The 55,765-nt window shown below is 66.8% G+C and carries 52 protein-coding genes (1 of these 52 cut by a window edge); 26 read left to right on the top strand and 26 right to left on the bottom strand.

The annotated features are described in order from the left end of the window. Positions 1 to 197, bottom strand: the 5' portion of a protein-coding gene (locus N7640_RS19920; protein ID WP_279903602.1) for a Rho-binding antiterminator. The gene continues 64 nt to the left of window position 1, outside the view; only the first 197 of its 261 coding nucleotides appear in the window; it begins with the start codon at positions 195 to 197; its stop codon lies off the left edge, out of view. Positions 198 to 221: 24 nt separating this feature from the next. After that, positions 222 to 659, bottom strand: coding sequence for a PaaI family thioesterase (locus tag N7640_RS19915; RefSeq protein WP_279903603.1), 438 nt, complete (start codon positions 657 to 659; stop codon positions 222 to 224). Between the two features lie 396 nt (positions 660 to 1,055). Here N7640_RS19915 and ung point away from each other — a divergent pair, with 396 nt between their 5' ends. Continuing rightward, a complete protein-coding gene (gene ung / locus N7640_RS19910; RefSeq protein ID WP_279903604.1) occupies positions 1,056 to 1,751 on the top strand; it encodes a uracil-DNA glycosylase in 696 nt (231 codons plus the stop codon). On the opposite strand, the gene N7640_RS19905 is transcribed toward ung, so the two are convergent. The 5 genes from N7640_RS19905 to N7640_RS19885 form a co-directional block, all read right to left on the bottom strand. After that, positions 1,711 to 2,604 (bottom strand): DUF6279 family lipoprotein, encoded by an 894-nt coding sequence (locus N7640_RS19905; protein ID WP_279903606.1) that lies wholly within the window; start codon positions 2,602 to 2,604, stop codon positions 1,711 to 1,713. The two genes, ung and N7640_RS19905, sit on opposite strands and share 41 nt — an antisense overlap. A gap of 93 nt (positions 2,605 to 2,697) precedes the next feature. Then, a complete protein-coding gene (locus N7640_RS19900; protein WP_220815889.1) occupies positions 2,698 to 3,777 on the bottom strand; it encodes an ABC transporter permease in 1,080 nt (359 codons plus the stop codon). Beyond that, the gene (locus tag N7640_RS19895) at positions 3,774 to 4,712 is read right to left on the bottom strand and encodes an ABC transporter ATP-binding protein (protein WP_279903607.1); all 939 of its coding nucleotides are present in this window, start codon (positions 4,710 to 4,712) and stop codon (positions 3,774 to 3,776) included. The genes N7640_RS19900 and N7640_RS19895 overlap by 4 nt, the downstream gene beginning before the upstream one ends. Continuing rightward, positions 4,709 to 5,671 carry an HlyD family efflux transporter periplasmic adaptor subunit gene (locus N7640_RS19890; protein WP_279903608.1) on the bottom strand — a complete coding sequence of 321 codons (963 nt, stop codon included), beginning with the start codon at positions 5,669 to 5,671 and terminating at the stop codon, positions 4,709 to 4,711. Before N7640_RS19890 ends, N7640_RS19895 begins: the two co-directional genes overlap by 4 nt. Continuing rightward, entirely contained in the window at positions 5,672 to 6,316 is a 645-nt protein-coding gene (locus N7640_RS19885) for a TetR/AcrR family transcriptional regulator (protein ID WP_279903609.1), read from the bottom strand. A gap of 160 nt (positions 6,317 to 6,476) precedes the next feature. Between N7640_RS19885 and N7640_RS19880 the strand changes: the two genes are divergently transcribed. The 3 genes from N7640_RS19880 to N7640_RS19870 are packed head-to-tail and all read left to right on the top strand — an operon-like array spanning position 6,477 to position 9,523. Further along, positions 6,477 to 8,465: an FUSC family protein gene (locus tag N7640_RS19880; RefSeq protein WP_279903610.1), complete on the top strand. Its 1,989-nt coding sequence runs from the start codon at positions 6,477 to 6,479 to the stop codon at positions 8,463 to 8,465. Beyond that, the gene (locus N7640_RS19875) at positions 8,452 to 8,658 is read left to right on the top strand and encodes a DUF1656 domain-containing protein (protein ID WP_220815077.1); all 207 of its coding nucleotides are present in this window, start codon (positions 8,452 to 8,454) and stop codon (positions 8,656 to 8,658) included. Before N7640_RS19880 ends, N7640_RS19875 begins: the two co-directional genes overlap by 14 nt. A 10-nt stretch (positions 8,659 to 8,668) precedes the next feature. Further along, a complete protein-coding gene (locus N7640_RS19870) occupies positions 8,669 to 9,523 on the top strand; it encodes an HlyD family secretion protein (protein WP_279903611.1) in 855 nt (284 codons plus the stop codon). 96 nt (positions 9,524 to 9,619) lie between these two features. Here the strand turns inward: N7640_RS19870 and N7640_RS19865 are convergent, their stop codons facing one another. Together N7640_RS19865 and N7640_RS19860 are read right to left on the bottom strand one after the other, a co-directional pair. After that, positions 9,620 to 10,090 carry a MaoC family dehydratase gene (locus tag N7640_RS19865; protein ID WP_279903612.1) on the bottom strand — a complete coding sequence of 157 codons (471 nt, stop codon included), beginning with the start codon at positions 10,088 to 10,090 and terminating at the stop codon, positions 9,620 to 9,622. After that, complete coding sequence (locus tag N7640_RS19860; RefSeq protein ID WP_279903613.1) at positions 10,087 to 11,046, bottom strand: alpha/beta hydrolase; 960 nt, start codon at positions 11,044 to 11,046, stop codon at positions 10,087 to 10,089. The genes N7640_RS19865 and N7640_RS19860 overlap by 4 nt, the downstream gene beginning before the upstream one ends. A gap of 230 nt (positions 11,047 to 11,276) precedes the next feature. Between N7640_RS19860 and fadD2 the strand changes: the two genes are divergently transcribed. Together fadD2 and fadD1 are read left to right on the top strand one after the other, a co-directional pair. Further along, positions 11,277 to 12,965 (top strand): long-chain-fatty-acid--CoA ligase FadD2, encoded by a 1,689-nt coding sequence (fadD2, locus tag N7640_RS19855; protein WP_279903614.1) that lies wholly within the window; start codon positions 11,277 to 11,279, stop codon positions 12,963 to 12,965. Between the two features lie 305 nt (positions 12,966 to 13,270). Further along, positions 13,271 to 14,962, top strand: coding sequence for a long-chain-fatty-acid--CoA ligase FadD1 (fadD1, locus tag N7640_RS19850; RefSeq protein ID WP_220815072.1), 1,692 nt, complete (start codon positions 13,271 to 13,273; stop codon positions 14,960 to 14,962). Between the two features lie 60 nt (positions 14,963 to 15,022). Here the strand turns inward: fadD1 and N7640_RS19845 are convergent, their stop codons facing one another. Together N7640_RS19845 and N7640_RS19840 are read right to left on the bottom strand one after the other, a co-directional pair. Further along, positions 15,023 to 15,427, bottom strand: a complete 405-nt coding sequence (locus N7640_RS19845; RefSeq protein WP_279903615.1) for a thioesterase family protein — start codon at positions 15,425 to 15,427, stop codon at positions 15,023 to 15,025. A gap of 63 nt (positions 15,428 to 15,490) precedes the next feature. After that, positions 15,491 to 16,360, bottom strand: coding sequence for a LysR substrate-binding domain-containing protein (locus N7640_RS19840; protein WP_279903617.1), 870 nt, complete (start codon positions 16,358 to 16,360; stop codon positions 15,491 to 15,493). A gap of 134 nt (positions 16,361 to 16,494) precedes the next feature. On the opposite strand from N7640_RS19840, the gene N7640_RS19835 reads away from it, so the two are divergent. The 8 genes from N7640_RS19835 (at position 16,495) to N7640_RS19800 (ending at position 25,532) form a co-directional block, all read left to right on the top strand. Continuing rightward, positions 16,495 to 17,547, top strand: coding sequence for an agmatine deiminase family protein (locus N7640_RS19835; RefSeq protein WP_279903618.1), 1,053 nt, complete (start codon positions 16,495 to 16,497; stop codon positions 17,545 to 17,547). 4 nt (positions 17,548 to 17,551) lie between these two features. Further along, entirely contained in the window at positions 17,552 to 18,475 is a 924-nt protein-coding gene (gene aguB, locus N7640_RS19830; RefSeq protein ID WP_279903619.1) for an N-carbamoylputrescine amidase, read from the top strand. Between the two features lie 2 nt (positions 18,476 to 18,477). Then, positions 18,478 to 19,569: an extracellular solute-binding protein gene (locus tag N7640_RS19825; RefSeq protein WP_279903620.1), complete on the top strand. Its 1,092-nt coding sequence runs from the start codon at positions 18,478 to 18,480 to the stop codon at positions 19,567 to 19,569. An 80-nt stretch (positions 19,570 to 19,649) separates the two neighbouring features. Next, positions 19,650 to 20,378, top strand: a complete 729-nt coding sequence (locus N7640_RS19820; protein ID WP_279903622.1) for a TorF family putative porin — start codon at positions 19,650 to 19,652, stop codon at positions 20,376 to 20,378. Between the two features lie 92 nt (positions 20,379 to 20,470). Continuing rightward, the gene (locus N7640_RS19815) at positions 20,471 to 21,595 is read left to right on the top strand and encodes an agmatine deiminase family protein (protein ID WP_279903623.1); all 1,125 of its coding nucleotides are present in this window, start codon (positions 20,471 to 20,473) and stop codon (positions 21,593 to 21,595) included. A gap of 202 nt (positions 21,596 to 21,797) precedes the next feature. Next, entirely contained in the window at positions 21,798 to 22,703 is a 906-nt protein-coding gene (locus N7640_RS19810; protein WP_279906226.1) for a LysR family transcriptional regulator, read from the top strand. Positions 22,704 to 22,876: 173 nt separating this feature from the next. Then, positions 22,877 to 24,385, top strand: coding sequence for an MFS transporter (locus tag N7640_RS19805; RefSeq protein WP_279906048.1), 1,509 nt, complete (start codon positions 22,877 to 22,879; stop codon positions 24,383 to 24,385). 13 nt (positions 24,386 to 24,398) lie between these two features. After that, positions 24,399 to 25,532: an HlyD family secretion protein gene (locus N7640_RS19800; protein ID WP_279906044.1), complete on the top strand. Its 1,134-nt coding sequence runs from the start codon at positions 24,399 to 24,401 to the stop codon at positions 25,530 to 25,532. A 539-nt stretch (positions 25,533 to 26,071) separates the two neighbouring features. Here the strand turns inward: N7640_RS19800 and N7640_RS19795 are convergent. Further along, positions 26,072 to 27,541, bottom strand: a complete 1,470-nt coding sequence (locus N7640_RS19795; protein WP_279906045.1) for a methyl-accepting chemotaxis protein — start codon at positions 27,539 to 27,541, stop codon at positions 26,072 to 26,074. Between the two features lie 236 nt (positions 27,542 to 27,777). Here N7640_RS19795 and N7640_RS19790 point away from each other — a divergent pair, with 236 nt between their 5' ends. The 4 genes from N7640_RS19790 (at position 27,778) to N7640_RS19775 (ending at position 34,225) form a co-directional block, all read left to right on the top strand. After that, on the top strand, positions 27,778 to 28,587 hold the full coding sequence (locus tag N7640_RS19790) for an SGNH/GDSL hydrolase family protein (RefSeq protein WP_279906046.1): 810 nt from the start codon (positions 27,778 to 27,780) through the stop codon (positions 28,585 to 28,587). Between the two features lie 93 nt (positions 28,588 to 28,680). Next, positions 28,681 to 32,736, top strand: a complete 4,056-nt coding sequence (gene hrpA / locus N7640_RS19785; protein ID WP_279906224.1) for an ATP-dependent RNA helicase HrpA — start codon at positions 28,681 to 28,683, stop codon at positions 32,734 to 32,736. Positions 32,737 to 32,819: 83 nt separating this feature from the next. After that, positions 32,820 to 33,911, top strand: a complete 1,092-nt coding sequence (locus N7640_RS19780) for a GGDEF domain-containing protein (protein WP_279905969.1) — start codon at positions 32,820 to 32,822, stop codon at positions 33,909 to 33,911. Positions 33,912 to 33,997: 86 nt separating this feature from the next. Beyond that, positions 33,998 to 34,225, top strand: coding sequence for a DUF3079 domain-containing protein (locus tag N7640_RS19775; protein WP_279905970.1), 228 nt, complete (start codon positions 33,998 to 34,000; stop codon positions 34,223 to 34,225). 47 nt (positions 34,226 to 34,272) lie between these two features. On the opposite strand, the gene N7640_RS19770 is transcribed toward N7640_RS19775, so the two are convergent. After that, on the bottom strand, positions 34,273 to 35,976 hold the full coding sequence (locus tag N7640_RS19770; protein ID WP_279905971.1) for a hypothetical protein: 1,704 nt from the start codon (positions 35,974 to 35,976) through the stop codon (positions 34,273 to 34,275). A 164-nt stretch (positions 35,977 to 36,140) separates the two neighbouring features. Between N7640_RS19770 and N7640_RS19765 the strand changes: the two genes are divergently transcribed. Beyond that, complete coding sequence (locus N7640_RS19765; RefSeq protein WP_279905972.1) at positions 36,141 to 36,674, top strand: DUF3087 domain-containing protein; 534 nt, start codon at positions 36,141 to 36,143, stop codon at positions 36,672 to 36,674. 75 nt (positions 36,675 to 36,749) lie between these two features. On the opposite strand, the gene N7640_RS19760 is transcribed toward N7640_RS19765, so the two are convergent. From N7640_RS19760 to lepB, 4 genes are all read right to left on the bottom strand, one after another. Then, positions 36,750 to 37,349 carry a LysE family translocator gene (locus tag N7640_RS19760; protein WP_279905974.1) on the bottom strand — a complete coding sequence of 200 codons (600 nt, stop codon included), beginning with the start codon at positions 37,347 to 37,349 and terminating at the stop codon, positions 36,750 to 36,752. 95 nt (positions 37,350 to 37,444) lie between these two features. Continuing rightward, complete coding sequence (locus tag N7640_RS19755) at positions 37,445 to 38,281, bottom strand: AraC family transcriptional regulator (protein WP_279905975.1); 837 nt, start codon at positions 38,279 to 38,281, stop codon at positions 37,445 to 37,447. A gap of 107 nt (positions 38,282 to 38,388) precedes the next feature. Further along, positions 38,389 to 38,637 (bottom strand): VF530 family protein, encoded by a 249-nt coding sequence (locus N7640_RS19750; protein ID WP_279905976.1) that lies wholly within the window; start codon positions 38,635 to 38,637, stop codon positions 38,389 to 38,391. Between the two features lie 64 nt (positions 38,638 to 38,701). After that, the gene (gene lepB, locus N7640_RS19745) at positions 38,702 to 39,232 is read right to left on the bottom strand and encodes a signal peptidase I (RefSeq protein WP_279905977.1); all 531 of its coding nucleotides are present in this window, start codon (positions 39,230 to 39,232) and stop codon (positions 38,702 to 38,704) included. Between the two features lie 302 nt (positions 39,233 to 39,534). Between lepB and N7640_RS19740 the strand changes: the two genes are divergently transcribed. Further along, a complete protein-coding gene (locus tag N7640_RS19740) occupies positions 39,535 to 39,882 on the top strand; it encodes a hypothetical protein (RefSeq protein ID WP_279905979.1) in 348 nt (115 codons plus the stop codon). 561 nt (positions 39,883 to 40,443) lie between these two features. Further along, positions 40,444 to 41,310: a hypothetical protein gene (locus tag N7640_RS19735; RefSeq protein ID WP_279905980.1), complete on the top strand. Its 867-nt coding sequence runs from the start codon at positions 40,444 to 40,446 to the stop codon at positions 41,308 to 41,310. 55 nt (positions 41,311 to 41,365) lie between these two features. On the opposite strand, the gene N7640_RS19730 is transcribed toward N7640_RS19735, so the two are convergent. From N7640_RS19730 to N7640_RS19720, 3 genes are all read right to left on the bottom strand, one after another. Next, positions 41,366 to 41,932, bottom strand: coding sequence for a hypothetical protein (locus N7640_RS19730; RefSeq protein WP_279905981.1), 567 nt, complete (start codon positions 41,930 to 41,932; stop codon positions 41,366 to 41,368). 107 nt (positions 41,933 to 42,039) lie between these two features. After that, positions 42,040 to 42,963: a type I restriction enzyme HsdR N-terminal domain-containing protein gene (locus N7640_RS19725; protein WP_279905982.1), complete on the bottom strand. Its 924-nt coding sequence runs from the start codon at positions 42,961 to 42,963 to the stop codon at positions 42,040 to 42,042. Between the two features lie 187 nt (positions 42,964 to 43,150). Then, complete coding sequence (locus tag N7640_RS19720) at positions 43,151 to 43,855, bottom strand: glutathione S-transferase N-terminal domain-containing protein (protein WP_279905983.1); 705 nt, start codon at positions 43,853 to 43,855, stop codon at positions 43,151 to 43,153. A gap of 126 nt (positions 43,856 to 43,981) precedes the next feature. Between N7640_RS19720 and N7640_RS19715 the strand changes: the two genes are divergently transcribed. Further along, positions 43,982 to 44,416 (top strand): HIT family protein, encoded by a 435-nt coding sequence (locus tag N7640_RS19715; RefSeq protein ID WP_220814536.1) that lies wholly within the window; start codon positions 43,982 to 43,984, stop codon positions 44,414 to 44,416. A gap of 65 nt (positions 44,417 to 44,481) precedes the next feature. Here N7640_RS19715 and N7640_RS19710 read toward each other — a convergent pair whose 3' ends face one another. Continuing rightward, positions 44,482 to 45,108: a cysteine hydrolase family protein gene (locus N7640_RS19710; protein WP_279905985.1), complete on the bottom strand. Its 627-nt coding sequence runs from the start codon at positions 45,106 to 45,108 to the stop codon at positions 44,482 to 44,484. Between the two features lie 119 nt (positions 45,109 to 45,227). Here N7640_RS19710 and N7640_RS19705 point away from each other — a divergent pair, with 119 nt between their 5' ends. Further along, entirely contained in the window at positions 45,228 to 46,178 is a 951-nt protein-coding gene (locus N7640_RS19705) for a helix-turn-helix domain-containing protein (RefSeq protein WP_279905987.1), read from the top strand. A gap of 195 nt (positions 46,179 to 46,373) precedes the next feature. Here N7640_RS19705 and N7640_RS19700 read toward each other — a convergent pair whose 3' ends face one another. Continuing rightward, complete coding sequence (locus tag N7640_RS19700; protein ID WP_279905988.1) at positions 46,374 to 46,718, bottom strand: hypothetical protein; 345 nt, start codon at positions 46,716 to 46,718, stop codon at positions 46,374 to 46,376. A gap of 146 nt (positions 46,719 to 46,864) precedes the next feature. On the opposite strand from N7640_RS19700, the gene N7640_RS19695 reads away from it, so the two are divergent. Together N7640_RS19695 and N7640_RS19690 are read left to right on the top strand one after the other, a co-directional pair. After that, on the top strand, positions 46,865 to 47,302 hold the full coding sequence (locus N7640_RS19695) for a 3-isopropylmalate dehydratase (RefSeq protein ID WP_220814540.1): 438 nt from the start codon (positions 46,865 to 46,867) through the stop codon (positions 47,300 to 47,302). Next, positions 47,299 to 47,595, top strand: a complete 297-nt coding sequence (locus tag N7640_RS19690; RefSeq protein ID WP_279905989.1) for a hypothetical protein — start codon at positions 47,299 to 47,301, stop codon at positions 47,593 to 47,595. Before N7640_RS19695 ends, N7640_RS19690 begins: the two co-directional genes overlap by 4 nt. A 22-nt stretch (positions 47,596 to 47,617) precedes the next feature. Here N7640_RS19690 and N7640_RS19685 read toward each other — a convergent pair whose 3' ends face one another. Together N7640_RS19685 and N7640_RS19680 are read right to left on the bottom strand one after the other, a co-directional pair. Then, the gene (locus N7640_RS19685) at positions 47,618 to 48,337 is read right to left on the bottom strand and encodes a transporter substrate-binding domain-containing protein (protein WP_279905990.1); all 720 of its coding nucleotides are present in this window, start codon (positions 48,335 to 48,337) and stop codon (positions 47,618 to 47,620) included. 86 nt (positions 48,338 to 48,423) lie between these two features. After that, complete coding sequence (locus tag N7640_RS19680) at positions 48,424 to 49,338, bottom strand: LysR family transcriptional regulator (RefSeq protein WP_279905991.1); 915 nt, start codon at positions 49,336 to 49,338, stop codon at positions 48,424 to 48,426. 113 nt (positions 49,339 to 49,451) lie between these two features. Between N7640_RS19680 and N7640_RS19675 the strand changes: the two genes are divergently transcribed. After that, a complete protein-coding gene (locus tag N7640_RS19675; RefSeq protein WP_279905993.1) occupies positions 49,452 to 49,769 on the top strand; it encodes a carboxymuconolactone decarboxylase family protein in 318 nt (105 codons plus the stop codon). A gap of 347 nt (positions 49,770 to 50,116) precedes the next feature. On the opposite strand, the gene N7640_RS19670 is transcribed toward N7640_RS19675, so the two are convergent. Next, entirely contained in the window at positions 50,117 to 50,341 is a 225-nt protein-coding gene (locus tag N7640_RS19670; RefSeq protein ID WP_279905994.1) for a hypothetical protein, read from the bottom strand. After that, a complete protein-coding gene (locus N7640_RS19665; protein WP_279906223.1) occupies positions 50,338 to 55,587 on the bottom strand; it encodes a LysM peptidoglycan-binding domain-containing protein in 5,250 nt (1,749 codons plus the stop codon). The genes N7640_RS19670 and N7640_RS19665 overlap by 4 nt, the downstream gene beginning before the upstream one ends. Between the last annotated feature and the right edge of the window lie 178 nt (positions 55,588 to 55,765).

Here is a 55,765-nt window from a genome sequence, read left to right as displayed (position 1 = left end):
TCGAGGCGCACCTCCCGCTGGCCGTCCTCGGTCTGCAGCAGGAGGAATTCCTCCTTGCTCGGCGCCGTGCGCGTGTCCAGCGCACGGGCCACGAAGCTTGCTCCCTCCACCAGCTCTATCTGCAGCCGATAGCCGTGCAGGCAGGCGAGTTCCAGGTAGTCGTACAGGTCGCAGTCCAGCGGGCGATAGGTGCTCATGGCGAGTCCTCCATAGCGGTCAGCCTAGACCCGGGCGATGGTGGCCAGGCCGGTGGCGATCAGTTTTTCCGCACCATCCTGCACCGCGAACACGTCGGCGCGGCATACCGCCTGGCGCCGCCCGGCCTTGAGCACCTCGCTGCGGCACACCAGGCGCTCGCCCAGGGCCGGCGCCAGCAGGTTGAGCTTGTATTCGCTGGTGACCACGTCGCCCACCATGGAGGCCGCGGCCCAGGCGCAGCCGCTGTCGACCATGAAGCCGACCACGGCGCCGTGCAGGTAGCCGTGGTGCTGGCACAGGTCCGGGCGGCTGCGCACCTGCAGGCTGACCCGGCCCGGGGAGAAGTCGAGCAGCTCGGCGCCCAGTAGCTGGGCGAAGGTGGAATGTTCCAGCGCCTGCTCCAGGCGCTCGCGGCTGATGCCGGTTGCGGTCTCGGTTCCGGTCTCGGTGGCGGTGTCCATGCGCTGTGCTCCAGATGAGGTGAGCCTGCAGTCTTGGCCGGCTTGCCTCTGGCCGCCAAGCGCATCCACTCGCGTGATGGGCGGGCATCAGCAGGGCGGGTGAAGCCCCCGCGCATTTCCTTCGCCAGGGCTATCGGGTACTCACGTCCCTGGATCCCCGCGAAGGTGGGGATCCAGGGATGGGGTGCCTGAGCTCGCATGGATTCCCGCCTGCGCGGGAATGACGGAGATTTCCTGACTTGCGTGTAGGGCCTTCACCCGATGCCCCTGCCGACGCCCCCGTCATCCCCGCGAAGGCGGGGACCCAGAAAACAACGCACGGGGCCCTTCGCGTATTGACTTGCCTCCGGCCCTTGCCTAGCGTGCCGTCTTTGTTTCGCAGCAGGGAAAAAGCGCATGAGCGACGACCGCATCAAACTCGAACCGGGCTGGAAGGAGGCCCTGCGCGACGAGTTCGACAAGCCCTACATGAAGGCGCTGGGCGAGTTCCTCAGGGCCGAGAAGGCCGCCGGCAAGGTGATCTACCCGCCGGGGCCGCTGATCTTCAACGCGCTCAATTCCACCCCGCTGGACAAGGTCAAGGTGGTGATCATCGGCCAGGACCCGTACCACGGTCCTGGCCAGGCCCACGGCCTGTGCTTCTCGGTGCAGCCCGGCGTGCCGGCGCCGCCCTCGCTGCAGAACATCTTCAAGGAGCTCAAGCGCGACCTGAACATCGACATCCCCAGCCACGGCTACCTGCAGAGCTGGGCGGAGCAGGGCGTGCTGCTGCTCAACACCTCGCTGACCGTGCAGCAGGCCAGCGCCGGCTCCCACGCCGACAAGGGCTGGCAGCCGTTCACCGACAAGGTGATCGAGGTGGTCAACGCGCGCCCGGGCAACTTGGTGTTCCTGCTCTGGGGCTCCCACGCGCAGAGCAAGCAGAAGCTGATCGACACCACCCGCCATCTGGTGCTGAAGTCGGCGCACCCCTCGCCGCTGTCGGCCCACCGGGGCTTCCTCGGCAACGGCCACTTCAGTCGCACCAACAAGTACCTGGAGCAGTGCGGCCTCACTCCGATCGACTGGCGACTGCCTCCGCTGCAGGGGTAGCACAGGTAAGTCCGGCGATATCCTCGCGCAGGGTGCCGAGGCGCTCGTTCAGACGCTCGCGCTGCGCCGGGCTGGCGCTGGCGATGAGCTGGTCGAGCAGCTCCGCCAGGCCGTGCTCGCTGTCGGCGAAGGAGCGCCGGTAGTCCTCGCTCCAGTAGTCCTGGCGCTCGCGCAGCAGGGCGTCGATGCGCTGGGGGAAGTCGGTGCTGCGGCGTCCTTCCAGTTCCTCCAGCAGTGCCGCCTGCCAGCGCTCGCGGCTCTCCAGCCACAGTCGGTTCTGTTCGCCGCGCTCCTGCGACCAGGCTTGCACCAGGGCCTTCTGCCGGGCGTCCAGCTTGCCGAACCAGGGCTCCAGGCGTTCCTCGGTGGTCTCGCTGCGTTTGGCGATCTGTTTGGTCAGGGGCGGTTCGACGAATTCCCGGCGCAGCTTCTGGTTCTCCTTGGCCATCGACTGGCGCAGTTGCTGCACCTGCTTCGGGCTGAGCTGTTGCAGCAGGCCGGCGGCGGTCGGGCTGATTTCGCTGGACACATCGCCGAGCGCGTCGCGCAGGTCGAGGAAGCGGGCCTTGAGGTGGGCGGCGTCGAGCTGGCCGGCCCGCAGGTTGGCGCGGTCCTGGTCCAGCCAGTCGGCCAGCTGCGGCAGCTGGGTGCTGCAATGCCAGGCCAGGTGCTGGCTGATGCGCGGCTTGAGCCAGGCCTTCTGTTCGGCGTTGAGGTCGAGGTAGCTGTCGATGCGCCAGGCCAGCAGCAAGTCGAGGTTGCGGTAGGCCAGGTCGAGGCGGCTGCAGGCGGTGAGCAGGGAGATGCCGGCCAGCAGCGCGAGCAGGGGCAGGGAGAGGAAGCGTCTTCGCATGTGAGGCCCTCGCCGTCGGTTACCTGGGGGCGGAGGATAATGCGTGCGGATGACAACGGCGCGGCGGCGACACATCCGCTAAAAAACTCGGCCTCAGTCCAGGCGTTTGTGGATGCGCGAAACCGCCAGGCCCAGCAGTGCCGCGCAGAACACTATTAGGATCAGCACCTCCAGCCACAGTTCAAGCAATCCGGCCTGGCGCAGCATGATGCCGCGGGACAGGCGCAGGTAGTGGGTGAGCGGCATCAGCTCGGCGAACCACTGGGCCACCCTGGGCATGCCGGCGAAGGGGAACATGAAGCCGGACAGCAGGATCTGCGGCAGGAAGGTGAAGAAGGCCATCTGCATCGCCTGGAACTGGGTGCTGGCCAGGGTCGACAGCCACACGCCGAGGGCCAGGCTGGCGACGATGAACAGCAGCGAGGCACCGTACAGTTCGAGGATCGAGCCGCGCACCGGCACCTCGAACAGCCAGTGGCCGACCACCAGGATCACCGTCACCTGGATCAGGCCGATGCCGACGAAGGGCAGCACCTTGCCCAGGGTCAGCTCCCAGGGCGACACCGGCGTGGCGATCAGCAGTTCCAGGTTGCCGTGCTCGCGCTCGCGGACCAGGGCGACGGCGGTGAACAGCACCATGGTCATGGTCAGGATCACGCCGAGCAGCCCCGGCACCGTGTTCAGTGGCGCCAGGCGCTCCGGGTTGTAGAAGTTGACCACCTCCACGCCCTGGGCCGCGCCCCAGCCGGGCAGCGGGTAGGCCGCCAGCTGGCGCGCCGAGGCCTGGATGCTCTGGTCGGAGCCGTCCACCACCAGCTGCAGCGGCGGGCGGTCCCGGCGCTGCAGGCGCGCCTCGAAGTCCGCCGGCACCACCAGCGCGGCGCTGATGCGACCCTCGCGCAGCAGGCGGTCGATGTCCTGCGGCTGCTCCAGCCGGTACTTCACCTCGATCACCTGGCTGGAGGTGATTTCCGCCACCACCTCGCGGGAGCGGGCGGTGTTGGCCTGGTCCAGCACCGCGGCCTCGATGCCGCGCACGTCCATGTTGATGGCGTAGCCGAACAGCACCAGTTCCAGCAGCGGCACGCCGGCGATCATGACGAAGGTCAGCTTGTCGCGGCGCAGCTGGCGCAGTTCCTTGAGGACGATGGCGCCCATGCGGCGCAGGTTCATGGAGTGGCCTCCAGCGGTTTGCGGGTGACGGCGACGAACACGTCTTCCAGGTTGGTCTCGCCGTCGCGCAGCCGGGCCTCGACCCCGGCCCGGCGCAGGGTGGCGGCGATGGCCTCGCGGCTGTCGCTGCCCTCGCAGAGCACCCGCAGGGTGGCGCCGATCTGGGCCATGGCCAGCACCCCGGGCTGTCCCTGCAGGGCGCGCTGGGCCTCGCGTGGCTGGGCGCAGTCGATCAGCAGCGGATGGCCGGGCAGGGCGTCCATCAGCTCGCGCGGGCTGCCGTCGGCCACCAGCCGGCCGGCGTCGAGAATTCCCAGGCGGGTGCAGCGCTCGGCCTCGTCCATGTAGTGGGTGGACACCAGCAGCGTGGTGCCCTGTTCGGCCAGCTCGAACAGCGAGTCCCAGAATTCCCGGCGCGACTGCGGGTCGACCGCGCTGGTCGGCTCGTCGAGCAGCAGCAGGTCGGGCTTGTGCAGCACGGCGCCGGCCAGGGCCAGGCGCTGCTTCTGGCCGCCGCTCATGGTGCCTGCCATCTGCCTGCGGCGGTCGGTGAGCCAGTAGCGCTCGAGCAGTTCGTCGATGCGCTGGCGGGTCTCGCGGCGGCCGATGCCCTGCACGGCGGCGAGGAACTCCAGGTTCTCCTGCACGGTGAGGTCCTCGTAGAGGGAGAACTTCTGGGTCATGTAGCCGATGTGCCGCTTCAGTTCCTCGGCGTCGCGCGGCACCTGGTAGCCGAGCACCTCCACCTCGCCCTCGCTGGGCTGCAGCAGGCCGCAGAGCATGCGGATGGTCGTGGACTTGCCGCAGCCGTTGGGGCCGAGGAAGCCGAACACCTCGGCGCGCGGCACCGACAGGTCGAGGTGGTCGACCGCGGTGAGCTTGCCGAAGCGCTTGCTCAGGCCGCGTGCGCAGATCACCAGCTCGTTGCCGTTCATTGCCGCCGCTCGTCGGCAAGACGCTCCGCGTGCAGCGGCAGGCCGGCCGGCAGCCGGCGCGCGGCTTCGCCTTCGAGCAGCAGTTCGGCGCGGTACATCAGGCGGCTGGCGTCGTCGCCGGTCAGGGCGTAGTAGGGGGTGAAGCTGGCTTCGCTGCGGATGTTGCGCACGCGGGCCTGGAACGGCTGCTCGATGCCTTCGACGAACACCCGCAGGCGGTCGCCGACCCGGACCTGAGCGCGGATGTCGGCCGGCACGAAGACCCGCGCATAGGGCGCCTCGCCGACCAGCAGGCTGGCCACCTCGGCGCCGGCCGGCGGCCGGTCGCCGACCTTGAACGGCAGCGCGTCCACCATCCCGGCGCGGGGCGCGCGCAGGCTCAGGTGCTCGCGGCCGACTTCGAGCTGGGCCAGGCCGGCACGGGCCGAGTCCAGGGCGGCGGCGGCCTGTTCCAGCTGCTCCGGGCGCGTGCCGTTGGTCAGCTCGCGCAGCTGGGCCTCGGCGCTGCGGCTGGCGGCGCCGGCCTGGTCGCGGGTGGCGCGGGCACGGTCCAGCTCGGCCACGGCCACCATCTTGCGACGGTGCAGTTCGGCGATGCGGGTGAAGTTGCGTTCGGCGTCGACCTGCTCGGCGCGGCTGCGCGCCAGGCTGGCGCGGGCCGAGTCGATGGTCTCGCTGCGCGCGCCGTTGCTCAGCTCGGCCAGGCGCGCGGCGGCCTGCTGCACCTCGCCGCGGGCCTGGGCGATGCGTGCGTCCTGGCGGCGCGGGTCCAGCTCCAGCAGCAGCTGGCCGGCCTCGACCCGGTCGCCTTCGGCCACCTGCCAGGACAGCACGGTTTCCGAGGCTTCCGCGGGCAGGCCGACCCGGTCCCATTCGAGGGTGCCGAGCAGCTGTTCGCCGCCGGCGTCGCAGCCGGCCAGGCAGGCCAGCAACAGGCTGGAAAGCAGCAGACGGTGCATTCAGGGCTCCATGGCGCCCCGCAACAGGGCGAGGGTGTGGGTGATCAGCGCGTCGTCGCCGATCTGCGCGTTGGCGAACACGCCACGCCAGATGGGCGCGGCGGCGTAGGGCAGCAGGGTGAGGCCGATCAGCGAGACCACCAGCAGGCGCGGGTCCAGCTCCGGGTTGAGCGCGCCGCGCGCCTGGGCGGCGGCGAAGCGCTGGGCCAGCAGCAGCGGCACCAGCGGGGCGACCCGGTCCATCAGGCGCTCGCGCAGCACGCCGCCCTCGCAGAGGATCTCGCGCACCCACAGCTGGGAGACCCACGGGTGCTCGGCGACGTTGCGGCTCATGTCGCGGATGAAGGCGCCGACCAGCTCCATCGGCTCGTCGCCGGCCTGCCGCAGGCCCTCGGCGGCGTTGGCCACCAGGGGCATGAAGCGTTCCTCGACCATCGCGTCGATCAGCCCTTCCTTGTTGCCGAAGTAGTAGTTGAGCAGGGCCGGGGTCACGCCGGCGTGCTCGGCGATGGTGCGCAGGCGGGTGGCCTGGATGCCCTGGTGGGCGAACAGGTCGGTGGCGATGTCCAGCAGCTGGGTACGCTGCACCGTGGCATCGGCGGCGGGGCGCCCGGGGGCGCGGGGAGTGCGGGGCTGTCGGTTCATGGGGCTGATAATTAAATAAACGATTAATTAATGGCAACCGCCGTTCGTCCAATGGCGCTCTGGACGGTTATTGTTAGTTAGCTAATAATTAGCCCTGATTGTTTAGCCGCCCCGGCCGGGGCCGGCTACCTTCTTTCCATATCTCCTTCAGGACGATCCCGTGCGCGATTTCCTCTCGGCCATGTTCGCCCCCGCTCCCGCCGCGCTGCAGTTCGCCTGCAAGACGCTGCTCAGCGGCGGCCTGGCCCTGTGGTGCGCCTTCCGCTTCGATCTGGACCAGCCGCAGTGGGCGCTGATGACCGCGTTCATCGTCGCCCAGCCGCTGGCCGGCATGGTGGTGCAGAAGGGCCTGGCGCGGCTGCTCGGCACCTTCGTCGGCACGGCGCTGTCGGTGCTGTTCATGGCTTTGTTCGCCCAGGCGCCCTGGTTGTTCCTGCTGGTAATGGCGCTGTGGCTGGGCCTGTGCACGGCGGCCTCGACCCTGCTGCGCAGCGCCTGGGCCTATTCCTTCGTGCTGGCCGGCTACACGGTGGCGATCATCTGCCTGCCGATCACCGGCAAGCCGCTGCTGGTGTTCGACGAGGCGGTGGCGCGCTGCACCGAGATCAGCCTCGGCATCCTCTGCTCGATGGCGGTGAGCGCCGTGCTCTGGCCGCAGCGGGTGGAGCGGGTGGTGGTGCAGCAGGCGCGCGCCGCCTGGCAGGGCGGCGCCCAGGCCGCCGCCGCGGCGCTGCAGGGGCGCACGGCGGCGCGCCAGGGCCTGCTGGAGACCCTCGGCCGCATCGTTGCCGTGGATGCCCAGCGCGAGCACGCCTGGTTCGAGGGCAACCGCGGCCGCCAGCGGGCGCGCGGCCTGCGCGCGCTGACCCGCGAACTGCTCGGCCTCCTGCGCCTGGCCCGGGGCGTGGCGCGCCAGTGGCAGCAGCTGGACGAGGCCGACGTCCACGCGCTCACCCCGTTGCTGAACGAGGTCCAGGCGCTGCTCGCCGAACCCGACCAGGCGCGCGAGGAGGCGCTCTCCCAGCGCCTGCTGGAGGCCTCCCACGATCCGGCCCAGCCCCTGGCACGGCAGTACTGCCTCGGGCGCATGGTGGTGCTGGTGCGCCAGCTGTCGCGGGCGCGCATCGCGCTGGCGGCGGTGGAGCAGGGCACGGCGCCGCAGGACGCGCCGCCGCCGCTGTCCTGGCACCGTGACCTGCAGACGGCGGCGGTCTACGGCCTGCGCAGCAGCCTGACCCTGCTGACCCTGTCGGCGTTCTGGCTGGCGACCGGCTGGACCGCCGCCAGCGGCGCGCTGCTGCTGGGGGCGGTGGTGTGCAGCCTGTTCGCCAGCCGCGAGAATGCCGATCTGATCGGCATGGCCTTCCTGCGCGGCATCTTCTACGCGCTGCCGGTGGCGTTCGTGGTGGGCCAGGTGCTGCTGCCCCAGTGGAACGGTTTCCCGCTGCTCTGCCTGGCCCTGGGCGTGCCGCTGTTCTTCGGCCTGCTGGCGATGGCGCGGCCGATGCTGGCGGGCGCCGCCACCTCGTTCTGCCTGCACTTCATCGTGCTCTGCGCGCCGCGCAACGACATGGTCTACGACGTCGCCTTCTTCCTCAACGAGGCGCTGGCGATGCTGATCGGCGTCGGCTGCGCGGTGCTGGCGCTGCGCCTGATCGTGCTGCGCGACCCGGTATGGCACGGCCGCCGCCTGCTACAGGCGACCCTGGACGACCTGGCGCGGCTCTGCTCGCGCACCCTGGCGGGCGCCGAGAACTGGTTCGGCGGACGCATGGCGGACCGCCTGCTGCAACTGGCGCGCTTCTACCCGCAACTGCCCGGCACCCGCCGCAGCCGCTGGGACGACGGCATCGACAGCCTCGACCTGGGCGATGAACTGCTGCACCTGCGCGCCTGCCTGGCGGCCGCGACCGTGGCGCCGCGCCAGGCCGAGCGGCGCTTCTTCGACGCGATGCAGGCGCTGCTGCGCCGCGGCCCCGGCGCGGCGCGGGCGGACGACCTGGACGCCCCGGCCGAGGCCCTGGCGCGGGCTCTGCATGATCAGCCGCCGGCCATCGAGCTGAGGCTGGCCGAGGCCGCGCTGCTGCAGCTCACCCACAGCTGGCGCCAGTGGTGCGCCCGCCAAGGAGAACCCCATGGAGTTGCGTGAATGGGCGCTGGGCGGCGTGCTGCTCAGCCCGATGTTCGCCTACGCGCTGTTGGCGCTGCTGCTGACCGGCGTGCTGCGCCTGGGCCTGCAGCGGGCCGGGCTGGCGCGCTGGATCTGGCACGAGGCGTTGTTCGACTGTGCCCTGTATGTCTGTGTGCTGGCCGGGCTGATGGCCCTGCTGGCGACCTGGTAAGGAGTGAGTGATGCGTGAATTGCCCCGCGTGGTGGTGACATTGCTGGTGGTCGTGCTGGCCCTGCTGGCCGGCTGGTGGCTGTGGAACTTCTACATGCTCTCGCCCTGGACCCGCGACGCCCGGGTGCGCGCCGACGTGGTCACCATCGCCCCGGACGTGTCCGGCTGGGTGGTCGAGCTGAAGGTGCGCGACAACCAGCAGGTCAAGGCCGGCGACCTGCTGATGAGCATCGACCGCGAGCGCTACCAGGCGGCGCTGGACAAGGCCCGGGCGCTGGCCGAGACCCGCCGCCAGCAGCTCAGCCTGCGCCAGCACGAGGCTTCGCGGCGCGCCCACCTGGGGCCGCAGGCGATCAGCGCCGAGTTGCGCGAGAACGCCCAGATCAACGCCGAGATCGCCCGCGCCGAGTTCCAGGAGGCCCAGGCCGAGGTCAAGCTGGCCGAGCTCAACCTCAAGCGCAGCGAGGTGCGCGCGCCGCGCTCGGGCCAGGTCACCAACCTGCACCTGGCCCAGGGCAACTACGTGCAGGCCGGCCAGGCGGTGATGGCCCTGGTGGCGGACGAGTCGTTCTACGTGCAGGCCTATTTCGAGGAGACCAAGCTGCCCGGCATCCATGTCGGCGCAGCGGCTGAGGTGACCCTGATGAGCGGCGGCGAACCGCTGCGCGGCCGGGTGCAGAGCATCAGCCGCGGCATCACCGACCGCAACGCTGCGCCGGACGCCCAGCTGCTGGCCAACGTCGAGCCGACCTTCAACTGGGTGCGCCTGGCCCAGCGCATCCCGGTACGCATCGAGCTGGAGGAAGTGCCGCAGGACCTGCCGCTGAGCGCGGGGATGACGGCGAGCGTGAGGGTGGTGGAGTAGGGCGGGTGAAACCCGCGTCCGGGCCGTAGGGTGCGCCGTGCGCACCGTGTGGCGCGCAATACGGCCTCGGTGCGCGCGGCGCACCCTACGAGAGGGTCAACCGACGGTGACCTTCGGCATTTCCGGCATGCTCAGGGTCTGCTCGGCGCGCGGGGCCAGGACTTCGGCCTCGCCGTCCACCACCTGCTCGTCGTTCTGGTTGAACACCCGGGTGGCCAGGCGCACGCGGCCCTTGGGCAGCTTCTCCAGCACTTCCAGCTGCACGGTCAGGGTGTCGCCGAGCTTCACCGGGCGGGTGAACCTGAGCTGCTGGCCGAGGTAGATGGTGCCCGGGCCGGGCAGGTTGCAGGCGATGGCCGCGCTGATCAGCGCGCCGCTGAACATGCCGTGGGCGATGCGTTCCTTGAACAGGGTTTCGGCGGCGAAGGCGGCGTCCAGGTGGACCGGGTTGTTGTCGCCGGAGACGGCGGCGAACAGCTGCACGTCGCGTTCTTCCACGGTCCTGGTCAGGCTGGCCTGCTGGCCGACTTCGAGCGTGTCGTAGGGGATGTTGGTGACCTGGGTCATACGGGTTCCTCGATGGGGTTGGAGCACTGGCGGCTGCGGGCCAGGGCCCGCTCCAGCCAGTCGCACAGGTGGTCGGTGACCTCGTCGCGGTTGCTCTCGTTGAGCACCTCGTGACGGGCCTCGGGATAGATCTTCAGTTCGACGTCGAGCAGGCCGGCGCTGCGCAGGGCTTCGGCCAGGTCGCCCAGGCGTTTGCCATCGCTGACCGGGTCGCGGTCGCCGCCCACCACCAGCAGCGGCAGGGCGCTGTCGATCTGCGCCAGGTTGCGCACCGGGGTGATCTGCTGGAAGCCGTGCATCAGGTCGCACCACAGCTGGGTGGTGCAGACGAAGCCGCAGAGCGGGTCGCTCACGTACTTGTCGACTTCCTGCGGGTCGCGGCTGAGCCAGTCGAAGCCGGTGCGGTTGGGTTTGAAGGCCTTGTTGAAGGAGCCGAACGAGAGGAAGTCGATCAGCCGGCTGCGACCGCGCGGGCCGAGGCGCCAGCGTTCGACTCGGGCGATCAGCCCGGCCGCCTTGTACAGCCCCAGCGGCTGGTAGTTGGAACCGGACAGGATGGCGCCGTGCAGGCTGCAGCTGTGCTGCATCAGGTAGGCCATGCCGATGTAGCTGCCCATGCTGTGGCCGAGCAGGAAGATCGGCAGCCGCGGATGCTCGCGGCGGATGTGGTGGTTGAGGGTGGAGAGGTCGCCGACCACCTTGTTCCAGCCGTCCTGCTCGGCGTACAGGCCGAGCATGCCGTGCTCCGCGGTGCGGCCGTGGCCGCGCTGGTCGAGGGCGTACACCTCGTAGCCCTGGCGCACCAGATGCTCGGCCAGGCGCGCGTAGCGGGCGGCGTGCTCGGCCATGCCGTGGGCGATCATCAGCACCGCCCGGGGTGGGGCGTCGGCGTGCCAGCGATGGATGTGCAGGGGAGTGCCGTCGCTGGCATCTATCCAGAAGGCTTGCTGGTGCATGGCGGTCCTTGTGCCGGGAATTCGCGGCATTGTGCATCGCTTGCGGAGTGAGGCATAGGGCAGGGCGGCGGGGCGGACGGGGATCGCCGGAAAAGCATGGTAAAGATTCACAGGGTCAATGACGGCCCTCCGAGTATTTGCGCCGGGCCTTACAACTGCTAAGTTCCGGGGCAACCCGGTCGCACCGCTAGGTGGCCGGTCAGCTCATTCAGGTCAAGGGGATAACAACAATGCAACCTGACTTCTGGGACGACAAGCGCCCGGCCGGTGTCTCCAACCAGCTCGATCTGTCGACCTACCGCTCGGTGGTCGAAGTGTTCGAGCGATCCTGCAAGAAGTTCGCGGACCGTCCGGCGTTCAGCAATCTCGGGGTGACGCTGACCTATGCCGATCTGGACCGCCAGTCCGCCGCCTTCGCCGCCTGGCTGCAGAAGAGCACGGACCTCAAGCCCGGCGACCGCATCGCCGTGCAGATGCCCAACATCCTGCAGTACCCGATCGCCGTGTTCGGCGCCATGCGCGCCGGCCTGATCGTGGTCAACACCAACCCGCTGTACACCGTGCGCGAGATGCGCCATCAGTTCAACGACGCCGGCGTGCGCGCCCTGGTGTACCTCAACACCTTCGGCAAGTCGGTGCAGGAAGTGCTGCCCGACACTCAGCTCGAGTACCTGATCGAGGCGCGCCTGGGCGACATGCAGTCGCCGCTCAAGGGCTGGCTGGTCAACGCCGCGGTCAAGCACCTGAAGAAGATGGTGCCGGACTACCACCTGCCCCAGGCGCTGTCTTTCAAGGACGTGCTGCGCAGCGGTCGCGGCCACGCGCTCAAGCCGGTCAAGGTCGGCCTCGACGACATCGCCGTGCTGCAGTACACCGGCGGCACCACCGGCGTGGCCAAGGGCGCGATGCTGACCCACGGCAACCTGGTGGCGAACATGCAGCAGGTGCACAACTGCCTGCAGCAGACCGGTGAAGACGGCCTGCCGCTGATGAAGGAGGGCGGCGAGATCATGATCGCGCCGCTGCCGCTCTACCACATCTATGCCTTCACCGCGAACTGCATGTGCATGATGGTCAGCGGCAACCACAACGTGCTGATCACCAACCCGCGCGACATCCCCGGCTTCGTCAAGGAACTGGGCAAGTGGCGCTTCTCCGCGCTGCTCGGCCTCAACACCCTGTTCGTCGCCCTGATGGACCACCCGGACTTCAAGAACCTCGACTTCTCCAACCTCAAGCTGACCAACTCCGGCGGCACCGCGCTGGTCAAGGCCACCGCCGAGCGCTGGGAGCAGATGACCGGCTGCGCCATCGTCGAGGGCTACGGCCTCACCGAGACCTCGCCGGTGGCCACCACCAACTGCTACGGCGCCCTGGCCCGCCTGGGCACGGTGGGTATCCCGGTGGCCGGCACTTCGCTCAAGGTGATCGACGACGAGGGCCGTGAGCAGCCCCTGGGCGAGCGTGGCGAGCTGTGCATCAAGGGTCCGCAGGTGATGAAGGGCTACTGGCAGCGCGAGGAAGCCACCGCCGAGGTGCTGGACGCCGAGGGCTGGTTCAAGACCGGCGACATCGCGGTGATCGACCCGGACGGCTACGTGCGCATCGTCGACCGCAAGAAGGACATGATCATCGTCTCCGGCTTCAACGTGTACCCGAACGAGATCGAGGACGTGGTCATGGCCCACCCGAAGGTCGCCAGTTGCGCCGCCATCGGCGTGCCGGACGAGCGCTCCGGCGAGGCGGTCAAGCTGTTCGTGGTGCCGCGCGAGGGCGGCGTGACGGTTGACGAGATCAAGTCCTTCTGCCGGGAAAACTTCACCGGCTACAAGGTGCCCAAGCACATCGTGCTGCGTGACTCGCTGCCGATGACCCCGGTGGGCAAGATCCTCCGCCGCGAGCTGCGCGACATCGCCTGAGGCCGCCACACCGCTCCCCGCGAAGCGCCCGCACACGGTGACGTGTGCGGGCGCTTCGTTTTTGTAGGCGGCGAAAGGCCCTGTCCAGGGCGTTTTCCCGGTGCCGCCGGAATGTGACCGCCCTGGCTATTCCAGTCGTTTTCCTGACCGCGCCGGCCGTGTTTGGTGCTAGGCGCACCCTGGCAAAGCTGCTACTCTCGGCACGCTTTGCGCCTGTCACCAGCTCGCGTCAAGGTCAAATCATCACAACAAACAACCGCCATTGCGCGCGGTGCAGACAAGCTGTTGCTCAGGAGTAGGCTTCCATGACCGATAACTTCTGGAAGGACAAGTACCCTGTCGGAATCGCTGCCGAGATCGACACCGACCAGTACCCCAACATCCAGGCCGTACTGAAACAGTCCTGCCAACGCTTTGCCGACAAGCCTGCCTTCAGCAACATGGGCAAGACCCTGACCTACGGCGAGCTGTACGAACTCTCCGGCATCTTCGCCGCCTACCTGCAGAACCACACCGACCTTAAGCCCGGCGACCGCATCGCCGTGCAGATGCCCAACGTGCTGCAGTACCCCATCGTGGTGTTCGGCGCCCTGCGTGCCGGCCTGATCGTGGTCAACACCAACCCGCTGTACACCGCGCGGGAAATGGAACACCAGTTCAACGACTCCGGCGCCAAGGCGCTGGTGTGCCTGGCCAACATGGCCCACCTGGCCCAGGAAGTGCTGCCGAAGACCGGCATCAAGCACGTCATCGTCACCGAGGTCGGCGACATGCTGCCGGCGCTCAAGCGCCTGCTGGTCAACACCGTGGTCAAGCACGTGAAGAAGATGGTGCCGGCGTTCGACCTGCCGCAGGCCGTCAAGCTCACCCAGGCCCTGGCCCTCGGCCGCGGCAAGTCCTTCAGCGAGGCCAGCCCGGCGAGCGACGACGTCGCCGTGCTGCAGTACACCGGCGGCACCACCGGCGTGGCCAAGGGCGCGATGCTGACCCACCGCAACCTGGTGGCCAACATGCTGCAGTCCAAGGCGCTGATGGGCTCCAACCTGCACGAAGGCGCCGAGATCGTCATCTGCCCGCTGCCGCTGTACCACATCTACGCCTTCACCTTCCATTGCATGGCGATGATGCTGACCGGCAACCACAACATCCTCATCACCAACCCGCGCGACCTGCCGGGCACGGTGAAGGAACTGGGCAAGTGGAAGTTCACCGCCTTCGTCGGCCTCAACACCCTGTTCGTGGCCCTGTGCAACAGCGAGGACTTCCGTCGCCTGGACCTGTCCAGCCTGAAGCTGACCCTGTCCGGCGGCATGGCCCTGCAACTGGCCACCGCCGAGCGCTGGAAGGAAGTCACCGGCTGCGCCATCTGCGAAGGCTACGGCATGACCGAGACCAGCCCGGTGGTGTCGGTGAACCCGTACCAGAACATCCAGATCGGCACCATCGGCATCCCGGTGCCGTCGACCCTGTGCAAGGTGATCGACGACGACGGCAACGACCTGCCGCTGGGCGAGCGTGGCGAACTGTGCGTCAAGGGCCCGCAGGTGATGAAGGGCTACTGGCAGCGTCCGGAAGCCACCGACGAGATCCTCACCGCCGACGGCTGGCTGAAGACCGGCGACATCGCGGTGATCCAGGACGACGGCTACATGCGCATCGTCGACCGCAAGAAGGACATGATTCTGGTATCCGGCTTCAACGTCTACCCGAACGAACTGGAAGACGTGCTCGCCACCCTGCCGGGCGTGCTGCAGTGCGCGGCCATCGGCGTGCCGGACGAGAAGTCGGGCGAGGCGATCAAGGTCTTCGTGGTGGTCAAGCCGGGCGAGAGCCTCACCAAGGAGCAGGTGATGGCGCACATGCGCGGCAACCTCACCGGCTACAAGGTGCCGCGCTTCGTCGAGTTCCGCGACACCCTGCCGACCACCAACGTCGGCAAGATCCTGCGCCGCGAACTGCGTGACGAGGAACTGAAGAAGCTCAAGGCCAGCGCCTGATCGGGTCTCGCAGCTGAAAAAGCCCCGCCTCGGCGGGGCTTTTTCGTTTCCGTGCTTCGCTCAGTCGCCCGCCAGCGCCTGGCGCAGGGCGTCGGGGAGGGCGATCGGCTGCCGGCTCTCGGGGCTGATGCACACCTGGGTCATCGAGGCGCGGAAGGTCACCTCGCCCGAGGCCTGGCGACCTTCCACGGCAAAGCTGAACGAGGTGGCGCCGGGCGCTTCGCTGCGCACCTCGATGTCGATCACCTCGTCCCAGGTCATGGGCGAGAGGAACTCGACCGACAGCGCCCGCGCCGGCGGCAGGATGCCCATGGCGAACACCTTGCGCAGGCCCTCGCCGCCGAGCCGGTGGGAGAGGAATTCGTGGATCGCCTCGATGACGAAGTAGGCGATGCGCGGGGTGTAGACGATCCCTGCCGGGTCGCAATCGCCAAACAGAACGGTGCGGGTGGTGATGAAGGGCATGACTGCTCCGTGTCGGGTTGAGTCGTTGAGGGCTGCCGCGATCATAACGGCTGGCGCGTGGTTTCAGGTGCCGGTACCGGGGCTCAGTCGCTGTTCCAGCCAGGCGCAGAACTGGCGGGTGAGCGGGTCGCTCTCGCTGTCTCGGTGCACCAGCCAGGTCCAGCGTGGGCCGCGTACCCGTTGTTCGCTGAGCGGCTGCAGCAGTTGCTGGGCGCAGGCGGTGGCGGCCAGCAGTTCGCTGACCAGGGCGATGCCCAGGCCCTGGCTGGCGGCGTCCAGCAGCAGGCCGGGGTCGGAGAAGTTCAGCCCCTGGCTGTGCTGGCCAATATCGGCGCCGCCCTGTACCTGCCAGTGGGCCCAGTCCATCTCGCGCTCGCCGTGCAGGGTGGTGCGTTCGCCCGCAGGCAGCGCCAGCAGGTTGGGGTGGCAGGCCGGGTAGAGGCGGTCCTCCAGCAGCACGCGGAAGCTGCATTCGGCCTGGGCGGTGAGGTCGTCGCGCACGGCGATGTCGATGGTCTGGGTGGCCATGTCCGGCACCTCGTCGCTGGTGAACAGCCACAGGTCGACGTCCGGATGGCGGCGGTGGAAGTCGCCCAGTTGCGGCACCAGCCAGTGACGGGCGAAGGCCGGCGTGGTGTTGACCACCAGTTGGTTGGGCTTGCGGTACTGCTCCAGGCGGCGGATGCCCACGGCCAGTTGCTGCAGCAGCGCCTGGGTGGTGCTGAGCAGGTCGAAGCCGGCGTCGGTCAGCGCCACGCTGCGACCGTTGCGGAAGAACAGCGGCTGTTCGAGGAAGCCTTCCAGGCTGCGGATCTGCTGGCTGATGGCCGACTGGGTGAGGTGAAGCTCCTCGGCCGCCTTGTGGAAGCTGCCCAGGCGGGCGGCGGCTTCGAAGCCGCGCAGGGCGTTCAGGGGAGGCCAGTGCTTGAGCATGATTGATAAGTCCAGCTAATCAGGATTGCGCAAAATCTATCGTTTGTTGCGCTGTTTTCACAGGCCTAGCATGCAAGCCATCACCGCATTCGCGGTTTTCAGTGATAACAAAGACTTAACTGAAAGGCACTTGTATGCAACAGCACGCAGCAACTCCGAACGCTTGGTTCATGCCCGCCGAATGGGCTCCGCACGCCGCCACCTGGATGGTCTGGCCGCACAATCAGCCGCTGTGGGAGTCTGGTTGGGGCGTGACCCTGGAAGAGGTGCAGGTCGACTTCGCCCGCGTCGCCAACGCCATCGCCCGCTTCGAGCCGGTGAAGATGGTGGTCGACCCGTCGGCGGCGTTTCGCGCTCGCGAACTGTGCGGCAAGGGTGTCGAGCTGATCGAGCTGGCGGTGGACGACAGCTGGTGCCGCGACTCCGGCCCAAGCTTCGTCTGCCACCCGCAGCTGGGTCTGGCCGGCGTCAGCTGGCGCTTCAACGCCTGGGGCGGCAAGTCCGAGCACGGCCTCGACGAGGGCCTGGCGCGGCGCATCCTCAACGGCCTGGGCCTGGAATGCTTCGGTACGCCGCTGAGCAACGAAGGCGGCGCCATCCATGTGGACGGCGAGGGTACGCTGATCACCACCGAGTCGGTGCTGCTCAACCCCAACCGCAACCCGGGCATGAGCAAGGCCGAGATGGAAGAAATCTTCGCCCGCCTGCTGGGCGTGAAGAAGACTATCTGGCTGCCGGGCGATCCGGACTATGTGACTGGCGATATGACCGATGGCCACGTCGATGGCGTGTGCGCCTTCGCCAAGCCCGGCGCGCTGCTGGTGGACGCCACCCATGACCACGGCTCGGTGTACGCCGAGGTGGTGCGCGAGAACCGCCGCGCCCTGGAGCTGGCTACCGACGCCAAGGGCCGCAAGCTGGAGCTGCTGGAGCTGTACGAGGCGACCGACGCGGTGGACACCGAGGCGGAGGTGTTCTGCGCCTCCTACACCAACTTCTACATCTGCAACGGCGCCATCATCATGCCGGCCTACGGCATCGCCGCCGACCAGGTGGCCGCGGACACCCTGCGCATGGCCTTCCCCGGCCGCGAGGTGGTGCCGGTACGCATCAACCAGCTGGCCCACGGCGGTGGCGGGGTGCATTGCATCACCCAGCAGCAGCCGCGCTGGCCGCTGAAGGGGTGAGAGCATGAGCAGACTGACTGTCGCCACCACCCAGTTCGCCTGCAGCTGGGACCTCAAGCAGAACCTCGACCGCGCCGAGCAACTGGTGCGCGACGCCGCCGCCCGCGGCGCGCGACTGATCCTGCTGCAGGAGCTGTTTGCCACGCCGTACTTCTGCATCGAGCAGCACCACAAGCACCTGGCTCTGGCCGAGGAATACGAGCACAGCCCGCTGCTCAAGCGCTTCGCCGCGTTGGCCGGCGAGCTGGGCGTGGTCCTGCCGCTGAGCTGGTTCGAGAAGGCCGGCAACGCCTACTTCAACTCCCTGGCCGTGGCCGATGCCGATGGCCGCCTGCTCGGCGTGTACCGCAAGACGCATATCCCCAACGCCATCGGCTACCAGGAAAAGGAATACTTCAGCCCCGGCGACACCGGCTTCCGCGTCTGGGATACCGCCGTCGGCCGCATCGGTGTCGGCATCTGCTGGGACCAGTGGTTCCCCGAAACCGCGCGCTGCCTGGCCCTGCAGGGCGCCGAGGTACTGCTCTATCCGACCGCCATCGGCTCAGAGCCGGGCGTCGCCACGTCGGGGGCTGCGGCATTCGATTCGCGCGATCACTGGCAACTGACCCAGCGCGGCCACGCCGCCGCCAACATCGTCCCGGTGATCGCCGCCAACCGCGTCGGTCGCGAGGTGGCGACCACCGATCCGGGCCTGCAGATGAGCTTCTACGGCTCGTCCTTCATCACCGACCACAAGGGCAAGCTGCTCGCCGAGGCCGACCGCGACACCAGCGGCGTGCTGGTGCGCGAGCTGGACCTCGCCGCCATGCGCGAGGACCGCATGACCTGGGGCATCTACCGCGACCGCCGCCCGGAGATGTACGGAGCGCTGCTGGGCCTGGATGGCCGCCACCTGCACAGCCACTGGAACCCTCGGGGAGCCTGACCATGAAGACCAAGAGCACGCTGCTGTTCGCCGCCCTGACGCTGTGCTGCGCCCAGGCTTCGGTCGCCGAAGACAAGACCCTGCGCCTGTACAACTGGGCCGACTACTTCGCCGAGGACACCCTCGCCAGCTTCACCAGGGAGACCGGCATCAGGGTGATCTACGACGTCATGGAAGGCAGCGAGACGCTGGAGGCCAAGATGATGTCCGGCCGCAGCGGCTACGACCTGATCTTCCCCGGCGACACCGTGGCCGAGCGGCTGATGCGTGCCGGCGCGTTGCAGAAGCTCGACCCCGAGAAGCTGCAGCACCTGGCCGATATCGAGCCCGGCCTGCGCGGCCTGCAGACCCAGTACCCGTACTCGCGGCACGCCACCGTGCCTTATACCTGGGGCAGCATCGGCATCACCTACAACGCCGAGATGGTCGGCAAGCGCATGAGTGACGCGCCGGTGAACAGCCTGGACCTGCTGTTCAAGCCGGAGAACGCGGCCAAGTTCGCCGACTGCGGCATCTCCATGATCGACTCGCCGGACGAGGTCATGGCCGTGGTGCTCAACTACCTCGGCCGCTCGCCGCGCAGCGCCGAGCCCGATGACCTTAAGGCCGCCACCGAGCTGCTGGTGGCGATCAAGCCGTACATCCGCAAGTTCCAGTCGCAGCCGGTCACCGACCTGGTCAACGGCAACCTGTGCCTGTCGCTCGGCTACAGCGGCGACGTCACCCAGGCCCAGCGCGCCGCCAGCGATGCCGGCAGGCCGGCGGACTTCCGTTTCCACATCCCGCGCGAGGGCACCACGGTGTGGATGGATACCATGGCCATCCCGGTGGACGCCCGGCATCCGGAGTACGCCTACGCCTTCATCAACTTCGTCATGCGCCCGGAGAACATGGCGGCCATCAGCAACTTCACCGGCTACCCGACCTCCAGTGCCAAGGCCCGACCGATGGTCGACGCCGACATGCGCAACAACCCGGACATCTACGTCGATGAGGCCACCTACGCGCGGCTGATTCCCGGCAAGGACATCCCGCAGCGTTCGATGCGCGCGCGCATGCGCGCCTGGACCACCTTCAAGACCACCGCTCACTAGGTCCCACCAGCGCCTGTTGCCGCGTCCAACGGCGCGGCACGGCGAAGCCATGCCCACAACAACAAGAAAGGAGCCTCACCATGTCGTACCCCAAGGCCGCCCTGGCCCTCGCACTGCTCGCCCCCTGGGGGCTGAGCCAGGCCATCGAGCTGAGCGACGACTTCGCCCTGTACCTGGATGCCGGCGTCTACAGCGACTACCGCACCCGCGGCATCTCGCAGACGCAGAACGACCCGGCGCTGCAGGGCTCGGCGACCTTGAGCCACAGCAGCGGCCTGTACGCCGGGGTGTGGAGCTCCAACGTCGACTTCGGCCTGGGCAGCAAGACGCGCCAGGAGATCGACTACTACGCCGGCTACAACTGGCAGATCAGCGACGACATCAGCCTCGACACCGCCTACTTCCAGTACGAATACCCGCGGCAGAGCGCGCTCAACTACGGCGAGTATTTCAGCCAGCTCACCGCCTACGGCGCCAAGCTCGGCGCCTATTACTCGGACAACCTCGGCGGCGACCAGAGCTACCTGTACAGCTACGTCGGCTACGAGACCCTGCTGCCGGCCGAGGTGGCCCTGGACCTGCGCTACGGCAACGTCGACCTCAAGGACCCGCTGCTGCTAGACGGCAGCGGCGATACCCGCAGCAGCTACCGCGAGTGGCAGCTCAAGCTGAGCAAGGAACTGTTCGGCCTGAACTGGTCGGCCAGCTACGTCGACACCGATCTCGGCGACAGCGAATGCGCCAACTACATGGGCTTCGACGACGTGTGCTCGGCGACCCTGGTGCTGGGCGCCAACAAGAATTTTTGAGCCGGCCATGGGCCGCCGGCCCATCCGTCTCGCCAGGGAGCAGCAAGCCATTGATGGCGCAGCACAACCCCCAACGAGAAGAGGGACACACCATGTCTACGCGTCGCGATTTCATGAAACACCTGACGATGGCCGCCAGCATCGGCGCCGTCGCTTCCCTGGGGCTGGGCATCGGCGCGCCGCGGGTGCGCGCGGCCCTGGCCGGCAACTGGTACATGCCTGACGAGCACGCCCCGCAGGAGCGGGTGATCCTCGCCTTCGCCGCCTCCGCGGCGATCTGGGACGACTGGGCCACGCCGGTCAACGACTGCATCGCCCTGCTGGCCAAGACCATCGCCAAGTACCAGCCGGTGACCGTGCTGTGCCGTTCCAATCAGCTGACCCAAGCCAAGCAGAAATGCGGCACCACGAACATCAAGTTCCTCACCATGCCGCTGGATGACGTCTGGGTGCGCGACTACGGCGGCTGCTTCGTGGTCGACGGCCGGGGCGGTCGGGGCCTGGTCGACTTCAACTTCAACGGTTGGGGTGGCAAGCAGCGCGCCAGCAACGATACCCAGGTGGCTGACACCCTGAGCTACGAGCTGGACGCCAGCTACATCGCCAGCCAGCTGGTGGGCGAGGGCGGCGGCATCGAGGTGGACGGCCACGGCACGGCGATCATGACCGAGAGCTGCTGGGTCAACAGCAACCGCAACCCGGGCATGAGCAAGGCGCAGATCGAGGCCGAGCTGAAGGCCAACCTCGGCCTGCGCAAGATCATCTGGCTGCCCGGCATCAAGGGCAAGGACATCACCGACGCCCACGTCGATTTCTACGCGCGCTTCGTCAAGCCGGGCGTGGTCATCGCCAACCTGGACAACGATCCCAAGTCCTACGACTACGCGGTGACCCGCACCCACCTGAACATCCTCAAGGCGGCCACCGACGCCGACGGCCGCAAGCTGGTGGTGCACACCCTGCCGCCGCCCCTGAAGAAGCGCAACAACGTCTACACCCGCAACAACCCGGACTTCGCCCCGGGCTACATCAACTACCTGCCGATCAACGGCGCGGTGATCGCCCCGCAGTTCGGCGACGCGGCGGCGGACAAGTATTGCAAGGACCTGCTGACCCAACTCTATCCGGGGCGGACAGTGGTCCAGGTGAATATCGACCCGATTGCCGGCGGTGGCGGCGGCATCCACTGCGTGACCAAGAACATGCCGAGGTTGTGATCGATCCCCGATTCGCCGAGGCAGCTCCGTACTCCGCTGGCTTATGACCCCTTCTCCACGCGGAGAGACACGGGGTGCGGAGCGTTGTCTACTGGTCGACCCGCCACGGCCTTGTCCCGGCGAGATGGCCGCACATCGACGCGATCCTCCAGGGCTTATACAGTGCGCCCACTGCAATCGTTGAAGATGGAGAGTGCGCTGCATGCAACTTCCGGATCTGAACCTGCTGGTGGCCCTGGACATCCTGCTCGACGAGGGCAGCGTGGTGGGCGCCGCGCGGCGCATGCACCTCAGCGCGCCAGCCATGAGCCGTACCCTGGCGCGTATCCGCGAGGCGGTCGGTGACCCGATCCTGGTGCGCGCCGGTCGCGGCCTGGTACCCACGCCGCGGGCGCTGGAGCTGCGCGAGCAGGTGCGCGGCGTGGTAGAGCAGGCCGCCGGGCTGTTCCGTTCCTCGGAGGTCGACCTGCCGACGTTGCAGCGCCAGTTCAACGTGCGCACCAACGACATCTTCATGGTCTGCTACGGCGGACAGTTGGTCGAGCGCCTACACCAGCAGGCGCCCAACGTGGTGCTGCGCTTCGTGCCGGAGATCGATGGCGACGACGATGCCATGCGCGAGGGGCGCATCGACCTGATCGTCGGCGCCTCCCGCACCCTGACGCCGGAGATCAAGTCCCAGAGCCTGTTCGAGTCGGGGTTCGTCGGCCTGGCGCGGGCCGATCATCCGATCTTCGACGCGCCGATCACCCCCGAGCATTTCGCCCGTTTCGACCAGATCAGCATTTCCCGGCGCGGCCTTGCGCGCGGGCCCATCGACCAGCGCCTGGCCGAGCTGGACCTGACCCGGCGCGTGGTGCTGATCTCGCCGAGCTTCTTCTCCGCCGTGCTGGCGCTGATGGAGTCCGACCTGATCCTGCCGGTGCCCGATCTCGTCGCCACCACCTGCCAGCGCCTCGGGCTGCCGCTGCGCCGTTTCGAGATTCCGCTGCCGCTGCAGCGGGTGCCGGTGCGCCAGTCCTGGCACCCGCGTTTCGATAACGATGTCGGTCACCGTTGGCTGCGTGGCCTGATCAAGCAGTGCTGCGAAGAGGGCTTGCGCGGCTAGTTGAAATTCGTGCGTTTCATGCATGTATTCATTTTGAAGATTGCAATTTTCGGCATTGCCGGCGACCCATAGACTTCGCCCACTCCCATCGTTCGGGCTCGTCGCATGTCGCCGTTCGTTTCTTCCTTCGCCAGGGCTCGTGCCCTATGAGCGCCGCGCTCGCCGCCCAGGGCATGCCGGCTGCGGCGCCCGTGGCCGCGCCGCCGGTCGTGGCGTTCGGTCCGCGCATCGTCATCGGCCTGCTGGGCGTGCTGCTGGCGGTGCTGGTGACGGGCTTCAACGAGAACGTCACCAAGGTCGCCCTGGCCGACATTCGCGGGGCCATGGGCATCGGTCACGACGAAGGCAGCTGGCTGATCGCCCTGTACGCCGCGCCCTCGGTTTGCGCCATGGCCTTCGCCCCGTGGTTCTCGGTGACCCTGTCGCTGCGCCGTTTCACCCTCGGTGCCATCGCCGCCTTCATGGTGCTCGGCCTGCTCAGCCCGTTCGCCCCCAACGAGCGCGCCCTGATGCTGCTGCGCATGCTCCAGGGCCTGGCCGGCGGCGCGCTGCCGCCGATGCTGATGACCGTGGCGCTGCGCTTCCTGCCCGCCAACATCAAGCTCTACGGCCTGGCCAGCTACGCGCTGACCGCCACCTTCGGCCCCAGCCTGGGTACGCCGCTGGCGGCGTTCTGGGTCGAGCACGTCGGCTGGCAATGGGCGTTCTGGCAGATCATCCCCAGCGGCCTGCTGGCCATGGCGGCCGTCGCCTGGGGCCTGCCGCAGGACCCGCTGCGCCTGGAGCGCTTCGCCCAGTTCGACTGGCTGGGGCTGCTGCTCGGCTTCCCGGCGATCGGCATGCTGGTGGTCGGGCTGGTCCAGGGCGAGCGCCTGGACTGGTTCGCCTCGCCGCTGATCCGCGTGCTGCTCGGCGGTGGCAGCGCGCTGCTGGTGCTGTTCCTGATCAACGAATGGCGCCATCCGCTGCCGTTCTTCAAGCTGCAGCTGCTCAAGCTGCGCAACCTCAGCTTCGCCCTGTTCGCCCTCGGCGGCGTGCTGTTCGTGCTGCTGGCGTCGAGCCTGATCCCGTCCGGCTACCTGGCCCAGGTGCAGGGCTACCGGCCGCTGCAGACCTCGCCGGTGCTGCTGGTGGTGGCCCTGCCGCAACTGCTGGCCCTGCCGCTGGTGGCGGCGCTGTGCAACCTGCGCCGGGTCGACTGCCGCTGGGTGCTGGCGACCGGTTTGGCGCTGCTGGCGCTGTCCTGCGTGCTGGGCTCGCGGATCACCTCGGCCTGGATTCGCGACGACTTCTACCTGGTGCAGGCGCTGCAGATCTTCGGCCAGCCGATGGCGGTACTGCCGCTGCTGATGCTGTCGACCGGCAGCATCGTGCCGGCGCAGGGGCCCTTCGCCTCGGCCTGGTTCAACTCGGTCAAGGGCTTCGCCGCGATCCTCGCCGGCGCCGTGCTGGATGCGCTGACCACCGCGCGCCTGCATTTCCACTCGACCCGCCTGGTCGACCGCCTCGGCAATTCGCCGCTGATCGAGGACAGCAGCCGCCTGGCCGCGCGCCTGCACCAGCAGGCCCTGGTGCTGACCTCGTCGGACCTCTACCTGTGCACGGCGCTGCTGGCCGTCGTGCTGATTCTGATCATTCCCTTCGTGCCGACGCGCATCTACCCGCCGCGCGCCGCGACCTGAGCCGGAGACCGTCATGAGCGATTCCACTATCCGTCCCTCCAATCCCGTTCTGCTCCCGGGCCTGGCGCTGCTCGCCGGCCTGGCGGCCTGGAGCGTCTGGTACTTCCTGCTGGCCGACCGTTACGAGCAGAGCACCAACGATGCCTTCGTCAGCGCCGACTACACCCTGGTGGCGCCGAAGGTGTCGGGCTTCATCGACGAGGTGCTGGTGCAGGACAACCAGCGGGTCCGCGCCGGCGAGGTGCTGGCGCGCATCGACGACCGTGATTACCGCGCGGCGCTGGACGGCGCCCGGGCCCAGGTGGCCAGCGCCAAGGCCGAGCTGGCCAACGCCCAGGCCACCCTGGATCGCCAGCAGGCGCTGATCGACCAGGCCCAGGCGACCCTGCAGGCGGACCAGGCGCAGGTGCTGTTCGCCGAGCGCGAACGCGAGCGCTACGAACGCCTGGTCGGGCGTGGCGCCGGCACCGTGCAGAACTCGCAGCAGGCGCAGAGTCGTTATGACCGCGCGCGGGCCAAGCAGCGGGAGAACCGTGCCGGCCTGCTGGCCACGCAGAAGCAGACCGCTATCCTCGCCGCCCGGCGCGACGCCGCGGAAGCCGCGCTGCAGAGCGCCCAGGCCAATCTGGAAAGGGCGCAGCTGGACCTCTCGCACACCCGCCTGCGGGCCCCGGTGGACGGCATGGTCGGGCGTCGAGCGGTCAGGGTCGGCGCCTATGTGAAGCCCGGCGACGTGCTGCTGGCCGTGGTGCCGCTGGAGCAGGCCTACGTGGTCGCCAACTTCCAGGAGACCCAGCTCGACCGCATGCGCCCCGGGCAAGCGGTCGGCATCCGCGTCGACAGCTTTCCCGACGAGGTCCTGCGCGGCCATGTGCAGAGCCTGGCGCCGGCCACCGGCGTGACCTTCGCCGCGGTCGCGCCCGACAACGCCACCGGCAACTTCACCAAGGTGGTGCAGCGGATTCCGGTGAAGATCGTGCTCGATGCCGGCCAGCCGCTGATCGGCCACCTGCGGGTCGGCATGTCGGTGGACGTGCGGGTCGACACCGCAGCCAAGGTCGAAGGGCTGACCTGCAACGACGACGGCTGCCAGGCGCAGGAACCGCTGGCCGGGAGCGGCGCCGGGCAGGCGCCGGACGCCACCTAGGGCGCTGTGCCTGGCTGATCCCCAAGAGGAAAGGCTAGGTCCCCGTTGTGTGTTGCAGGCGCTACCGCTGCCCTGCGAAAACGGCCTGCCTGCCATATCAATAGGATGGGTTAGGCCACAGGCCGTAATCCACCAGAGCAATCGATTGCGGCACCGCCGGTGGGGTACGCCGGCAAGCGGCTGACCCACCCTACGCGTTGCGTGGCCAAGCCCCCTTTATCTGAGCGCTGCAGCTGCCTGTTCCTGGATTCCCGCCTGCGCGGGAATGACGGTTCCGGAAGAAATTCCCCTCTACCTCGTCATCCCCGCGCAGGCGGGGACCCAGAATGAGCCCGGACGCTACAACACGTCAGCCAAGAAAAAGGCTATCTCCCTGTGCTGGTGGCGCAATTCTGCTCTTGTGGGAGCGGCTGGGCGGCATTCCGATTGGCCGCGAATTTCGCGGCTGAAGCCGCTCCCACAAGGTGGGGCAACAACTAGTGAGGACATAGCCAAGAAAAAGCCCCGCATGAGCGGGGCCTTTTCGTTTCAGCGGGCGGTCACAGCTTCAGGCGCCGTATCGCCTTGCCCAGGTCGTCGGCCAGGCCCACCAGCTCGGCGCTGGTGCTGGCCGAGGCGAGGGTCTGCTGCACGGTCTGCTCGGTGACGTCGCGGATGCCCACCACCGAGCGGGTCATTTCCTCGGCCACTTGGCTCTGCTGCTCGGCGGCCACGGCGATCTGGGTGTTGCTCTCGCGCATCAGCGCCACCGCCCGGGCGATGTGGCCCAGGGCCTCGCCAGCGGCACCGGCCTCCTGCACGCACTGGTCGGCCTTGATCGAGCTTTCCTGCATGAATTCCACGGCGTCGCGGCTGGCAGCCTGCAGGGCGCCGATCATGCGGGTGATCTCGTCGGTGGAGTCCTGCACCCGCTTGGCCAGGTTGCGCACCTCGTCGGCCACCACGGCGAAGCCGCGGCCCATCTCGCCGGCGCGGGCCGCCTCGATGGCCGCGTTGAGCGCCAGCAGGTTGGTTTGTTCGGCGATGCCGTGGATGGTCTCGACCATGCCGCCGATGGTGCGGCTGTCGTCGGCCAGCTTCTGGATCATCTCGGCGGTCTGCTGCACGCCCTGGGACAGCGCGGCGATGGCGTGGCTGGCGCGGCCGACCACCTGCTGGCCGACGCCGCTGAGACGGTCCGCCTCGGTGGACTGGTCGCGGGTATCGGCGGCGTGCTGGGCGATGTGGTGGACGGTGGTGGACATCTCGTTGATCGCGGTGGCGGCCTGGTCGGTCTCGCTCTGCTGGCCGAGCATGCCGCCGCGCACCTGCTCCATGCTCGCGGCCAGGCGGCGCGCGCCCTCGTCGAGGCTGGCGGCGGCCTGGGCGACGGTGCCGACCACGCGCTGGTAGCCGGCCTGCATGGCGTTGAAGGCGCCGGCCATCTGGCCCACCTCGTCGCGGCTGTCCAGGCTGGCGCGGGCGGACAGGTCGCCGCTGCGCTCGACGTGCAGCATCACGTCCTTGAGGTGGTTGAGGTGGCTGAGGATGAAGCGGATCAGCAGCTGCGAGGCGCCCAGCAGGAGCAGCATCAGCACGAACACGCAGACCGCGTAGGCCCCGGCGCGCGCCTCGAACACCTGCCACAGGCTCGGCGCGCGGACGGTCACCGCCGCCCTCTGGCCGTCGGCGACGTCCTGCAGCCAGGCGCCGACCACCGGCCGGTCGCCCCACAGGCCGTCGTGCTCCACCTCCACCCAGCCGCGCTCGCTGCCACTCACGCCGGGCAGGGCGGGCTTGGCGCCGCTGGCGAACAGCAGCGTACCGGCGTCGTTCGGCAGCGGGCTGCCGGCCGGCCAGGCGGCCAGCAGGGCGGCCCTGGCCTGCGCGGCCTCGCGCGCGGCGTCGATGCGGCCCGACTGCTCCTGCTGCATGGCGAACAGCACCAGCATCAGGGTGGTGACGAACGCCACCAGGTTGACGGCCCAGAACTTGTATTTGAGGGAGAGGTTGAGGATCCAGTTTTTCATAGGTCGCTCTATCTGCACGCAAGCCGACTGGCATTTGGCCATATTCTGCCCAGTCGCGGGAATGGGACTTTGACCACGGTCAACGGCCACCATCTCTCCTGAACGGTATGACCTCTCGTCGCCAATGCCAAGTGCCAGCATTGCGACAGCGGTCGATTCGCATACCCTGCGGCGGTCGTGCACGGGCCCGTAACCCGCGCCGTTGCGCTTTCCGGGGGACCTCCATGCGTATTTCCATGCGTCGAATCCTCCTGGCCTGGATGCTGGGAGTGGCCGTCGTCGGCCAGGCCGTGGCCGGCGATCCGCCGACCGCGCAACCCGTGATCGGCTCGGCCCTGCCGGGCCAGCCGATCAGCGTGCTGTTCGTGGGCAACAGCTACACCTTCTATAACGACCTGCCGCAGATGGTCCGGCGGATGTCCGTCGAGGCCGCCCAGCCGCGCCCGCTGCAGGTGCGCGACGTGACCTTCGGCGGCGCCAGCCTGCAGGCCCACTGGCAACGCGGCGAGGTGCAGCAGGTCATCGCCGGCCAGCACTGGGACTACGTGGTGATCCAGGACTTCAGCACCATGCCGGTGGATGACCCCGACCTGACCCGCGAATACGTGCGCCGGGTGGCCGCCTCCGCGCGCGAGGCCGGCGCCCAGCCGATTCTCTACCTGACCTGGGCGCGCCAGGCCAGGCCGGCCATGCAGGACCAGCTCGACAGCGTCTACACCGAGCTGGCCAACGAGACCCATGCCCTGCTGGCGCCGGTCGGCCAGGCCTGGAAGCGCGCGCTGGCGGTGTCGCCGCAGCCGCACTTGTTCATCGAGGACGGCAGCCACCCGAGCTACGCCGGCAGCTACCTGGCCGCCTCGGTGTTCTATTCGCTGATCTACGGCGCGCAGCCACCGGTGCCCTCGGCCGAGCAGCTGGCGCGGCTCGATCGGGCCAACCCGGGCGACCTGCAGGGCTACGCCTGGGCGTCGATCCAGGCCCAGGACCTGGCCCTGCGCAGCGTGCCGCAGGCGCTGCGCAGCCTGCCGGTGACCGCCACGCGCTGACCATACGGTGCGCACGGCGCACCTTGCGGGCGTCTTATTCGGTGGCGGAATCTGCGACAATCGCGCCTTTGCCACGATTGCCTGCGCCGCCTGATGACCGACATCGCCTCCCTGCACAAGAATATCGATCACGCCCTGATCGCCGACCGCCATCGCCTGCGCCGCCAGCTCCACGAGCTGCAGAAGCATTCGGGCACGCCTTCGTGGGATGAGGCCAAGCAGGCGCAGTGGCTGGAACGCTTCCAGGCGTCCGTGGCCAAGGTCGAGGCGCGCAAGCGCAGCATCCCGACCATCCGCTACGACGACGCCCTGCCCATCGCCGCCAAGCGCGACGAGATCAAGGCCGCGCTGGAGAAGCATCAGGTGCTGGTGATCGCCGGCGAGACTGGCTCGGGCAAGACCACCCAGCTGCCGAAAATCTGCCTGGAGATCGGCCGCGGCACCCACGGCCTGATCGGCCACACCCAGCCACGCCGCCTAGCCGCGCGCAGCGTCGCCACCCGGGTGGCCGAGGAGATCGGCACGCCATTGGGCGAGCTGGTCGGCTACCAGGTGCGCTTCGAGGACCAGTCCAACGAGCGCAGCCTGATCAAGCTGATGACCGACGGCATCCTGCTGGCCGAGACCCAGCACGACCGCTTCCTGGAAAAGTACGACACGATCATCGTCGACGAGGCCCACGAACGCAGCCTCAACATCGACTTCTTGCTCGGCTACCTGAAGACCCTGCTGCCGCGCCGCCCCGACCTCAAGCTGATCATCACCTCGGCGACCATCGACCTGGAGCGTTTCTCCAAGCACTTTAGCGACGCGCCGATCATCGAGGTCTCCGGGCGCACCTACCCGGTGGAGACCTGGTACCGCCCGCTGGCCGCCGAGGTGGACGAGGAGGGGGAGAGCCTGCTCGACGACCTCACCGTCGACCAGGGCATCCTCGCCGCGCTGGACGAGATCGCCGCGCACGAGAAGGCCGAGGGCAAGCGCCCCGGCGACGTTCTGGTGTTCCTCCCCGGCGAGCGCGAGATTCGCGAGGCCGCCGAGGTGTTGCGCAAGGCCAACCTGCGTTTCACCGAGGTGCTGCCGCTGTACGCGCGGCTGACCCCGGCCGAGCAGCAGAAGATCTTCGCGCCCATGAGCGGACGCAAGATCGTGCTGGCCACCAACGTCGCCGAGACCTCGCTGACCGTGCCGGGCATCCGCTACGTGATCGACTCCGGCACTGCGCGCATCAGCCGCTACAGCTACCGCGCCAAGGTCCAGCGCCTGCCCATCGAGGCCGTGTCCCAGGCCAGCGCCAACCAGCGCAAGGGCCGTTGTGGCCGGGTCGAGCCGGGCATCTGCATCCGCCTGTACAGCGAGGAGGATTTCCTAGGCCGTCCCGAATTCACCGACCCGGAGATCCTGCGTACCAACCTGGCGGCGGTGATCCTGCAGATGCTCCACCTGCGCCTGGGCAGCATCGAGGACTTCCCCTTCATCGAGCCGCCGGACGGCAAGGCCATCAGCGACGGCTTCACCCTGTTGCAGGAGCTGTCGGCGGTCAACCGCGAGAGCCAGCTCACGCCCATCGGCCGCCAGCTGGCACGCCTGCCCATCGACCCGCGCCTGGGACGCATGGTGCTGGAGGCGGCCAAGCTCGGCAGCCTGGATGAGATTCTGATCGTCGCCTCGGCGCTGTCCGTGCAGGACCCGCGCGAACGGCCGATGGAGCGCCAGCAGGCCGCCGACCAGGCCCACGCCCAGTGGAAGGACGTGGACTCCGACTTCGCCGCGCTGATCAACCTGTGGCGCGGCTTCGAGGAAAAGCGCCAGGAGCTGGGCAGCAACCCGCTACGCAACTGGTGCAAGAAGAACTTCCTCAACTATTTGCGCTTGCGCGAATGGAGGGACGCCCACCGCCAGCTGGTGCTGATCGCCCGCGAGCTGCAGCTGCAAACGTCGGGTGGGAGCGGCCTTGGCCGCGATCAGTCGTCTGCGGATTCGCGTCGCGGCCAAGGCCGCTCCCACAAGGGGGCGGCGCCGACCAGGGACACCAAGGTCAACGTCATCGTCCGCGAGCAGGCCGAGGCCGGCGAAGCGGCCCAGCGCGCCAAGAGCTACGCCGCCGTGCACAAGGCGATCCTCAGCGGCCTGCTCAGCCAGATCGGCCAAAAGACCGAGGACGGCGACTACCTGGGCGCGCGCCAGCGGCGTTTCTGGATTCACCCGTCCAGCGTGATCGGCCGCAAGAAGCCGACCTGGGTGATGACCGCCGAACTGGTGGAAACCACCAAGCTGTTCGCCCGCATGGTGGCGAAGATCGAGCCGGACTGGATCGAGCCGCTGGCCGGCCACCTGATCAAGAAGAACCACTTCGAGCCGCACTGGGAGAAGCGTCGCGGCCAGGTGGTGGCCTTCGAGCAGGTCACCCTGTACGGGCTGATCGTGGTCGGCCGCCGGCCGGTGCACTTCGGTCCGGTCGATCCGGTGGCCTCGCGCGAGCTGTTCATCCGCGAGGGCCTGGTGCGCGGCGAGATCAACAGCCGCGCCCGCTGCCTGACCGCCAACCGCGAGCTGCTGGAGCGCCTCGACGAACTGGAGGCCAAGGCCCGCCGCCGCGACATCCTGGCCGACGAGGAAACCCTGTACGCCTTCTACGAGGCGCGCGTCCCGGCGGAGATTCACCAGGCCGCCACCTTCGAGAGTTGGTACAAGGCCGAGAGCGCGAAGAACCCGCAGTTGCTGATCATGCGCGAGGAAGACGTGCTGGCCCGCGACGCCAAGGAAGTCACCGCCGCCCAGTACCCGGACATCCTCCAGCTCGGCGAGCTGCAACTGCCGCTGACCTATCACTTCGAGCCGAATCATCCGCGCGACGGCGTGACCCTGCGCGTGCCGGCGCCGCTGCTGCCGCAGCTGCCGGCCGAGCGTCTGGAGTGGCTGGTGCCGGGGCTGATCGAGGCCAAGGCGGTGGCCCTGGTGCGCAACCTGCCCAAGGCCATCCGCAAGAACTTCGTGCCGGTGCCGGATTTCGTCGGCGCGGCTCTGGCCAAGATCGTCTTCGGCGAGGGCAGCCTGCCCGAATCCCTTGGCCGCGAGCTGACCCGCATGACCGGCGCCCGCGTCTCCGACGAGGCCTGGGAAGAGGCCGCCGGGCAGCTCGATGGCCACCTGAAGATGAACCTGGAAGTGGTCGACGCCCGCGGCAAGTTCCTCGGCGAGGGCCGCGACTTGGCCGAGCTGACAGCGCGCTTCGCCGAGGCCAGCCAGGCCGCCCTGGCCATCCCGCAGCAGAAACAGGAGCAGAAACCGGTGGAGGCCAGGGCCTTCGCCCAGGTCGCCGAGAAGACCCAGCAGAAGATCGCCGGCCTCTCCATGACCGTGTTCCCGGCGCTGGTGGAGGAGGGCGGCGTGGTCAAGGAAGGGCGCTTCCCGACCCAGGCCGAGGCCGACTTCCAGCACCGTCGCGCCCTGCAGAAGCTGCTGCTGCAACAACTGGCCGAACCGGCCAAGTACCTGCGCGGCAAGCTGCCGGGCCTCACCGAACTGGGCCTGCTGTACCGCGAAATGGGCCGCCCCGAGGCGCTGGTCGAGGACATCCTGCTGGCCAGCCTCGATGCCTGCGTGCTCGACGGCGAGGCGGCCCTGCCGCGCGACGGTGCGGCGCTCGCCGCCCTGGCCGAGAAGAAGCGCGGCGACTGGACCGGCCACGCCGAGCGCATCGCCAAGCTCACCCTAGATATCCTCAAGCTCGCCCACGGCCTGCAGAAGCGCTTCAAGGGCAAGATCGACCTGGCCCAGGCCATGGCGCTGAATGACATCAAGCAGCAGCTCGCCAACCTGGTGTATCCCGGCTTCGTCCGCGAGACGCCGGGCGAGTGGCTGAAGGAAGTCCCGCGCTACCTCAAGGCCATCGAGCAGCGCCTGGACAAGGTTGGCGCCCAGGTGCAGCGCGACCGGGTGTGGACCGGCGAACTCACTGCCGCCTGGGAGCAGTACCAGGCCCGCGCCGCCAAGCACGCCCAGGAGGGCAAGCGCGACCCGGAGCTGACCCTGTACCGCTGGATGCTGGAGGAATACCGCGTCTCCCTGTTCGCCCAGCAACTGGGCACGAAAATGGCAGTGTCCGACAAGCGCCTGGCCAAACAGTGGAGCCAGGCCGAGGCCTGATGGCATTCTGCATTCATGTCGGCGCGGATCAGGCCGACACAGATGAGCCATCCGGAGAAGATGGCGGGGAGCCCGGATTGACCTTGATCGAGAAACTGCAGCGCTCGCTCGACCCGTTGCACGGCGTGCCCGAGGCGACGCGCCGGGAATTCGCCGGCTGGTACAGGCAGGCCAAGCTGCCGCAGATCCGCTCGGTCGCCTTCCTGACCATGGTGCTGTACCTGATCTACGCCGCCATCGAGCAGAACGTGGCCCGGGATCACCTCGGCCTGCGCCTGCTGGCCCACGGCGTGCTGGTGCCGCTGGCGCTCCTGGCGGTGGGCGTGGCCAGCTACTTCCCCGCCTGGCACCGCTGGATGCTGGCGCTGCTGTGCATCGCGCCGGTCAGCGCGGTGCTGACCAACCTCGCCTTCAACCGTGGCAACCCCGACTTCGCCTATTTCGTGCCGGAGATCTACCTCAACCTGATGTGGACCTTCACCGTCTCCGGCCTGACCCTGCGCCAGGCCATGCTGACGGCCTCCTGCTCGGCCCTGGTGCTGATGGCGCTGACCCTGGTCGATGCCCTGCAGCCGGGCGCGTATCGCCTGCACTTCATCTGGATTCTCGCCGCATTCTCCTTCGGTCTGCTCTGCGCGTTCGTGATGGAGAGGGCGCACAAGATCATGTTCCTGCACCAGGACCGGCTGGCCCTGAGCGCCAGTCTCGACGGCCTCACCGGCCTGTTGAACCGCGCGCGCATCGACCAGCTGTTCGCCGATGAAATCACCCGCGCCCAGCGCTACGACACGTCGTTCTCGGTGATCCTGCTGGACATCGACCACTTCAAGCATGTCAACGACCACCATGGCCATGCGGTGGGCGACAGTGTGCTGCGCCAGTTCTCCACGCTGCTGCGTGACAACGTGCGCAACTGCGACAAGGTCGGCCGCCTGGGCGGCGAGGAGTTCCTCATCATCCTGCCGGAGATCGACGCCGAACAGGCCCGGTCCGCGGCGCTCGCCCTGCAGGCGCGCATCCGCCAGTTCGACTTCGATACCGTGCTGCGCAAGACCGCCAGCTTCGGCATCACCCAGTTCCGTGGCGACGAGAGCCCGCAGCACATGCTCGATCGCGCCGATCGTGCGCTGTACAAGGCCAAGGCCGAGGGCCGCGACCGCATCGAGGTGTACTGAGCCGGCGCGCCGATGACCCAGGTCAAGGCGTTGCTGGCCCGGTGCCGTAGCCTGCAGGCATCGCAGCAGTCCGTACCAGGCGCGCCATGGCCAAGAAATTCCCGCTCAATCCGCCCCATCCCGAGCGCATCTGCTGGGGGTGCGACCTGTATTGCCCGGCCACCTCGCTGGCCTGCGGCAACGGTGCCGACCGCACCATGCACCCGGTCGAGACCTTCGGCGAGGACTGGTACCGGTTCGGCGACCTGGGTTTCCCCCCCGAGCCTGGCGCCAGGAACGTCGAGCTGATCCCGCTAGTGCCGGTCACCGAATAGGCGGTGGTCCGATGGGCCTGGTCCCGGCTGGATGTCCGCGGGGCGGATCACGTCAGCAGCCTGAGCGCCAGCAGCATGCCCAGCGCCACGACGATCACCAGCACGCCCGCCAGCAGTTGCGGGTGGCGGCTGCGCCACAGGGCCAGGTGGGCGGCCCAGGGGTTCCGGGCGCGGGCCTGCTTGAGACGCGGGTAGAGGTACTGCTCGACCTGGCGGCGGTCGAAGAACAGGAACAGGCCGTTGCCCAGCGCCACGCAGGCTTCGTCGGTCAGCAGGTGCTGCGCGCCGTAGCCGAGCCGCTCGGCAGGCACCACGACCTGCCGGCGCGCACTCTGTTGGATCAGGAACTCGTCGTCGCGCAGGCCGACGCGCTGCCGGCACAGGCTGTCGATCAGCCAGGCGGTGAGCAGCAGGAGGAGCAGCACGCCACCCGTCATCGCCGCGACCGGTCCCGTGATCGCCGGCGGCTGGTCGGCGACGGCCAGTGGCAGCAGCAGGGTGCTGCAGAACAGCGCCGCGATGAGCAGCAGGACCAGGAATATCCAGGGCCGCCAGCGCAGCAGGCGGTTGTCCAGCCAGAGTGTCTGGCCGGCCGGCAGTGGCGCTGCCGGTTGCTGGATCAGCTTGTCGAGCGGGCGCAGCCGCAGGCCTTGGAACGCCGCGCGGGTTTCCTCGCGCTCCAGGCGCCAGGCCGCGTACAGGCCGCCCAGCATGACCAGCACGAAGCCGCCCAGGCCCAGGCGGGAGAGCAGTTGCCAATGCTCGATGGCCGCCCGGCTTTCGGCCTCCAGCCGGGTCAGGGTGGCGGATTGCGCGGCGGGCAGGGCGCCCGTGGAACGGTCGAAGCGCAGCAGGCGCGGGGCGTCGTAGTCGGCCAGCCACAGGCTGTCGGCGAACCAGGCCATGGCCAGCGGGTCGCCCAGTTCGGGCGCCGACAGTTCGGCGAGGACCCGGCCCTCATCGTCCAGGCGCACCACCCGGCCGTTGGCCAGGTTGCGGTCGCCGGCGTTGACCCACCAGGCCTGGCCGTCCCAGGCGAACTGGTGCGGCCAGCGGTGCTGCTGGCTGACGCGGAAGTTCAGGCTCTCCTCGACCCGGCCATAGTCCTGCGGGTCGCGGCTGACCCGGGCGAGCCGGTGGTGGTTGGTGTCGGCCAGCCACAGCTGGTCGCCGCGCATCACCAGCTGGTTGGGGAAGCGCAGCTCGTCGGTGCCGCTGCGGGCCAGCAGCTCGCCGTGCTCGTCGAGCAGGTACAGGCGGAATTCGCGGGTGTGGGCCACATGGACCCGCTGGGTGTCCGGCTCGACCAGCAGGTGGAAGGCGCCGTCGAACGCCGGCAGGTCGCGGCCGAACGGCTGGCAGCCGTCCGCGTTGCAGCGCCGGAAGCCTTCGCCGGCCTGCAGCGGCCTGGGATGCCGGTCCTGCAGGCGCAGCCAGCTGGTCAGGCCATGGGCCAGGCCCGGCTCGCCGGGGCGGTGGTAGAGCAGCAGGTCGCCGTTGGCGAACACCGCGAAGTCGCCCTCCGCCCGGATGCCCAGCTCGCCCAGGTCGAGGGTGCGCTGCTCCCGGCCCTCGCGGTCGAGCCAGACCAGATGCTGGCCGAACTGCGCCAGCAGCTGGCCGTCGTGCTCGCGCAGCAGCCCGTAGCGGTCGGCCTGCAGTTTGGCGTCGTTCGCCAGCAGATAGAGACCGACGCTCAAGGCCGCCAGCGTGGCGATCAGGCAGGCGGCCAGCAGTGATTTCCCTTTCATCGACGACTCCCTGGACAGTGGCCGGCGAGTATGCCAATTCGGCGCGGCCCGTTGCGCGAGGCAGTCGACGGAGCGTGGCATCTGGCCTGCCGGACGGAGGGCGGGTAGCATCCGCGCAGCGCCTCCGGCCCGGAGGCGCCGACCCATCCGACAGCAGGAATCCCATGTTCGACATCCAGCCCATGAGCCCCGAGCACTACCGCCAGCAGACCCGTCGCAGCACCTTCCTGCTGGCCGGCGTGTTCCTGGCGCTGGGCATGCTCTGCGCCACCGCCAGCACCCAGCTGTTCGGCACGCCCGGCGGCGACAACTTCAAGTGGAACCTGATCGGCGTGCTGGCCGGCCTGGGCCTGACTATCGCCCTGGTGCGCTACCAGTTGTGGTCGCGGCCGTTCATGGCGGCGGCGGTGTACGGCTGGCGGCTCAAGCGCAGCCTGATGAGCGTGACCAACGTGATGCACCACGTGAAGGCCGGCGTGGCGGCGGGCGACGAGAGCGCCATGAAGCTGCTGCGCTTCTACCACCTGGGCGTGAGCCAGATGCACCAGCTGGACGGCAACAGCGCCGACCTCAGCCAGATGGTCCGCGAGATCGACGCCCACCGCGAGGCCATGCTGGCGCGCGGGCTGGACGTGGAGCAGAACCGCCTCGACCCGGCCTGGCTCGAATCGGTGAAGCGCTTCGAAGCCAAGCGCTGAGCACAGTGGCGGTGCGCACGGCGCACCCTACCTCGCATCGTAGGGTGCGCCGCGCGCACCAGGCATGGTCCGGGTCTACACCAGCAACGCCATCCAAGTGGAGGCGAACAGCAGCAGCGCCAGCGCCTGGTTGAAGCGCCGCATCCGCTCCGGCGCCTGCAGGAGCCGCGCGCTGCCGGCGCCGAGCAGGGCCCAGGCGCTCATGCAGGGCAGCGCCATCAGCAGGAAGATCAGCGACAGCTGCATCACTCGCAGGGCCTTGTCCGCGCTGTCGGCGGCGAACACGCTGACCACCGCGACCGCCATCATCCACACCTTGGGGTTCACCAGCTGCAGCAGCGCGGCGCCCAGCGGGCCCAGTTCGCGCTGGCCCGCCGCGTCGGTCTGCAGCGGCGTGGCCGCGTGGCGCAGCAGCTGCCAGGCCAGCCAGCTCAGCCACAGCGCGCCCAGCCAGCTCATCGCCAGCTGCACGCGCGGGTAGCGCAGCAGCGTCTCGCCCAGGCCGAGGCCCACCAGCAGCACGATCAGCGCCGCGCCAAGGCAGGCGCCGAGCACCAGCGGCAGGGTGGCGCGCAGGCCGAAGCGGGCGCCGTGGCCGAGCGCCAGGATGTTGGTCGGCCCCGGAGTGATGGTGGCGACGAAGGCGAACAGCAGGAAGGGCAACAGGGACTGCATGGTTCAGTCCCTCCGGCCGCGGTGTGGAGGATGGGTGCGACGCATGGCATGGGGTCTCCTTTATCGGGAGGACCATGTTCCGGCGCGGCGGCGAATCAGTCTGGAAGCTTTGAGCAGCGGCGCCGGTAGTCGGCGGGGGTGAGCCGGTAGGCGCGGCGGAACCAGCGGCCCAGGTGGCTCTGGTCGGCGAAGCCGAGGGCGCTGGCCACGTCGGCGGGGCTATCGCCACGGGCCAGCCGCTGGCGCGCCTTGGCCAGGCGCAGCTGGATCAGGTAGGCGTGCGGGGCGATGCCGAAGGCGCTCTTGAAGGCGCGGCCGAGGCGGAAGCGGTCCACCCCGCAGGCCGCCGCCAGGTCGTCCAGGCCGATGTCCTGGTCGAAGTGCGCGTGCAGGTAGTCGCGCGCCACCTGGGCCACCAGCGGCAGGCGCGGGTCGGGGTTCTCCCGCTTGCGCCACTGCAGGCGGCTGGTCATGGTGCCGAGCAGGTCGTCGATGGCGGTCTGCCGGACGATGCGCAGGTCGCCCTGGTGCAGGGTCTGGAAGGCGCGGAAGATGGCCCCGGCCAGGCGGTTGTCGTTGTTCAGGATGCTGGCGAAGCTCGGCGTGCTGTCCGCCGGCGCGTGCTCGAACAGCGCGTGCAGCTCGCGCTCCAGCCACTGCGGGTCGATGTACAGCATCGAGTAGGTGAAGCCTTCCTCGGTCGGCGCATGGCCGTCGTGAATCTCGCCCGGCTCCAGCAGGATCACCTTGCCCGGTGTGCTCAGGTGTTTCTCCCGGCGGCAGTTGAACTGCTGCACGCCCTGCTCGGTGACGCCGACCAGATAGCTGTCGTGCCAGTGCGGGTCGTAGGCGTGGCCCTCGAAGTGGGCGCGGATCGACTCGATGCCGGTGTCGGCATCCTGCGTGAAGTCGATCCAGTTGCGTGTATCCACGGGCGTTCCGGCGAGAGTGGGCGGGGCGGGTACCGACCTTAACCGGTTTGCGCGGCGGCGTTTAGAAGATTCGTGCAGGCCGCCGGGCCGCTCATCCGTCGCCCGGTTCAGCGCTTGCCGGCGATGTCGCGGAGATACAGCGCCTCCACCTTCTCCCGCGCCCAGGGCGTCTTGCGCAGGAACTTGAGGCTGGAGTCGAGGCTGGGCTCGTGCTGGAAGCAGCGGATGGCGATGAGCTGGCCGAGGCGCTCCCAGCCGTGCTTGTCCACCAGGGCCTGGAGGATGGCTTTCAGGGTCAGGCCATGGAGGGGATCGTTGCTCATCTGTCGGATCGGCTTGCGGGAGTGGGCGATCATTCTACCGATCTCTCCAGCCCGTAGGGTCGTTCACGACAGATACGCATCGCTGGCGGCCGGCATGTCAGAGCAGCTTCCCGGCCCGGCCGATCAGGTTGGCGGCCGGTACCGTCCCCCAGTAGCGGCTGTCGTACGAGTGGTTGCGGTTGTCCCCGAGCATGAAGAACTCGCCGGCCGGGATCGTCCGCTCCGTCATCTCGGTGGTTTCGGGTGTCCGCTCTTGGGCGATGTCCAGCACGTAGGGCTCGTCCAGCGCCTCGCCATCGATGAACACCGTGCCACCCCGCAGCGCTACCCGCTCGCCCGGCAGGCCGACCAGGCGTTTCACGTACTTGGTCTCCGGCTGCTGCGGGTGAAGGAATACCACCAGGTCGCCCCGTTGTGGCGCGTCCAGCCGGTAGGGCCAGGCGTTGACGATGATGTGGTCGCCGTTCTCCAGAGTCGGGTTCATCGAGTTCGCGGGGATCAGGAAAGGGGCGATGCCGAGCAGGCGCAGGCGCGGGTCGAGACTGGGAACGTCGAGCGGATTGATCAGGTAGATGACGACCGGCAGGGCGGTGAGGGCGGAGAAAAGCGGCCAGAAACCGAGGCGCATCGGCAATTCCTTATCGTGGCAGGGCCGGCTGGCCCGGCATCCTGTTCGGTGGTGCGACGTTATGCAATGCACTGCGTGCCGCGCAACCCATCCATCTGCGGGACGAGGTAGGGCGCACCTGGAGGACGTCCTTCGCCTGCCGCTGCGCTGTCATCCGGACATCGCTCGTTGTCCTATGGACTTGCGGATAATGTTGTCCTATCGACCTTCATGGGTTTCAACCTATTGAATTAATAGGACAAGTTTTCTGGCATGAAAGCTGAGTAGTTCCCTGGGCACACACTTGCCAACGGAGAACTTCCATGCGTCGCTTTACCTTGCTTGCTTTCAGTGTCGGCCTGCTGGCCGTGCAATCCGTCCAGGCCGCCGAGGTGGTGGCCGAGCGGGAGGAGAATTCGGTTGGCACCGGCTTCGGTGCACTGACCGGGCTGATGGTCGGCGCCGCCACCGGTGGGCCGGTCGGGGCGGTGGTCGGCGCGGCGCTGGGAGGCTGGGGCGGCGCTCAGGCGCAACGCGCCAGCGGCCAGACCGGCACCGCCTACGTGGTGCGGGACGAGGCGGGCGAAGAGCGCTGGATTCGCTCGCCGCATCAGCGCTTCGAGACCGGCCAGCGGGTGGAAGTGCGCGGAGGGCGCATTCAGCCCGAATGACTCCCGGGCGCGCTCCGGCTGCTTCGGGGCGCTGCCCTTTTCTTCGGCTATGTCCCCGTTACGTGTTGTAGTGCTCTGACTCATTCTGGGTCCCCGCCTGCGCGGGGATGACGAGGTAGGGGGAAGTTTCTTCCGAAACCGTCATTCCCGCGCAGGCGGGACAGCAGCTGTATCGCTGAACAGCGCTTGCGCTGGCCCGAAGGGGAATAATCCAGGGGCGGGCAGCTGCAGCATCCAGTTAGAGGGGGTTGACCGCACAACGCACAGGGTGGGGTAAGCCGCTTGCCGGCGTAACCCACCGGCGGTGGGGTGCGGTCGGTTGCGCTGGTGGCTTACGGCCTACCGTCTCCCAGACAGGCTTCCTCAGGACAGTTGTAGCGGCTGCAACACGCAACGGGGACATAGCCTTTTCTTTGGCATCCTGCCTGTGGTCGGAAGTGCGATGCTGCCCGTCCGATGGGCGCTGGAGGGCATCTTCAGGAGAGACGTTTGGCAGTATGATGCCGCGCTTCGGCCTCGATGCCGTGACTGCCAACAGAATAAAAGGGAGATTCGCCAAGAATGTCGGAGACGATTCGTGTTTTCGTGGGTTGCGATCCGAACGATTGCGACCTCGAGCAGATGATGGTGCTGGACTACAGCATCCGCAAGCACTGCTCGCAGCCGGTGGAAATCCACTGGATGCAGCTCTCCCGCGACCCCGAGAGCTTCTGGTACTCCAACCCGGAACAGCAGCAGGGCTGGCGCACCGAGGCCTGGACCACGCCGTTCTCCGCGTTCCGCTGGGGCATTCCGGCGTTCTGCGGCTACCAGGGCAAGGCCATCTACATGGATACCGACGTGATCGTGCTGTGCGATCTCGCGGAGCTGTGGAACCAGGCCTTCGAGCCCGGCAAGGTGGTGATGGCGAAGGGCGGGGAGGAATCCTGGCGCTTCTGCGTGTCCATGTGGGACTGCGCTGAGGCGAAGAAGCACCTGCCGCCGATAGAGGAGCTGCGGGGCAAGCCGGAAATCCACCAGCAGCTGAAGAAGTACTACAAGACCCACACCGAGGTGATCCAGCCGTTCGATACCCAGTACAACAACATCGACGGCGAGAACACTCCGATCGAGCAGATCAGAATCCTCCACTACTCGGACATGGGCACCCAGTTCTCCCATGGCATTTCCTTCCCCCGCCTGGAGCGCGAAGGACGCAAGCACTGGTTCGATGGCACCGTGATGCCGCACCCGAGGCAGGACTTGCAGGCGCTGTTCGAGCGCTACTACCAGGAGGCGCTGGACGCCGGCTACAGCCTGGAGAACTACCGCATGAAGCAGGTGTTCGGCGTCTTCCCGAAATATTCGCAGAAGGCCTACTCCGGCAACTCGGTGACCCGTCCGAAGCACTGGTGGAAACGCCTGTTCCGCAAGAACGCCAAGGCCTGATCCCGCTGCGGCGCCCTCGGGCGCCGCAGTCGTTTCCGGGCTGGCCCGCCGCTGTTCAGTCCAGCCGGTAGCGCTTGAGGTCGTCGGCGGTGAGCACCTTCATGCGCTGCGGTTCGATGGCCTGCATGTCGGCGGCCAGGGCGGGCGCCACGCCCATGGCGCGCAGGTAGCCGGCCGGGTTGTAGGGCATGCCGGCCCGGCGCGCCTGGGCGGATTCGCCCGCCGGGAAATGCGGGCGATGCAGGCCGACGTGGCCGCGCACGGTGCGCTTGCGGCCGGCGGCCAGCAGGTAGATGCAGCTGCCCTGGCACACGCCGGTGGTAGGCACCAGCGCCTCGAAGCCGGTTTCCCGCAGCAGGCGGCCCATGCGCATGGCCTCGGCGGCACTGCCGCCGATGCTGTCGAGCAGGACCACCTTGCGGGCGTACTTGCCCGGGTTGGCCTGCAGCCCCTTGAACAGCGCCTCGTAGTCGCCGGGGGCGATCTCCTCGGAAATCTTGGCGATCAGGATCGGGCCGAGGGGCTTCTGCTCGGCGGCCTCGACCTCCACCCGGGCGAGAGCGGCGGTCGAGCACAGGGCGCCGATGGCGAGAAGCAGGCTGCGGGCGAGGATGCGGCTCATGGGTCCACTACTGCGGGGAAAGGACACCGAAGATACCTGCACCGCTCGCCGAGCGCACCTGCGTCGAGAGCAATGGATGACGGCTGTCGCGCATCGAGCGGCGACCGTCAGAGGTCCTCCACACCGAAGGCGTCGGCGATCACCGACTTGGTGCCGGCATCGTCCAGGGGCACGTTCACGCCGTTGCTTTCCCGATAGCTTTCGATCAGTTCCATCCTCATGGCCTTCACCACGCGATCTGAGGTCAGTGCCTGAAGAATCTTGCGGCGGGTGGTGCAGGCGATCAGGTGGCTCATCTTTTCGGTATCGCCGCTGAACAGCGCGCGGGCGGTGAGCAGGAACAGGCTTTCCACGTCGCTATCGCTGACGCCGTCCGCGTCCAGCAGCGCCACATCGAAGATTTCGACGAGCTTCGGGTCGCGGCCCTGGCGCGGAATGATGCGGTACAGGCGCCAGATATGTCCGTTGGTGATGACGGCCCAAGGCGCCGAGAGGCTAGTGGCGTAGTTGATCGCCTGGTCCCTGACGCTGTTGCCGAGCTTGGTACGCACGCCCTTGCACTCGATCACGAGGAATATCTGACCGTTCTTCTTCAGGGCGATGTCGACGCGCTTGCCCAGCGTGCGGACTTCGGTGTCGATCTCGTCGTGGCTGTAGCCGAGGGCGTTGATCAGGCTGTCGATGACCCATATCCGCACGTTCTCTTCCGACGACTTCTCCGCGAGGTCCATGGCGACCAGGCGCGGGTGCAACGACTTGAAGCCGGTACGGATGGTGTCCAGGTACTCCTGGCGGATTTCTTCCCTGGTTCTGCGCTGGCGCTTGCGCTCGGTGACTTCCTGGGCCTGTTCTTCCTCGTTCTTGATCGCCGCGTTTTCCAACGGCGTGGGATCGACGAGTTCGACCGTGAAGATGGTATTGCACTTCTGGCAGCGCGCCGGTTTTCCCAGCTGGTGGCGGTTTCTTTCCCGAAGCTTGTAGCGAGTGCCGCACTCGTCGCAAACCGTTACGCCAATCACGTCGTCAGTCATCGCAGTTCCTTGCAGGCAGTGAATGCAAATCCGCTGATAGCCTCGTCCCTGTGGCTGACTGATAGGCCATTACCAGCACGCTTCACAGGGTTATATCCAGTCTGATGGCTGATTGCCAGTCCACTTTCGGATCAGTAAGGAGGGCAGCCTGCGCTGGCACGGGCATCGCGCCCGTGCCGGCTGCGGCTCAGCCGCGCTGCGGGATGGTCAGGCCGCGTTGCACGGCCGGGCGGGCGAGGAAGGCGTCGAGCACGCGGCGGACGTTGGCGAAACGCTCGAACTCCACCAGTTCGCCGGCCTCGTAGAAGCCGATCAGGTTGCGCACCCAGGGGAAGGTGGCGATGTCGGCGATGCTGTAGTCGTCGCCCATGATCCAGTCGCGGCCCTGCAGGTGCTTGTCCAGCACGCCGAGCAGGCGCGCGGATTCGGCCACGTAGCGGTCGCGCGGGCGCTTGTCCTCGTAGTCCTTGCCGGCGAATTTGTGGAAGAAGCCGAGCTGGCCGAACATCGGGCCGATGCCGCCCATCTGGAACATCAGCCACTGGATGCACTGGTAGCGCGCGGCCGGGTCGCGGGGCAGCAGCTGGCCGGTCTTCTCGGCGAGGTAGATGAGGATGGCGCCGGACTCGAACAGCGGCAGCGGCTCGCCGTTCGGCCCGTCCGGGTCGAGGATGGCGGGAATCTTGTTGTTCGGGTTGAGCGAGAGGAATTCGGGGCTGAGCTGGTCGTTGGTGTCGAAGCTGACCAGGTGCGGCTCGTAGGCCAGGCCGGTCTCTTCCAGCATGATCGACACCTTGACGCCATTGGGCGTGGGCAGCGAGTAGAGCTGCAGGCGGTCGGGCCGGGTGGCGGGCCATTTGCCCGTGATGGGGAAGGCGGAAAGGTCTGGCATGGGCGCTCCGGGGATTTGGCGAAGTGGTCAGGATAGCCGGCCGCCCGTGCGGGCGACATCCTTACGTGACAGGCCGGAAGCCGGTATGGTTCGCCCTTGTCGTTCCACTCGGTCACGGAGAATCCCATGAGCCTGCAAGGCACCTACGACGCCCAGAACATCTTCGCCAAGATCATTCGCGGCGAGGCTCCCTGCTACAAGCTGTACGAAGACGACGACGTGCTCGCCTTCCTCGACCTGTTCCCCCAGTCCTACGGCCATTGCCTGGTGATTCCAAAGAACGCCCCGGCGCGCAACATCCTGGAGATCGACGATGCCAACCTGGCCAAGGTGATGGCCGTGGTACGCAAGCTGACCCAGGCGGTGGTGGACGAGCTGGAGCCGGCCGGTGTGCAGGTGGCGCAGTTCAACGGCGCGCCGGCGGGGCAGACGGTGTTCCACATCCACGTGCACATCGTGCCGCGCTACGAGGGCGACAAACTCGGCATCCACGCCACCCACCAGGCCGACCCGGCCGAGCTGGAGAAGCTGCAGGCGCGTCTGGTCAAGCGTCTCGCATAACGTAGGGCGGGTGAAACCCGCGAACAGTGCAACGCGGGTTTCACCCGCCCTACGCACGGCCGCGTTCAGCGATTGGCGATGGCGCGCTGGTTGGACAGGTAGATGTTGTCCGGCTGGGGCGCTTCGCCGCTGTGCAGTGCCTCGATCCAGTCGTCGGTGCCGAGCACGGCGGCGAAGCCCGTGTGCATCACCACGGTAAACACACGGTGGATTTCCTCGGCGGTGGCCGAGCCCATCGCGTTGCGATAGGGCGGAGCGCCGGTAGCGTCGTGCAGCAGCTCCACCTGCCAGCCCTCGTGATGGGCCTGGCGCACGGTGGAGTCGTCGCAGTGATGGATCATGTAGCCGACCACGCTGAGGGTGTCGATCCCGCGCTGTTTCAGGTAGTCGGCCAGGTCCGTGCCGGCGAAGCAGCTGGCCATCTCCTTCTGGATGAAGTGGTCGCGCGGGCGCTGCGCCACCTGCGGGTGCAGCTCGGCGGCCTGGCTGTCGCGGGCGAAGATCGGCGAGCCCTCGGGCGCCAGGTGCTGGACCACGATGACCGGGATGCCGGCCGCGCTGGCGGCGTCCATGGCGCGGCCGACGTTGGCCAGGGAATGGTCGATGGGCGGGTGTTCGATGCGCAGGTTGCCGGTGACGTATTCGTTCTGCACGTCGATGACGATCAGGGCGCGCTTGGGTGGCTGGTTCATGGCAAGGCTCCTCGTGGGGGTTGTGGTGGAGTCCATTGTTCGTGCGCGGTCCTTCCGGTCGTGAGTGGCCCACAAGCCAGGTTGCGTTAATATCGGGCCAAACGGCCTGGAGTTTCCGCATGCCCGCCCACCGCATCGCCGTGGTTGCCTTCGACCGCATCACGCCCTTTCACCTGTCCGTGCCCTGCCTGGTGTTCGGCGAGCTGGGGCCGGGGCCCGAGTTCTACGAGCTGCGCGTGTGCGCGGAGCGGGCCGGTTCGCTGAGCACCACGGCCGGCTTCGGCCTGCGTGTGGAGCACGGCCTGGAGACGCTGGCCTGGGCGGACACGGTGATCATGCCGAGCTGGCACGACGATCCGCAGGAGCGGCCGCCGCAGGCGTTGCTGGACGCGCTGGTGGCGGCCCACGCACGCGGTGCGCGGCTGGTCGGCCTGTGCCTGGGCGCCTACGTGCTGGCCGAGGCGGGCCTGCTCGACGGTCGGCGCGCCACCACCCACTGGGCCTGGGCCCGGGACTTCGCGAAGCGCTTCCCGAAGGTGATGGTGGACGCCGACGTGCTCTACCTGGACGACGCCGGCCTGCTTACCTCGGCCGGCACGGCCGCCGGCATTGACTGCTGCCTGCACCTGCTGCGCCAGCAGCACGGCGCCGAGGTGGCCAACCGGGTGGCCCGGCGCCTGGTGGTGCCGCCCCATCGACAGGGCGGCCAGGCCCAGTTCATCGAGCAGCCGCTACCGGCCACCTCCCGCGACGACCGCCTGGCGGGCCTGCTGGACTGGGTGCGCGCCCACCTCGACCTGCCGCACAGCCTGGACAGCCTGGCCGAGCGCGCCCTGATGAGCCGGCGCACCTTCACCCGGCGCTTCCGCCAGCTCACCGGTGCCACGGTCGGCGACTGGCTGCTGGCGGAGCGGCTCGCGCTATGCCAGCGCCTGCTGGAGGGCACCGAGCAGAGCGTTGAGGCGATCGCCACCCTTGCCGGATTCGGCTCGCCGGTGTCACTGCGTCACCACTTCGGCCGCGCCTTCGGCGTATCGCCGAGCGCGTGGCGGCAGACCTTCCGTGGGTAGGCGCGGCGCTCCCCGGGCAACAGCGCTACGTGTTGGTGGCGCAATCCTGCATTTGTGGGAGCGGCTGGGCTGCATGCCGATTGGCCGTGACATTCGCGGATAAATCCGCTCCCACAAGGTGTGCAACAACTGACGTGGGCAGAGCCAAAAAGAAGCCAGGCCCAGAGCGGACCTGGCGGGGAGTGAAACGCGGGATCAGTGACAGGTCAGCTTGGCGTCGGTGCCCGTGCCCGAGGCGCGACTGTCGACCCGCAGGGTCGCGCTTTCGCCGGGCTCCAGGTTGACTTTCTGGATTTGCACCTCGGTGGCGGTGGGGCCGGGGTCGACCTCGCATTCCACGCTGCGGGTGTCGTGGTTGGTCAGCTTGACCACCAGGGTGGCGTTGCCGGTGACCGGGCCGGAGCCGGTGTTGTCTTGGGCCGTGATCGGGCTGGTGCTGGTTTCCACCTTCAGGCCGTTGAGTTCTTCGGCCAGTTCAGGGGCGGCCATGGCCAGCAGGGGCAGGGAAGCGGCGAGGCCGCAGAGCAGCGATCTGTTCATGTCGAACTCCTCTAGGAATCACTGATCTGTAGAGACCTGTGCCCGGCGCGAGGTTCAGGATTTTCGCCCGGGGGCTTCGGCCCCTTGAGGCGAAGCGTTCCAGCGCCAATACTGCTCCGACCCCACGATGCCCAAGGAGGGCTTCCATGCGCCAGTTCCTCGCCGTTGTACCCCTGGTTCTGCTGGTAGGTTGTTCTTCGTTCCGCCCCGACGCGGAAAACATCAAGCCCGTGCCCGAAGACCGCCTGCTGGCCTACCAGGACGAGTACGCCAACGGCGGCCGCCTGGTGGTGAACCGCGACATGGGCCTGATGGGCGGCGGCTGCTACGTGGCCATCGAGGTGGACCGCAAGCTGGCCGCGCGCATCGGCATGGCCGAGGTGGCCAGCTTCCAGGTGCCCGCCGGCACCCGCGTGCTGGGCCTGAAGATCGACCCGCTGGACGACACCCTCTGCGGCATGGGCCGCCTGCACAAGGAGATCGCGGTGAAGGTCGAGTCGGGCAGCACCCAGTACTTCCACGTCGTCAGCGAGAACCGTGGCGGCTTCGACATCCGCCCGGATGAGAATCCGCCCCAGCCATGATCCGCCGTGCCGCCCTCGCCATCCTCCCGCTGGTCGTCCTGCCCGCGCTGGCGGCCGACTGGCCTCCGGGCATGCGCGAGGTCTTCCGCGAAGGCTGCCTGGACAGTGCCGGCGAGGCCCTGGGCCGCGAGCCCGCGTCGCGCTACTGCGACTGCACGGTGGCCCGCATCGAGCGGGATTTTTCCGCCGATGACTTCGCCGCATTGCAGCAGGCAGAACTGCCGGCGCCGCTGCTGGAGCGGTTGCAGTGGGTATCCGGGCAGTGCCTGGGCGAGCTGCAGGGGCAGGGCTGATCGGGTTCCCCCACGCGCACGGCTAGCGGTAACGGTCGAGGATCGTCTCGAACTCGCCATCCTGTTTCATCCGCACCAGCGCGCGCAGTAACTGCATGGTCGGCACGTCGCCCTCGTCGCGCACCATGCATGCCATCGGGTCGCTGGCGATCTCCCCGAACACCTTGAGCCGGCGCTCCGGCGGCCGCTGGCGGTTGTGCCAGTCCAGCGCCAGCTGGTTGCTGACCGCGTAGCGGTAGCGCCCGGCGTCCAGCTTCTCCAGCGCCAGCTCCTGGGTGCGGGCGTCGTCGCGCCGCAGGCTGCCGTCGGCGAACAGGGGTTGCAGACGCGGGTAGGCGAAGCCCAGCACCGTGCCGATGGTTTCGCCGTCCCGGCCGGGCGGTTCGGTTTCTTCCGCGCGGCCGACGATCAGGTCGCGCTGCTGTATGAACGGCACGCTCCACACGTACTGATGGTGGGCGCCCTCCACCCAGTCGGGGCTGACGTAGCAGCGCACGTCGATCTCGCCGCGCGCCATCATCTGTTGCACACGCATCCGCGGCAGCACGAGGAGTTCGGCGCGCCGCTGGAGCTTCTGCGCCAGGCGTGTCTGCAGGTCGAAGAGGATGCCGCCGGCGGCGCGGCCCTGCTCGTAGCGCATCAGCGGCATGGTTGAACTCTCGGTCACCGCGAAGCGGATCGGTCGTTGCTCGGCGAAGGCACCCGCGCACAGCAGAAGCGGCAGGGCGAGTAGCAGGCGCATGCGGTCACCGGAGAGGCAGGAGGAAGACGGGAAACGGCGGGGCCACAGCTTAATCGCAAATGGCCGGATGCGCGCCCGACGCGCGTTCAGGCCCGCCACAGCGGGTCGCTGTCCATCACCTCGCCGGCCCAGTCGGCGAAGGCGCGCACCCGGGCCGACAGGCGCCGGGAGTAAGGGTAGACCAGGCTCATCGGCATGCTCTCCAGGCGCCACTGCGGCAGCATTTCCACTAGCCGGCCCTCGGCCAGCGGCCGGCGCGCCTCCACGGTCGGCACCGCGACGAACCCCAGGCCGGCCTCGGCGGCGGCGATGTAGGCGCCGCCGCTGTTGAAGCGCATGGTCGGTTCCTGATCGATGACGAAGCGTTCGTCGCCATGTTGCAGCGCGCTGGTCTTCTGCCGGCCGCTGGCGGGGAAGACGAAGGCCAGGAAATCCAGGGTTCGCAGGTCGTGCGGATGACGCACCGCCGGGTGCCTGGCCAGGTAGCCGGGTGTGGCGCACAGGGTGAAGCGCATCTGGCCGATGCTCTTGCACACCAGGTCCGGCGTGCCGACCGTGCCGCCACGGATCGCGCAGTCGATGCCTTCCTGTACCAGGTCGACGACGCGCTCGCCGCAGCCCACGTCCAGGTGGATCAGGGGATGGCGAGCGATGAAGTCGGGCAGGGCGGGGATGATCAGGAAGCGGCCGACCGGCGACGGCATCTCGACCCGTACCCGCCCACGGGCCAGCCCGAGGCTCTGCGAGACGTCGCTCTCCAGTTCATCGAGGTCATCCAGCAACGTGCGAGAGCGTTCGTAGTAGGCGCTACCGTCGGTGGTCGGCGAGACGCGGCGGGTGGTGCGATGCAGCAGGCGCACGCCCAGGTGAGCTTCCAGCGCCGCCACCTGGCCGGACACGGTGGTCTTGGCCAGGCCGAGGCTGTCCGCCGCCCGGGTGAAGCTGCCCAGTTCGACGATGCGGCAGAAGGCGCGCATCGCCTCGAGGCGGTCGAAGGCCACTGTGCGTCTCTCCGTACAATGTTTGCGTTGGTGGACAATTTATCCGCTTGAAGGCGGGTAATACAGTGGCACCGAACCCCGGCGTGGTGCCGGGCGCCTTCGGAGCAGCCGCCATGATGACCAGCAGACGCAACCACTATCACCAGACCGCGCCGCACGTGTTCCAGGCCGTCTACACCCTGGAGAAGACCCAGAACGGCTTCTCCCTGGAAGCCCCATTGCGCGAATTGGTGAAGGTCCGCGCCTCGCAGCTCAACGGCTGCGCCCTGTGCCTGGACATGCACAGCGCCGCTGCCCTGCAGGCCGGCGAATCCGCCCGCCGCCTGCTGGCCCTGGGAGCCTGGGAGGACGCGCTGTTCTGCCGCCCTGCTGTGGACCGACTCAGCGAGATAAGGGGGCAAAGGCGCCACTACGTCGATAGGTGCGGTTGATGTCTGCATGCACATAACGCTGACCCAGCCACATCATCAGCAGCCTAGCGCTTTCCGCCCCACGCGGCGTTAGATGCATATGAACGTGGTCGGTCATCAATGAATTGTCCGCCTGCTCCGCTAGGTGCTCCAGAGAGAACTGGTAGCCCTCGTCAGCGTAGAAGGAGTGGCTGTTACCGCATTGAATTAGGTGCAGAAAAACTCCGGGAGACTCTACGCCGTATAGGGAGTTCCTTTTCCATATGCAACGACTAAACGACTAGAGGGTAGATCAGTGCGGAGTGTCAATAGGGTGGAGCAGATGGTTTCTTCTGTAGGAAACGCGGTCTGTCCCCGTTGTTTTATTATCAGAATCCATCTCCAATTTTCACAACTCTAACACCTGCCATAAGCATTTTCTGGATGACAAAATCAAAAACTTCATCATCTTCTATGATTTTTCCATGTCTGGTTTCGGTGTTAACTATCAAATACCTTGGCGGCTCGTTGAGATTTGAAGCGTTTACGTGGAGTAGAGCCCATGCTGATGGGTTTTCTTTCCATAGAGATTCAAATTCAGATATATCTTTCATCGCTTATTCCACCAATTAATCGTTGTGCTCTTGTTAAAGCGCACGACTTCTTTTCCTACTGGAATAATCTGCGAGCTTCGTTGTGGTGAGCCCAGAAGCTCGAGGGTCTCCATGACCAAGCGGTCTCCTACGCTGGCCAAGGCAGTGCTGCTAGGGTGAGTATGATATATGAGCATACGGTCAGCCTCTAACGGAATATGGACTTGGCTTTTGCTGCCAGAGTGTAAGAAATACTGGCCGCCGCGGCCTCCACTTTTCTCTCCAAGTTTATAAGTTACCGCAAATTCTACATCATGCTTTAATGTCAAATTTTCCAGTTCGGCTACACTTGGGCGTCTAGTAATAGGAGCTCCGACCAATCCTGGTAAGCCTTCTTTTACCCTTGCTCCATATAGTAAGTTAAGAATCGTACTGTCCGATTCTCTAACGGTGCCAAATTGGATTCTTGCGGCGTTGGCCTCAGCCCTTATAGCTCCTAAGGACTTCGCCGCAAGCCCTATTTCTTTAAAAGTCCAAGCGCCAAACCCTGCGCCAGGTAGCCCCATGCTTGCATCTAAAAGCTTATAGCCGGTGCCGTCATTCAAGCTCAGCAAGCTGTCCGCTGCCCCGGCGCCTATCCCGATGACATTAGCGGGTAACGCAGCAGCATTACGAATATTCGCAGCCACATCATGGGCGAAATTCCCGTTCAAGGGCTGGAATGACACTAGAGAGTGCTCAGAAACAAAATTACTCGCTCGCTGACTCAAGCTCAACTCGGGGCGCACCTCCTCCGGTAAATCCCAAGGGCTATTAGTCGCAGGATCGTTAATGACTGGCACGTCGGAGGCTGAAATTAGCCGTGCGTAGCGCTCCTTGGTTGTTTCATATACTCCCAGGGACGAGGCATCTAGAAGTGCATTCCAAGTTAGGCCCGCCCCTAAAGCCGTGTTCATCCACGCTGAGTCGTATGGCTGGGACGCCTTGGTAGCTGCAGCGCGAACATTCTTCGCATCGGCATACGCCGTCACTCGATCACTCGTGCGCGCTTCAGCTCTCAATAACTCACCCCCAGTCCAATCCGCCAGTTGCTGCTCCTGCTCGACCCGAAGTCGCGCATCCTCTACGCGCGCTCCAGCTCGATCCAGCTCTCCTTTCGTCCATTGATCAAGGCGAGCCTCTTGATCAGCCCTCACCATTTGGCCCTTGATCGAGTTCCCTAACGTATTACCAAACGCATCAGTGGCTACCTGCGCATAATTTGGTCGAGCACCGCCGAACCACTTGTCGGTGATAGCTGCGGTGGTTAGCGCCGTGAATTGATCGCGAGCCACCGCTTTGGCGAAAGTACCGAAAGTTCCGGCTTTGGCAGCATTGCCACCCACATAGCTACCAATGGTCGAGCCGACTACGGATGCAGCCATCCCTGCCCAACTGAAGCTAGTGTCCAATCCCACGACTTTGCTAGCCGCGTAATTACCGACATAACCCGCAGCCGCGGTGGCAGCCGGATTGCTTATAAACGAGCTAACCCCGGCGGTTATGCCTCCGGTGATGCCAGCCACTGCTACCTGGCTCCAAGAGAACTTGTCTTGCACCCCCATAGCCATACCGGTCAGCTGGGAGGCGGCACTGCCGGCAGCGGCAGCGGCACCAAAAGCAACTACCCCGGCAGCGAGGCCACTACCTCCAAGTGTCGCTGCCCCGATACCGCCCGCCGTCATCGCAGTGGCACCTATTGACATAAAGCTGCCAGCAGCCCCCATAGCAGCTAGCGCTGCCCCTGCCGTAAACACCGCCGCCACCACGGCCACCACCACCATCACAATGCTGCCCAAGCCCCCGCTTTTCTTCTTCTTCGGTTTTGGCGGCTGATACTTGGCGACGGGTGTCAGGTCTCCCGTAACTTCACTCGGGTTGTAGGCCTTGAAGGTGCCTGCGTTGTTGGAGTTGCTGCCCGCGACATTCGGGATGGTCAGTGTCGTGCCACGTATCAGCTCGCTATTGGCACTCAAGCCGTTGGCATCGGCGATCAGATACCACATGCCCGAATCACCCCAGATTTTCTGGGCAATGCCTTGCAGGGTATCGCCGTCGACGATCACGTAATTAGTTGGGGTTCGCTCTATCTCGGAAGGAGAGACTGAGGAGATGGTGTCGAAGATTTCTGGTGTGCTGTTGTTGCCGATGCTGGCCAGCACGTTGCCGTTGTGCATCACATAAGTTTGGGCAGAGGCATTGTTGCCGTCGGTGCGCATGATCAACTGGCCGTTGCGATCCGAAGCATATCGACGTGTGAAAGGAGTATTGCCCGTGGAAACAGCCGTCAGCAGGTCGCCGCGCAAGCCATATTCCATGGTGGTTATGCCAGGCGTCCCTCTGTTCACGTTTGCCTGGATTCTATGCTCTTTCCAAGTATCGAAGGCAATGTAGTTGGTGTAGTTCTCTCCCCACATGGCGGGGTCGCCATTCTTGTCATAGACCGTATAGCGATAGCGCACCATCAGGCCGATCGCGTTGTAGCCGGGCATGATGTCGCGCTCTACCCTGTCGGTACCGATCAGGCGGTTTTCATTAAAGAAGGTGTATTGGTAGGGCTTCCACCTGCTTCCGTTCCAGCGATCAACTAGCTGATTGTTCAGCTTGCCATCGCCACGGTAGGTATAAGTGGTACGGGTGCGCTCGTTGCCATTGACGTCTTCCTGATACACGCGGTTGTTGCGAGCATCGTAGTTGGCGCTGAAGATGAGAGTGGCATCCCCTAGTATCGAGCCATCGGAGGTATCCGGTCCCGTTTGTGCATTTCGGATCGAAGCTCGCTTGGTCGTGGTCAGCAGGGAGCCCAGATCGTTGTATGTGTAGTTCTTCAGCACATACTCATTGCTGGGGTGGCCGAAGAAGTTGATGCTGCCCACGAACTCTTCGGACGATATCCGCTGGCCGATGGCGTTGTAGCCATAGGCCTGGCCCTTGCCTTGGCCGTTGACCACGCCCGCGACGATCTGGCCCCGGCTGTTGAGGTATCCATCGTTGATGAGCACTCGCCCTTCCAGGTCGTACTTGAACCAGTTGTCTAGTTGCGTGCGCTTGCCTACCTGGTCGGTGGTGTCCATTGTCACGCGTCGGCGATTGCCGAACTCGTCGTAGTAGTAGGTGAGCGAATCGAGTTGGGCGGAGGTCGTCAGTACGTCGTGATGGCCCACATGCTGGTTTCCTACCGGCATGCTGACGGCCTGGAGGCGGTTGAGCGAATCGTACTGATAACGGGTTTCCAAGCTACTCCCGGACATGGAGGTAGTCCCGTATCCCATGATGCTGGAGTTGAACTCTAGGGTCTTGTTCCCGTTGAGATCATACTCGTTGCCAGTGACTTCCCAATCCTGTGGTGTGCCTTCTATAACGAGCTTGAGCAGGCCATTGGCGAAGTAGTGATAGGTCTTGTCCGGGCCTCCCAGGAATTGCTCTTTTTCCAGTTGGCCGAAAGCATTGTAGATATAGGTGTACTGATGGTTCCCCCAGTTCTTGTAGCCGATCAGTTGGGAGAAATCGCCTGCCGCGTAGGTCCAGGTTTTGGTATTGCCTATCGCGTCGATTTCGGCAGTTTTGCGATTAGAGATGTCGTACTGGAACTGGGTGTTTACGCCTGACTCCGTGCGTGTCCAAGTGATATTGCTGCGCTCGTCGTAAAGGGTATAGCGCGTGTTGCCAGCAACTCCCGACATATAGGATTTGCCGTCGTATGAGTCCGCCACATTGAGAAGCGTCTCGGCGATTTCGGTGGTACCGGCTATTTCGGCATAGAGGCGGCCCGCTTGGTCGTACTTGTTGGTCTGCAGAACCACAGCGACGTTGTTGCGGACGATGCCATGGCTGGTAAGGCGGTCCATCGCATCGTAGGTGTTGAACAGGACATTTCCGACAGCGTCCTTGGAGCCGACGCGATTGCCGTAAACGTCATATATGTAGAAGCGAGACGCTCCTACGCCATCGATTTCCCACACCAGGTTGCCGCTGTTGTAAAGGTGATATCTCGTGCGCAATACCGTGATATTTCCCACGGTGGATATGGCGATATCTTGTTCTGCTATCAGATTTCCGGTCGAGTCGTAGCCATATTTCTTGCGGATAGAGGCGACGTAGGCAGTCCCGTTTTCGCGATAAACGGTGACATTGGGCCCCGTTTCGGTAATCAACCGATTGCCGTAGTCGTATTGATAGGCCGTGGTATAGCCCTTGGCGTCGGTGCGCGATGTCAGGTTGCCCCAGCGGTCGAAGGCCTGCCTGATGACAGGCGTTACCTTGGGAGCGTTCTCCGGCAGCTTGTTTTGCAGCGGGTTGCCGCTGATATTCGCCTCGAACGCAGGCAGATGCTGCTCGATGTTCCTGCCGAGTTGATCGTTCAGGTAGTAGGTGATGCGGTCATCGGAGGCGTCGGTCAGGTTGCCGTACTGGGCTGCGTAAGTCAGTTTGCCGTTCACGTCATAGGCAAAGTGTTCTATCCCGGTCTGTGCCGTTACCCGGTTCACCGCACGACCGTTGAGGTCGTAGTTGACCTTCTCTTGGAGTGCTCCGTTGACTCTCTTTTCCGTGATCTCGCCAAAGCGGTTGTAAGTCACGGTGCTGCGGCTGGCGGTCAGCGTCGGAGTGAAGATGTTGTAGACGTTGTACCAGTCGATCGCGGTGGTCTGCTGGCCCAGTTTGTCGTATTCGTAAGTGCGGCGGATGGTATGTTTCATCGACATGTTGGTGCCGAACACCGTCGTGAAGGCTTCGGTGGTGACGTCGATTTCGCGCTTTTCTTCAATCCGCCGTCCGGCTGCATCTACCTTGAAATACAGGTTCGAGCCGTTGGGCTCCATCTGCATGATGGCATTGCCGGCGCTGTCGTACTGGGTGATGTGGAAGCGGGTTCCGCCCGCTTGAACGCGGCCGTTTGCGTCCGTTCCAGCTTCAGTAACATTGAGAACCACCTGTCCGAAGGCGTTATAGGCATACCCTGAGACTGGCGAGGCCGTGACGGTATCGACCGCATAGGGGTTGAGCTGGCCTGCCGCGGCAACAGTAGTCTGTGGCAACGTGATTTTCGTCAGGCGGCCCAGGGCGTCGTAGGTGTTGGTGGTGACGGCGCCCAGCGCATCCGTGCGGGTGAGGATGTTGCCGACGCCATCGTAGGACAGGGTATTGCTGGTGATGCTGCCGGATGTCACTTCCCTCACGCCGTCTTGTGCGATCCAGTACTGCACATTCTCGTTGATGGTCTGGGTCATGCGCCCCATGGCGTCATAGACGAAGCGAGTCGTGCGGTTGGCGGGTTGCGAGGCAGGGGCGGCGGGCTGATTGACCTCGTTCCATTTGCTCAGCGCCGTGTTGTATTCGATTTTGCGCGTGACGCTTCCGTAGGCGTCGTATTCCAGCCTGGTGTAATAGCCCTTGGCGTCCACGCTA

The organism is Pseudomonas sp. GD04015, from assembly GCF_029837675.1.
Classification (GTDB): domain Bacteria; phylum Pseudomonadota; class Gammaproteobacteria; order Pseudomonadales; family Pseudomonadaceae; genus Aquipseudomonas; species Aquipseudomonas paralcaligenes.
This window is presented reverse-complemented; position numbering and strand designations above follow the sequence as displayed.

Bases quoted from the DNA above. Each gene is read 5' to 3' on its own strand.
- N7640_RS19805 (WP_279906048.1), top strand. From the start codon at position 22,877: ATGCCGGCTGCGGCGCCCGTGGCCGCGCCGCCGGTCGTGGCGTTCGGT.
- N7640_RS19695 (WP_220814540.1), top strand. From the start codon at position 46,865: ATGCGCCAGTTCCTCGCCGTTGTACCCCTGGTTCTGCTGGTAGGTTGT.
- N7640_RS19905 (WP_279903606.1), bottom strand. From the start codon at position 2,604: ATGCGAAGACGCTTCCTCTCCCTGCCCCTGCTCGCGCTGCTGGCCGGC.
- N7640_RS19885 (WP_279903609.1), bottom strand. From the start codon at position 6,316: ATGAACCGACAGCCCCGCACTCCCCGCGCCCCCGGGCGCCCCGCCGCC.
- N7640_RS19895 (WP_279903607.1), bottom strand. From the start codon at position 4,712: ATGAACGGCAACGAGCTGGTGATCTGCGCACGCGGCCTGAGCAAGCGC.
- N7640_RS19765 (WP_279905972.1), top strand. From the start codon at position 36,141: ATGTTCGACATCCAGCCCATGAGCCCCGAGCACTACCGCCAGCAGACC.
- N7640_RS19665 (WP_279906223.1), bottom strand. From the start codon at position 55,587: ATGACCCAGACCATCAACGAGAATGTGCAGTACTGGATCGCACAAGAC.
- N7640_RS19715 (WP_220814536.1), top strand. From the start codon at position 43,982: ATGAGCCTGCAAGGCACCTACGACGCCCAGAACATCTTCGCCAAGATC.
- N7640_RS19690 (WP_279905989.1), top strand. From the start codon at position 47,299: ATGATCCGCCGTGCCGCCCTCGCCATCCTCCCGCTGGTCGTCCTGCCC.
- N7640_RS19820 (WP_279903622.1), top strand. From the start codon at position 19,650: ATGTCGTACCCCAAGGCCGCCCTGGCCCTCGCACTGCTCGCCCCCTGG.
- N7640_RS19810 (WP_279906226.1), top strand. From the start codon at position 21,798: ATGCAACTTCCGGATCTGAACCTGCTGGTGGCCCTGGACATCCTGCTC.
- N7640_RS19730 (WP_279905981.1), bottom strand. From the start codon at position 41,932: ATGAGCCGCATCCTCGCCCGCAGCCTGCTTCTCGCCATCGGCGCCCTG.
- N7640_RS19860 (WP_279903613.1), bottom strand. From the start codon at position 11,046: ATGCACCAGCAAGCCTTCTGGATAGATGCCAGCGACGGCACTCCCCTG.
- N7640_RS19825 (WP_279903620.1), top strand. From the start codon at position 18,478: ATGAAGACCAAGAGCACGCTGCTGTTCGCCGCCCTGACGCTGTGCTGC.
- N7640_RS19800 (WP_279906044.1), top strand. From the start codon at position 24,399: ATGAGCGATTCCACTATCCGTCCCTCCAATCCCGTTCTGCTCCCGGGC.
- N7640_RS19750 (WP_279905976.1), bottom strand. From the start codon at position 38,637: ATGATCGCCCACTCCCGCAAGCCGATCCGACAGATGAGCAACGATCCC.
- N7640_RS19890 (WP_279903608.1), bottom strand. From the start codon at position 5,671: ATGCACCGTCTGCTGCTTTCCAGCCTGTTGCTGGCCTGCCTGGCCGGC.
- N7640_RS19710 (WP_279905985.1), bottom strand. From the start codon at position 45,108: ATGAACCAGCCACCCAAGCGCGCCCTGATCGTCATCGACGTGCAGAAC.
- fadD1 (WP_220815072.1), top strand. From the start codon at position 13,271: ATGACCGATAACTTCTGGAAGGACAAGTACCCTGTCGGAATCGCTGCC.
- N7640_RS19775 (WP_279905970.1), top strand. From the start codon at position 33,998: ATGGCCAAGAAATTCCCGCTCAATCCGCCCCATCCCGAGCGCATCTGC.
- N7640_RS19840 (WP_279903617.1), bottom strand. From the start codon at position 16,360: ATGCTCAAGCACTGGCCTCCCCTGAACGCCCTGCGCGGCTTCGAAGCC.
- N7640_RS19790 (WP_279906046.1), top strand. From the start codon at position 27,778: ATGCGTCGAATCCTCCTGGCCTGGATGCTGGGAGTGGCCGTCGTCGGC.
- N7640_RS19870 (WP_279903611.1), top strand. From the start codon at position 8,669: ATGCGTGAATTGCCCCGCGTGGTGGTGACATTGCTGGTGGTCGTGCTG.
- N7640_RS19770 (WP_279905971.1), bottom strand. From the start codon at position 35,976: ATGAAAGGGAAATCACTGCTGGCCGCCTGCCTGATCGCCACGCTGGCG.
- aguB (WP_279903619.1), top strand. From the start codon at position 17,552: ATGAGCAGACTGACTGTCGCCACCACCCAGTTCGCCTGCAGCTGGGAC.
- N7640_RS19735 (WP_279905980.1), top strand. From the start codon at position 40,444: ATGTCGGAGACGATTCGTGTTTTCGTGGGTTGCGATCCGAACGATTGC.
- N7640_RS19670 (WP_279905994.1), bottom strand. From the start codon at position 50,341: ATGAAAGATATATCTGAATTTGAATCTCTATGGAAAGAAAACCCATCA.
- N7640_RS19675 (WP_279905993.1), top strand. From the start codon at position 49,452: ATGATGACCAGCAGACGCAACCACTATCACCAGACCGCGCCGCACGTG.
- N7640_RS19720 (WP_279905983.1), bottom strand. From the start codon at position 43,855: ATGCCAGACCTTTCCGCCTTCCCCATCACGGGCAAATGGCCCGCCACC.
- N7640_RS19705 (WP_279905987.1), top strand. From the start codon at position 45,228: ATGCCCGCCCACCGCATCGCCGTGGTTGCCTTCGACCGCATCACGCCC.
- N7640_RS19865 (WP_279903612.1), bottom strand. From the start codon at position 10,090: ATGACCCAGGTCACCAACATCCCCTACGACACGCTCGAAGTCGGCCAG.
- ung (WP_279903604.1), top strand. From the start codon at position 1,056: ATGAGCGACGACCGCATCAAACTCGAACCGGGCTGGAAGGAGGCCCTG.
- N7640_RS19845 (WP_279903615.1), bottom strand. From the start codon at position 15,427: ATGCCCTTCATCACCACCCGCACCGTTCTGTTTGGCGATTGCGACCCG.
- N7640_RS19740 (WP_279905979.1), top strand. From the start codon at position 39,535: ATGCGTCGCTTTACCTTGCTTGCTTTCAGTGTCGGCCTGCTGGCCGTG.
- N7640_RS19725 (WP_279905982.1), bottom strand. From the start codon at position 42,963: ATGACTGACGACGTGATTGGCGTAACGGTTTGCGACGAGTGCGGCACT.
- lepB (WP_279905977.1), bottom strand. From the start codon at position 39,232: ATGCGCCTCGGTTTCTGGCCGCTTTTCTCCGCCCTCACCGCCCTGCCG.
- N7640_RS19700 (WP_279905988.1), bottom strand. From the start codon at position 46,718: ATGAACAGATCGCTGCTCTGCGGCCTCGCCGCTTCCCTGCCCCTGCTG.
- N7640_RS19835 (WP_279903618.1), top strand. From the start codon at position 16,495: ATGCAACAGCACGCAGCAACTCCGAACGCTTGGTTCATGCCCGCCGAA.
- fadD2 (WP_279903614.1), top strand. From the start codon at position 11,277: ATGCAACCTGACTTCTGGGACGACAAGCGCCCGGCCGGTGTCTCCAAC.
- N7640_RS19915 (WP_279903603.1), bottom strand. From the start codon at position 659: ATGGACACCGCCACCGAGACCGGAACCGAGACCGCAACCGGCATCAGC.
- N7640_RS19900 (WP_220815889.1), bottom strand. From the start codon at position 3,777: ATGAACCTGCGCCGCATGGGCGCCATCGTCCTCAAGGAACTGCGCCAG.
- hrpA (WP_279906224.1), top strand. From the start codon at position 28,681: ATGACCGACATCGCCTCCCTGCACAAGAATATCGATCACGCCCTGATC.
- N7640_RS19875 (WP_220815077.1), top strand. From the start codon at position 8,452: ATGGAGTTGCGTGAATGGGCGCTGGGCGGCGTGCTGCTCAGCCCGATG.
- N7640_RS19795 (WP_279906045.1), bottom strand. From the start codon at position 27,541: ATGAAAAACTGGATCCTCAACCTCTCCCTCAAATACAAGTTCTGGGCC.
- N7640_RS19760 (WP_279905974.1), bottom strand. From the start codon at position 37,349: ATGCAGTCCCTGTTGCCCTTCCTGCTGTTCGCCTTCGTCGCCACCATC.
- N7640_RS19685 (WP_279905990.1), bottom strand. From the start codon at position 48,337: ATGCGCCTGCTACTCGCCCTGCCGCTTCTGCTGTGCGCGGGTGCCTTC.
- N7640_RS19815 (WP_279903623.1), top strand. From the start codon at position 20,471: ATGTCTACGCGTCGCGATTTCATGAAACACCTGACGATGGCCGCCAGC.